This window comes from Streptomyces humidus, from assembly GCF_014649655.1.
GTDB classification, from domain to species: domain Bacteria; phylum Actinomycetota; class Actinomycetes; order Streptomycetales; family Streptomycetaceae; genus Streptomyces; species Streptomyces humidus.
The window spans coordinates 56,909-114,579 of the sequence record NZ_BMTL01000030.1; the positions used below are offsets into that span (position 1 = coordinate 56,909).

Here is a 57,671-nt window from a genome sequence, read left to right on the forward strand (position 1 = left end):
GCCCGAGCGCGGCGGTCAGCTGCTCGAAGGCGAGCCGGGGCTGTGTCCCCAGCGTCTGCCTGGCCGATGTCACCGACCGCTCGAACCGCACCGCGTCGACCATCGTCGGATCCACCCGCAGCTGATATCCCGGTGGGCGGGTGACCAGCGCCGTCGGCGCGTCGGTTCCGGCGGCGCGGCGCAGTGCCGCGCGCAGCCTCGACACATACGTACGTACCGTCCGGTGGGCGTCCTGCGGAGGGCTTGCACCCCACAACCCGTCCACCAGCGCCCAGACACTCACCGTCCGGCCGGGCACGGCCGCGAGCTGGGCCAGCACGCCCCGTGGCTGGGGACCGCCGAGACCCACGGGCCGACCGTGCACGGCGGCTTCCAGCGGACCCAGCACGCGCAGTTCCAGCGCGGAATTCTCCATCGTCGTCCTCCTCGACCTCCCCCGCGTGTGCGGTCGGAGGGCCGCGAGCGAAAGGCACGGCGAGGGAGCGGGCGACCGGTCCCCTCGCCAGAACCGTCAGGTGGTCCGACAGCGTGGTGCGCCGCGACATCCTTGTCATGTTCGGTTTCACTGAGTGAACCGGTGCCTGCGGCACGCCGGCAGGACGACGGCCGTGCCGGTGGGCCCGCTGCCCGGGGACGGATGCCCGCGCCGTGGGCCGTCCCGCGTCAGCGGCCCGGTCAGTCGCGTTCCGGGAGCACGGTGTCGGCCGGGTCCTTGCCGAGGTGGTGCAGGAGTCTGGCACGCAGCGCCTCGGTGTCGGGGTGGCCGAGTTCTTCGAAGACCGTGAGGGACCGGGTCCAGGCGTCGCGGGCGGCGTCGGTGTTCCGGGCGGCGTGGTGGGTGTCACCGAGGTGGGCGAGGATGTCCGCCTCGAAGTAACGGTCTCCCAGGTCGTGGAAGAGTGCGGCGGCCTGCCGGTAACAGGCCGCGGCCTCGTCGTACTGGCCGAGATGATGATGGGCGTACCCGAGGGTGTCCCAGGTGTGAGCCTCGCCGGAGGTATGGCCGGTCTGCTCCACCAGGGCGAGCGCCTGCCTGCCGTGGACGATGGCCTGCTGGTGGTGGCCCAGGACCGCGTGGTCCCAGCCGACGTTGTTGAGGGCCAGGGCCTGCCAGGCACGGTCGCCCGCGGCGTCGAACAGTTCCACCGCCCGCAGGGAGTGTTCCAGCGCCTCGGGGCGACGCCCCTGCCGTGTCGAGACCCGGCCGAGGGCGAGACGGGTGTGCCCTTCGCCCCCTGGATCGCCGAGCGCCCGGTACAGTTCCGCCGCCCGTTCGAGGTGCGCGCGGGCCTCGGCCTGCCGGCCGAGGGCGGAGGCGGCGTTGCCGAGGTTGCGGCGGGCGCACGCCCGCGCCGCCGGATCGGCCAGCCGGCGGGCCGCGGCCAGCGCGACCGTGTGGACGGTGTTCCAGTCGGACCACAGCACTCTTCGCTGCTGGTAGGTGGTCAGGGACGCTGCCAACTGCCAGACGTGCGTGTCGAAACCGGTCTCGAAGGCCAGGCGGACGGCGGCGAGCAGAACGGGGTGCTCGGCGGTGAACCAGGCCATGGCGGCTTCGCGGCCGGCCGGTTCCTCGGGGACCGACCGCGGCCGGGCCGGGGAGGGAAGGATCCGGTCGGCCGGCGGCCCGAGGAGGCGTTGTGCCCGCAGAGCGGTGTGCAGGTAGTGGTCGAGCATCCGGTGCGTCGCGTGACGGCGGCTGTCCTCCTCGTCCTGGGAGCGGGCCAGTTCCCCGGCATAGGCCCGGAGCAGGTCGTGGAAGGAGTACCGGCCCGGTACGGGTTCGGCGATCAGGTGCGTCCGGGTCAGTTCGGCCAGCAGCGCCCGGGCCCGCGCCGCCGGCACACCGGCCAGGCTCGCCGCGGCCGGTACCGAGACGTCCGGTCCGGGATGCAGCCCGAGCAGCCGGAAGAGCGTGGCGGCGGCGGGGCTGAGGGCGTCGTAGGACCAGGAGAAGACGGCCCGTACCTGGGAGGCGGGATCACCGCCGTCGAGTGCGTCCAGGCGGTCGCCGGCGTCGCTCAGCTCGTCGGCGAGCGTGGCGAGCGGGATGTGCGGCTGGGCGGCGGCGCGGGCGGCCACGACGGCCAGGGCCAGCGGCAGGCCCGCGCACCGCGCCACGATGTCCGCGACGGCGGCGGGCTCGGCGGCCGTGCGGTGGGCGCCGAGCCGGCCGGCCAGCAGGGACCGGGCCTCGGCGGGGGAGAGCACGTCGATGGCGAGCAGGTGGGCGCCCTCGGCCGCGGCCAGGCTGGTGAGCCGGTTCCGGCTGGTGACCAGGGCCAGGCAACCGGGCGCGCCGGGCAGCAGCGGCCGTACCTGTTGGGCGTCCAGGGCGTTGTCCAGCACCACCAGCACGCGCCGGTCGGCCAGCAGGCTCCGGTAGAGGGCGGCCTGCGCCTCCAGGCCCGTGGGAATCCTGGCCGGGGGCACTCCGAAGGCGTCCAGGAATCCGCGCAGTGCCTCCGCCGGGTCCCGTAACGATCCGCTCGGGTCGAAGCCGCGCAGGTTCACATAGAGCTGCCCGTCGGGAAAGTGCTTGCGTACCCGGTGCCCCCAGTGCACGGCCAGCGTGGTCTTGCCCACCCCGGCCGTGCCCGACAGGGCGGAGATCACCACGGGGGCCGACAGCCGGGCCGCCTCGAGGAACGTGTCCAGGCGGGACAGTTCCTCCTCCCGGCCGGTGAACCCTCGTACCCCGACCGGCAGTTGTGCGGGAACCACGCCTCGCTGCGGACCGGGGCGCGGCGGCGCCACGGGACGTGCCGGCGCGGTCGGCTCCGGCGCCTGTCCCCGCAGGACGGTCCGATGGACCTCGCGCAGCGCCGGGCCGGGGTCCGTTCCCAGTTCCTCCGCCAGCCGCTGCTGGACGGTGGCGTAGCACTCCAGCGCCTCGGCGCCCCGTCCGGCGGCGTACAGCGCCCGCATCAGCGCCTCGGCCAGTGGCTCCACCAGCGGATGTTCGGCGTGGAGTGCGGAGAGCGGGCCGATCGCCGCGGCGGGGTCGCCCAGACGCGTCCGGACGCCGGCCCATGCGACGGTCGCGTCCGTCCGCTCCCGGCGCCACGCCTCCCGCGCCTGCTCCGCCCACAAGCCGTCCAGTCCGCTCAGCGGCTCGCCGCGCCACAGGCCGAGGGCCTCTTCCAGCAGGGACGCCCGCGCCGGGTCCGGCAGCCGGGCCGCGCGTGCCCGGTCGACCAGGCGCCTGAAGTGGTGCACGTCGACCTGCTCGGGGCCCGCTTCCAGAACGTATCCGCCGGACCGGCGCGTCAGCCGGAGCCGTTCGCCCGCGGCGTCGCCCGTCTGCTCGCAGATCCGGCGGATCCGGGCGATGTGCGAGTAGACGGAGCGCCGGGCCCCGTCCGGGGGAGCCGTGCCCCAGACCCGTCTGATCACCACGTCCGCTCCCACCGGCCGACCCGCGTCCACGGCCAACGCCGCGAGCACAGCGCGTCGTTGCGGCGGTCCCACCTCGGCCGTCCGCTCCGGCGTGGCCAGTTCGACAGACCCGAGTAATCGCAATTGCAGCATGCCGCCCCCTCCCCGATCCCTCAGCTCCGCAGGAGTCTGCCCGCGTCCGCACGGCGAGCGACAGCCCCGTCGACGGGAGTCGACAAGCTATCGGCAACCTTTTGGCCGAGACCCGGCTCCCACCATGTCGGTGTACGCGGCGGCCGACCACCGAACGCGTCGCTCACAGGGGGGACTCGGGGGACCATGCAGGAAGACGGCAGTTCTGTGCGGGTGCGCACCGGCAGCGAGCCCGGAGCGGGCGGGGGCGCCGAGGGGCCCGCTCCCGCCTCCGTTCGTCCTTCGGCGCATGCCGGGGGGCGGAGTGTGCTGGAGGGAGCCTTCGAGTTGCTGGCCGCGGTGGAACGCAGCCGGGGGGCGGGGCTGACCCGGCTTGCGTCCGAGAGCGGACTGCCCAAAGCCACCGCGTACCGGCTGCTGGAACAGCTGGTCGGCCTGGGCGCGGTGGAGCGGTTCGCGGACGGGTACCGGATCGGCTCGCGGATGTTCCAGCTCGGGAACGGGTGGCAGCCGCATCCGGGGCTGCGTTCCACGGCAGCCGGGCCCGCCCGCCGTCTGGCAGAGGTCACGGGCGCGGCCGTGGGGATCGCGGTGCTGCGTCACGACCGGACGCTCCTGCTCCACTGGACGCCCGGAGAGGCCGTGACGTTCCCGGCTTCGCGGGACCGGTCGGCCTGGCCGTGGTTCACCGCCGCCGGCAAAGTGCTCGCCGCAGCCCCGGAGTACCGCTTCCCGCCGAGCGCGGTGCCCGCTTCCTGGCCGCGGGAGGCACGGGCGATCCGGGAGCGCGGCGTCGCGGTCGACCAGGGGATTCTGATGCCCGGGGTGTGCTGTGTGGCCGCTCCGCTGTACGCCGCGAGCAGGGCTCCGGTCGCCGCGCTGTTCACCGCGGCCGGCCCCGCCCGCCGGCCGGAGCGGCTCGCCGACGTCGTCCGGCGGACCGGCGCGGCGATCAGCGCGGGCCTCGGGGGCGGCGATCTCCGGCTGCGCATCTGATCCGGCGCCCCCTGGAAACAGCCGATGCCCCGTTCCGCCCGTTGCCTCACCGGGAATTGACCGCATGATTTCCCGCGGACCCCTCCCCCGCATTGGCCGATGCCATATATTCGACGCGCCGTACGAACGCACGCCCGAACGACAGGGCCGGCTCAATGGGGGATCGACGGTGCGTTGTCTGCCTCCGCACGAGGGAGGATTACTGTGACTGAACAGGGATCCGAAGTATCCGAGGAGTTTCCCGAGGAAGGTCCGGGAATTCTGTCCCGCCGTTCTCTGCTGCATCGTTCGGGCGCCGTCGGGCTGGGCGCGCTGTGGCTCGCCGGCGAGTCGGCGCCGCTCGGCGCCGGCGTCGCGTACGCCGCGGACGGCGACGCGGACGACGACCCGGGCGACGGCGGGCTCGTCCGGGTCGACACGCACGAGAGCGCCAATCTGTGCGCCGCGCTGTCGCCGGACGGCACGACGCTCGCCATCGACGCGCTCAACGCGATCTGGCTGTTACCGGTCGGAGGCGGTACGGCGCGCCGGCTCACCGACGACGTGCTGGACGCGACGCAGCCGCACTGGGCGCCGGACGGGCGGAGCCTGGTGTTCCAGTCGTTCCGCGAGGGGACGTACGACCTGTGGCGCATCGACGTCGACGGGTCCGGCGCCCGTCGGCTGACCAGCGGCGACGGGTACGACCAGGAGCCCGAGTTCTCGCCCGACGGCCGCTCGGTCGCGTTCGCCTCCGACCGGGACAACGCCGGCCGGATCGAGGTCCTCGACACGGCGACGGGCGCCCGGCGGGCGATCACCCAGCGGGACCGGAACGTCGCCATGCCGACGTGGTCCCCCGACGGGCGACAGGTGGCGTACGTCGCGGAGTACGGCTCCATCGAGGCCGTCGACCTCGCGACGGGGGCGACCCGGACGCTGCTCACCGGCCCCGCGGACGCCGCCCTGTACGCACCGTCGTTCGCTCCGGACGGCCGGCGGCTCGCGTACGTCCGGGTCACCGGCGCGCGCGCCGAACTCATGGTGGACGACCAGGTCGTCTCCGAGGACGAGGACGTCTTCCCGCTCGCGCCGGTCTGGTTGTCGGCCGGCGAACTGCTCTACACGGCCGACGGCCGGATCTGCCGGCGCCGGCTCGACGGCGACGGCGGCCGCAGCGTGGTCCCGTTCACCGCCTCGGTCGAGGTGCGGCGGGTGGACCACGGGAAGCGGAAGGGCCCGGACCTCACCGGGGACGGCCCCCGGCCCGTCCTGGGCATCGCCGACCCCGCGCTCTCCCCCGACGGCCGGAAGATCGCCTTCCGGGCGCTGAACGCGCTGTGGCTGCGCACCGGCGCGGAGCGGCCCGTCCAGATCGTCGCGGACGGCTACTTCAACTCCTCGCCCGACTGGGCGCCCGACGGCCGGTCCCTCGTCTACGTCAGCGACCGCGCCGGCACCGCGAACCTGTGGCGGTACGACGTCGCGAACGGCTCCTCCGAGCGGCTCACCGATCTGCCGAACGCCCAGCTCTCGCCCCGCTGGTCACCGGACGGCTCGCGGATCGCCTACCAGGACGAGAGCGGCGCCACCTGGGTGCTGACCCTGGCCGACGGCTCGGTCACCCAGGTCGTGCCCGCGCTGTACCAGCCCGGCCCGCCGGCCTGGTCGCCGAACGGCAGGATCCTCGCCCTCGCCGCGGCCGCCCCGTACTCCCGGCGCAGCGTCAACGGCCTGAACCAGATCCTCACCGTCGACCTGACCACGCACGAACTGCGCTACCAGAGCGTGGCGCCCGGGCGCTCGGTCTCCACCCGCAGCGGCGACGGCCCGCTGTGGACGCCCGACGGCACGCATCTCGTCGTCGGCATCGAGAGCCAGGCGTGGAAGGTCCCGGTGGACGCGGCCGGCCGGATCACCGGCGAGCCGGTGCGGATCACCGAGGACGTCGCCGACTCGCTCTCCGTGGGGACGCGTTGCGACGCCCTGCTCTACCTCTCGCTGGGCCGGCTGCGCATGGTCGGTCTCGACGGCGGGACGCCGCGCACCCTGCCGACCCGGCTGTCCTGGACCCGCCGGCCGGCCCCCGCCGGCCGGACCGTGGTGCGGGCGGGCGCGGTGTGGGACGGGACGTCCGGGTCCCTGCGGCACGACGTGGACGTCGTGCTGCGCGACGGCCGGATCGAGGAGGTCGTACGACGCGGAGGCGCGCGCGGCGAACGGGTCCTCGACGCTTCGGACCTCACCGTCATGCCCGGTCTGATCGACACCCACAACCACTGGCACTGGCGCGGCCCCCAGTGGGGCGACCGGCAGGGCCGGGCCTGGCTCGCGTACGGCGTCACCACCAGCCGTACCCCCGGCGATCCGGCCTACCAGATGGTCGAGACGCGGGAGGCGCTGGCGGCCGGGACCAAGGTCGGGCCGCGCTACTTCGGATCCGGCGAGGGACTGGAGGGGACCCGCGGGCGCCACCGCGCCATGCGTCCGGTCTTCTCCCGCGACCAGCTGGACCGGGACCTGCGGCGCGCCCTCGCGTTGCGCTACGACCTGCTGAAGTCGTACATCCGGCTGCCGGTGGAGTACGAGCGGGAGGTCGTGGCGCGCGGGCACGCCGCCGGCGTCCCGGTCACCTCGCACTACCTCTACCCGGCGGCCCGCACCGGGCTGGACGGCATGGAGCACACCGGGGGCGGCAACCGCCTCGGCTACTCGCGGACGCTGAGCTTCGCCGCCGGGCGCACCTTCCAGGACTCGGTGGACCTGCTGGCGGCGAGCGGCATGTGGATCTCCACGACGACGCTGTTCGCCTCCGAACTGTTCGTCGAGGACCGCTCGCTCGTCGAGGACGAGCGGACCCGGGTGCTGTACCCCGACTGGGAGTACGCCCGGCTGGTCCAGAAGGCGGCCGACGCGGCGTCGGGCAGCGCGGACGCGCAGCTCGACCACGCCTGGACGGTCGGGGACTGCGACATGCTGCTGCGGGTGCACCGGGCCGGGGGCCTGGTCGTCGCCGGCACGGACTCGGCTCTGGACGACGTCGCCGTCAGCATCCACCAGAACCTGCGGATCCTGGTGAAGTACGGCTTCACCCCGCGCGAGGCGCTCCTGACGGCCACCGGGAACGCGGCGCGGGCGCTCGGCCTCGGCGACCGGCTGGGCCGGGTGGCGCCGGGGCACCTGGCCGACCTGGTGGGCGTCGCGGGCGACCCGCTCACCGACATCCGCGCGGCGGCGGCGGTGCGCCGGGTCGTGGTGGGCGGCCATCCGTACGACGTGCCGGAGCTGCTCGCACCGTTCCGTCCGTCCGCCGCGGCCGCCCGCGGCGGCGCACCGGGCGGCGCTCCCCGCAACGAGGTCCGGGCCGCGGCGCCCAGCGCCCGAGAGAACGCCGCGCACTACTGGCACGAGGCGGAATGGCGGCACGCGGGCTGCTGCCGCTCCCGCTGAATTACCCGAAGTCCGCAGAATCCGCGGAATCCACGGAATCCGCGCACAGGGAGATCCGGGACCGGCTTCGGCCGGTCCCGGATCCGTGTCGGCGGGAATTCCCGCGAATCAGTTCACCTGTCGCTCACGACCGGCCCAGAATTCCTTGCGGAGTTCCCGTCTGAGTATCTTTCCGCTGGGATTGCGGGGGACGCGCTCGATGAACTCGTAACCGCTCGGGGACTTGAAGTCGGCGATCCGCCCCTGAAGGTGGAGTTTCAGTTCCCGCGGGCTCGCCGACATGCCCGGACGCAGCACGACGAAGGCGCGCACGACCTCGCCCCAGCGGTCGTCGGGCACCCCGATGACGGCCGCCTCGGCCACCGCCGGATGGGTGGCCAGCGCGTTCTCCACCTCGGCCGGGTAGACGTTCTCGCCGGCGACGATGACGGTGTCCTTGAGACGGTCGCACACGTACACGTAGCCGTCCTGGTCCAGGTATCCGGCGTCCCCGGTGTGCAGCCAGCCGTCGGCGAGGGTCTCCTCCGTCGCCTCCTTCATGCCCCAGTACTCCACCATCACCGCGGGCGTGCGCAGACAGATCTCCCCGATGGCGCCGGACGGGAGGGTGCTGCCGTCCTCGCAGACCACCTTCACCTCGACGCCGGGGTACGGGCGGCCCGCGGCACGCAGGCGCGGACTGCCGGCGCGGTGGTCGGAGGGCGGCAGGCACAGCGCGGTGTTGCCGCTCTCGGTGAGCCCGTACAGCTGGCCCAGGTCGCAGTCCAGGATCTCCATGCACTCCAGCATCAGCGTCTCGGAGATCGGGGAGCCGCCGTAGGTGACCTTGCGCAGCGAGGCGAAGTCGGCCGGGCCGACGCCGGGTTCGGACACCATCATCTGCAGCATCGACGGCACGGCGCAGGTGGTGGTGACGCCGTGTTCGCGGATCAGCCGCACGGCGTCGTGCGCGGCGAACATGCGCATGGCCACACTGGTCACGCCGGCGTTGAAGGCCTGCATGGCCCACCAGATGCCCGCGACGTGGAAGCCGGGGATGCTGATCAGGCTGACGTCCCGCGGATGCCAGTCGATCCAGTCGAGACCGTGTTCGGCGAGCAGGTCGCGGATCGCGAAGAAGCTGCGGTGGGCGAGGACGACGCCCTTCGGCAGGCCGGTGGTGCCGCTGGTGTAGATCTGGGTGACCGGGTCGTCGGGCTGGGCTTCGACCGCGAGGTCGTCGTCCGGCCGGCCCGCCTTCCACTCCCGGAACCCGGCGCCCCGGTCGTCACCGGCGTCGAGCCCGACGATCGCGGGCCGGGCGGGCAGCTCCTCGCGGATCCGGGCGGCGGTGTCGGCGTACTCCCGTTCCACGAACAGGACTTCGGCGCCGGAGTCGCGCAGGATGTGCTCCACCTCGGCGGGGGTGAGCCGCCAGTTGACGGGGACGAGCACGGCTCCGGTCTTGGCGCAGGCGAAGAAGATCTCGTAGTAGTGCTCGGACTCCTTGCCCAGGAAGGCGACGCGGGCGCCCCGCCCGGCGCCGGCCGCCAGCAGGGACCGGGCCGTGCGGTTGCTCTCCCGGTGCAGCTGCTCGTACGTGACGCTGCGGCCCTCGCAGCTCAGGGCGGTGCGCCGGGGGTGGTGGGTGGCGTGGAACGCCACCGTGTCGGCGGCGGTCCTGAGGTTCGGGTAGTGCATCAGGGGGTGTCCTGTCCGTAGGAGACTGGGGCTCAGATCCAGTTGTGGTGGTCGGGCCAGTGGCGCCGTCCGGTCAGTGCGGGACCGGGGAGGTGGAGCAGTTCGGGGCGCGGGCGGTCGGCGGGCCACAACTCGGCTGTGGCGGGGGCCTCCTGAGCGATGTAACGCCGGGCGTGCCGGACCGGCTCGGCGTCGTGCGCGTGCGCGCCGGTGGCGTCGAACCCCGGGCCGGGGTCGGCCGCGGCCGCGCGTTCCAGGGCGGTGAGGAGGGCGGTCCGGTCGTGGATCACGGCCGCGTACCGGACGGCGTGGTGGTCGCGGCCCTCGGCGAGGGTCCGGCAGACGGCGGCGGGCGACCAGTCGGCGCGGTCCCGCAGATGCCGGTGCAACCGGGCGGCCGTGCCGGCCAGCGCCTCGGCGTTGTGCGCCGACAGCAGCAACGGCCAGGGACCCGCGTCGTCGGCGGCACCGGCGGCACCGGCGCCGTCGAGGGCCCCGGCAGCCCGGGCGGTCCCGGCGGCATCGGCCGCCCCGGCGGCGGGGGCCTCGGGGGTCCCGAGCGCCTCAGTTGTCCCAGCAGTCCCGGCAGCATCGGGGGTCCCGGCCGCCCCGCTGGCATCGGGGGCCCCGACTGCATCTGTGGTCCCGGAGGTCCCGGGAGCCTCAGTGGTCCCGACCGGCCCGACGGTCCCGGCGGACCCGGCGGACCCAGCGGACCCGGCAGTCCCGATCGTCCCGGCGGACCCGGCGGACCTGAGGGATCCGGGGGTTCTGGGCGCCGGGTGCTCGGGGATGCTCTCCAGCACGATGTGCGCCAGGGTGCCGCAGAACCCGAACCCGCTGACGGCTGCCCGCCTCCTGCCCCGCGTGGGCCAGGGCAGCGGCTTCGCGGCGAGCCGCAGCGCGGTCCGGTCCCACGGGATGTCCGGGTCCGCCTCGTCCTCGCCGGGTTGGGGCGGGATCTCCGCGTGGGCGAGCGCGAGCACCGCCTTCATCAGTCCGGGCGCGCCGGAGGCGGTTTCGAGGTAGCCGAGGTTCGCCTTGCAGGAGCCGATGTACAGCGGGGGCGCGTCGGGCGAGCTCCGCGCGTACGCGTCGGCCAGGGTCTCGGCCTCGATCTGCCCGCCGATCCGGGAGCCGTTGGCCTGCGCCTCGACGTACTGCACGTCCTCGGGGGCGATGTCCGCGTCCTGCAGCGCGCGCTCGATCACGGCCTTCTGGCCGCGCGCCGAGGCCACCGAGATGCCGGGCCGGTCGCCCTGGGCGTGGACGGCGCTGCCGCGCACGAGCGCGTACGGCCGGTCCCCGTCGGCGACCGCGTCCGCGTACCGCTTCAGGACGACGACCCCGCAGCCCTCGCCGCGGACGTGCCCGTCGGCATGCCGGGTGAAGGGCCTGCTGCGGCCGGTCGGCGAGAGCATCCCGGCCCGGTCGAGGATGCCGGTGCTGAACGGGGAGAGCAGCAGGTTGCAGGTGCCGACGAGGGCGACGTCGCACTCGCGGGCGCGCAGCGCGCGCACCGCCAGGTGGACGGCCGTCAGCATGGACGAGGACGCGGTGTCCACGGTGACGGCCGGACCGTTGAGCCCCAGCGACAGCGCGATCCGGCCGCTGAAGGCGCTGGGCGAGGAGCCCGTGCTCATGTGCGCGGACAGTCCGTCGCCGGGGATCCCGCCGCGCAGCCAGGCGTGCGGGTACTCCACCGGACCGGCCACCGCGTACACGCCCACGGCGCGGCCCCGCAGCCGCTCCCGGGACAGGTTGGCGTCCGCGAGGGCCTGGGCGGCGACCTCCAGGAGGAGGCGCTGCTGCGGGTCCATGTGCCGGGCCTCGTCCGGTGCGATGCCGAACCGGTCGGCGTCGAAGAGGTCCACATCGCTCAGGTAGGCGCCCTGGCGCAGCCGTCCGGCCAGCGGCGCCAGGTCCGGTGCGGCGAGGTTCCAGCGCGGCCGGCCGAGGCTGTCGAGGGGCACGCCGGCCGCCTCGGTGGGCAGGACGCGGCCCTCGCGGAGCGCGCTCCACAGCGCCCGGGGGTCGTCGAGCCCGCCGGGCAGCCGGCAGCCCATGCCGATGACGGCGACCGGCTGGGTCCTCTCGTGGCGCTGCCGGGCCAGCATCACCATGAGCTGCTTCTTCGACAGGGTCTCCAGGTGGTCGATGTAGCTCATCGCCTTCGGGCCGCCCGTCACCGGAACATCTCGCGCAGCGCGTCGAGTTCGTCGTCCGCTTCGGCGTCGGTCAGCTCGCGCACGTCATCGCCGGGGTCCTCCCGCGGCGGTGCGGCCGGTCCGGCGTCCTCGGCCTGGTCCGGCACGAGCTGCTCGTCCAGGAACACGGCCAGCGAGCGCACGGCGGGGTGGTCGAAGAGGGCGGAGGCGGGCAGCGGGACGCGGAGCGCGGTCTCCAGGGCGTTCTTCAGTTCCACCGAGCCGAGCGAGTCGAGGCCGAGGTCCACGAACCGGGCGTCGACGTCGATCTCGTCGGGCGAGTCGTACCGGAGCACGTCCGCGATCCGGCCGCGCAGCAGGGCGCGGAGCGCGGCCTCGCGGTCGGGCTTCGGCCGGGCGAGCAGGTCGTCGACGTCCGGCTCGGCCCGGTTCGGCGCGCCGGTCCTGCCCGAACGCAGCTCGTCGAGAAGGGCGTTCGGGGTGGGCAGCGCGCCGGTGTAGGCGTCCCAGTCGAACTCGCCGACGACGGTCTGGGCGTACGGCCCGGCGAGCGCGGCGAACAGGGCGTTCAGGGCGGCGTCGGGCTTGACGAACCTCAGGCCGCGGGCCTCGATGCCGGAGATCTGGCGCTCGGTGAGGGAGGCGGCCATGCCGATGTCGGCCCACGGGCCCCAGTTGATACTGAGTCCGGGCAGGCCGGCGGCCGCCCGCGCCTGCATGAGGACGTCCATGTACGCGTTGGCGGCGGCGTAGTTGGCCTGGCCCGCGGAGCCGAGCACCGAGGCGATCGACGAGTAGCCGACGAAGAACCGGACCGTGGGGACGTCGGCCAGCGCGCGGTGCAGCAGCCAGGCGCCGTGGACCTTGGGGCGCAGTACGGTGGCCATGCCGTCCCAGGTCTGGGCGGTGAGCGGGGCGTCGGCGAGGACGCCCGCGGCGTGCAGGACGCCGCCGAGCGGGGCGTCGCTCCCGGCGAGTGCGCCGACGATCCGGGCGACGTCGGCCGCGTCGGCGATGTCCCCCTGGTGGACCTCCACCTCGACGCCTTCGCCGAGTCCGGCGGCGATCTCGGCCCGCCGGGGCTCGTCGACGGGGCGGCGGCTGACGAGCGCGATACGGCGGGCGCCCTGCCGGACCAGCTTGCGCGCGGTGGCCAGACCGAGTGCGCCGAGGCCTCCGGTGACGAGGTACGTCTCCGCCGGGTCGATCCGCACCGGCTCTGCGGGCAGGTCGCGTTCGTCGCGGAACTCCAGCACGACCTTGCCGACGTTGGCGCCCCGGCTCAGGACGCCGAACGCCTCCTCCACCTCGTCGAGGGAGTAGCCGACCACGGGCAGGGCGGTCAGCCGGCCGGCCTCGATGTGGTCGGCGACGGTCCGCAGGATGTCGTGGTTGAGGCGGTCGAGCCCGTCGGCGGGCAGCTCGCTGAGGTCGAAGTTGTGGTACTCGACGTCGGGTCGCCGGGCGTTCATCTCCTCGGGCGACCACACGCCGATCTTGCCGAGCTCGACGAACCGCCCGCCTTCGGCGAGGCAGCGCAGACCTGCCGGGATGTAGTCCTTGTTGAGGCTGTTGAGGACGACGTCGACGCCCCGGCCGCCGGTGGCCGCGAGCACCTCGTCGGCGAAGTCGAGGGTGCGGGAGTTCATGACGTGCTCGACGCCCTGGGAGCGCAGCAGGGGCCACTTGCGGGGGCTGGCGGTGGCGTACACCTCGGCGCCGGCGAGCCGGGCGAGCTGCACGGCCGCCTGTCCGACGCCGCCCGCCGCCGCGTGGATCAGGACCCGGTCGCCCGCCTTGAGGCCGGCGAGGTCGTGCAGGGCGTGGAACGCCGTGACGTACGCGGCGGGCAGACCGGCGGCCTCGGTGAAAGTGAGGCCGGCGGGCTTGCGCACGACGACCGTGGACGGGACCGTGACCCGCCGCCGCATACAGCCGATCCGGCTGAGCACGACGTCGTCGCCGGGCCGGAACGCGGCGTCGGGTCCCGCCTCGACGACGGTGCCGGACGCCTCGAAGCCGAGCGGGAGGGGCTCGTGCGGGAGGCCGTGGTCCAGCGCGTACTGGCGGAGCATGCCGAGCGCGTTGAGGACGTCCTTGAAGTTGAGTCCGGCCGCGTGGACCTGGACGGTGACCTCGTCGCCGGTGGGCGGGCGGTCCTCGACGGGCACCGGCCGGACGGCGGAGAACCGGCCGTACTCGGTGATCGTGAGTTCCGTGTTGACGTCGTCGCGGACGCCGGGCGCGGGCGGGGAGAGCCGCTTCACGTGGCGCACGCCGGACCGGTAGGCGATCTGGTGCTCGCCGCCCGAGGCGTCCGCGGCGAGCAGCTCGTCGACGAGGGGCTGGAGATCGGTTCCGTCGAGGTCGAGCAGCACGGTCCGCAGGGACGGGTGCTCGTGGGCCAGGACCGCGCCGAAGCCCCACAGGGAGGCGGCGGCGAGAGCGTCGCCGTCCCGGGACGCGTCGCCGGCGGCGTCGCCGGGCAGCCACTGGGCGCGTTCGGTCACGAGCAGGACCCGCGGGCCGCGGCCCGCGAGCGGGCCGTCGGCCACGGCCGCCACCAGGGCGAGCAGGTCGCGGTAGTTGCGTTCGGTCTCGGTGCGCAGCCGTTCCTCGCCTTCGAGCGTGGGCTCGGGCGTCCAGAACCAGCACAGGTCCGTGACGGCGTCGTCCGCGGCCAGCAGGGCGGCGGCGGTGGCCGCGTCGGGGGCGTCCAGGGCCTGGAGGCCGGTGCCGGCGAGCCGGTCGCGGAGGTCGCCCGCAAGGCCGTCGCCGGGCCGGACCACCAGGACGCGGCGGTCCTGTCCGCCGGTCCTGGCCGCGGGCAGGGAGCGCTTGAGCCAGCGGGGCCTCGACAGCATGCGCTCGGCCGGGTCGGCCGGGGCGTCGGCGACGCGCTTGAGGCGTACGCCCTGGACGACGAAGACCGTCCGCGCGCCTTCCAGGGCGACGAGGTCGGCGGTGAGCTCGCCGCCGGGGACGAGGCCGACCTGGACGAGGACGCGCAGGCCGGCCTTGGGGCGCTTGAGCAGCTCGACCGCGTCGAAGCCGACGGGCAGATAGGTGCCGTCCAGGTCGACGGCGGCGCCGAGGGTCTGCATCGCGCAGTCGAGGATGGAGGCGCGCAGGTGCTCCCCGAGGGGGGTGTCGAGGCCGCGCAGCTCGCCGGTCGCGAAGCCGTCGGCGTACCGGTCGACCCGCAGGACGCGCCGGAACTCGGGGCCGTAGGGCAGTCCCAGTCCGGCGTACCGCTCGTACAGGTCCTCGCCGTGCTGCCGGGCCTGTGGGGCGTCGAGGGCCGCGGCCGTCCTGCGGAGGCGGTCCGCGACCTCGCCGAGCCCGGCCGGTCCGGCGGGCGCCGCGCCGAGGACGGCGGTGGCGTGGACGCGTTCGATCGCGCCGTCCCGGCCGTCGACGCGGCTGACGATCTCGACGGCGGCGGGCCCGTCGGAGCCGTCGGCGCCCTCGTGCGGGCGCAGCCGGGTGCGGATCTCGGCCGGTTCGCCGTCGCGCAGGAAGAGGGGTTCGTGGATGCGCAGGTCCTGGACCGGACGGCCGGTCTCGCCGTGCACCGCGTCCTGGAGCGCCAGCACGATCTCGACGTATCCCGCGCCGGGGAACACCGCCTGGCCCATGACGACGTGGTCGGCGAGGTACGCCGGGGAGTCGGGGGCCAGCAGCGCGCTGAACTCGCGCTCGCCCGCCGCGCGCCGGTCCTCGGCGGTGACGTCGCGGCCCAGCAGGGGATGGCGGGCCGGTCCGGACGCGCGGCCCGCGAGGGCGGAATGGACGCGCTTGGAGGGCAGCGGGTGGCGTTTCTTCGCGAAGACGTAGCCGGGCAGCGGCACGCGCCGCCCGCCGCGCTCGGCGTGGTAGCCCGCCCAGGAGACGGGGAGTCCGGCCTGGTAGCAGCGGGCGAGAGCAGTGGCGATGGTGGTGGCGCCGGGGTCGGACTTGGCCATGCTGGACACCCACACGTGGGCGTCGGGGTCGCCGTTGTGCCGGCCCAGGGCGGTGAGCGCGGCGGACGGGCCGACCTCGATGAAGACGTGGGACCCGCGGGCCTGGACGCGGCGCATTCCGGCGGCGAAGTCGACGGGTTCGAGGATGTGGCGGACCCAGTACTCGGGCGTGCCCACGTCGGCGAGCGTGGCGATCTCCCCGGTGATGTCGGAGACGAAGCTCAGCCGCGGCTCGTGGAAGGCGATGTCCGCGATCGCCTCCCGGAACGCGTCGGCCACCTCGGCCATCAGCGGCGAGTGGAACGCGTGCGACACCGGCAGTTCCCTGACGTCGACGCCGCGGGCCCGCAGGACGCCGACGAGGCCGGCGAGGGAGTCCCGTCCGCCGGAGATCACGCACTGGCGCGGGGAGTTGACGGCGCCGAAGCCGACGTCGGGGCAGGACGCCAGCAGCGGGGCGATCTCCTGTGCGGGGGCGAAGACGGCGGCCATGCCGCCGGGCGCGGCGACGGACTGCATCAGCCGGGCGCGGACGGAGACCAGCCGGACCGCGTCCTCCAGCGAGAACAGGCCCGCGACCGCGGCCGCGGCGATCTCCCCGACGCTGTGTCCGAGCAGGACGCCCGGCCGGATCCCCCAGGACATCCAGAGCCGGGCGGTCGCGTACTCCAGGCTGAACAGGGCGGGCTGGGTGCAGAGAGTGCGGTGGATGTCCTGGTCGCTGTCCGGCGCCTCGCCGAACATGACGTCCTTGACGGAGCGGCCGAGGTGGGCGGCGAAGAGGCGGTCGCAGGCGTCGAGGTGGCGGCGGAAGACGGGGTACCGGTCGTACAGGCCGCGTCCCATCCCGGCGTACTGGGCGCCCTGTCCGGAGAACAGGAACGCGGCCTCGGCGACCCGGGGTCCGTCGCTCTCGCGGGCGTCGTCCGCGAGCTGCCGGCCGAGCAGTCGCACCAGGTCCTCCCGCGAGGAGACGGGTCCGGCGAGCCGCGCGGGCAGGTGGGCGCGGCCGAGGTTGGAGCTGCGGCAGAGGTCGGGGAGGGCGAGGTCCTGACGCGTGTCGAGGAAGCGCAGATGGGCGGCGGCCTGGGCGCGCAGTCCGGCGTGGTCCTTGGCCGAGAGGGTGAAGACGGCGGTGCCGTCGTCCGGGGCCGCCTCGGGCGCGGGGGCGGGCGGCGCCTGCTCCAGGACGACCGACGCGATGGTGCCGGCGAAGCCGAAGGAGTTGACCAGCGCGCGTCGGGGCCCGTCGGCCCGCCAGTCGCGCAGAGCGGTGGGGACGGTCACGCGGTAGCGGTCCCAGGGGATGTGGCGCGACGGCGTGTCCAGGTTGATGTGCGGGTAGATCACGCCTTCCTGGAGCTGGAGGACGACCTTGGCGACCCCGCCGATGCCCGCGGCGGCCTCCATGTGGCCGATGTTGGTCTTGACCGAGCCGACGGCCAGCGGCTCGCCGTGCGCGCGCGACTCGGCGAAGACGGTGTTGACGGACCCCATCTCGATGGGGTCGCCGAGGGACGTTCCGGTGCCGTGCGCCTCCACGTACTGGATGTCGGCGGGCTCCAGGTTGGCCGAGGCCAGCGCGTCGCGCATCAGGGCGACCTGGGCCGTGCCGTTGGGGACGGTGAGGCCGCCGCTCTCGCCGTCCTGGCGGACCGAGGAGCCGCGCAGCAGCGCGAGCACGGTGTCGCCGTCGCGCCGGGCGTCCGAGAGCCGCTTCAGGACGACCATGCCGGACCCCTCGCTGCGGCCGTAGCCGTCGGCGGAGTCGTCGAAGGTCTTGCAGCGGCCGTCGGGCGAGAGCATGCCGGCGCGTGAGTAGACGATGTGGTTGCGCGGGTGATGGGTCGCGTTCACCCCGCCCGCGAGGGCGATGTCGCACTCGCGTCGGCGCAGTCCCTGGGCGGCGAGGTGCAGCGCCACCAGCGAGGCGGAGCAGGCGGTGTCGACGCTCAGGCAGGGGCCGCGCCAGCCGAGGAAGTAGGACAGGCGTCCGGCCGCGGCGCTGTGCGCGGTGCCCGCGGCGACATGCGCGTCGAGGTCGATCGGGTCCACGGCCTCGACGTCGATCGCGAAGTCCATCTGCCCGACGCCCAGATAGACGCCGCCGTTCTTGCCGCGCAATGCCGCCGGGTCCAGCTGGGCCGATTCCAGGGCACGCCAGGCCGATTCCAGGGCCCAGCGGTGCTGAGGGTCCATGAAGTCGGCTTCTTTGGGCGATATGCTGAAGAACTTCGAGTCGAATTCCTCCGCGCCGGACACGAATCCCCCGCCCGACGCGAGGGGGCTACGGCCGGCCTCCTTCTCGGCGGCCTGCAGAGCGTCCATGTCCCAGCGGTCCTCGGGCACGGGACCGGTTCCCGCCCGGCCTTCTCTGAGAAATTCGGAGAATTCCTCGGGAGTGTCGTTGTCTCCCGGGAACCGGATGCCCAGCCCGATGAGGGCGATCGGCTCGTACTTCTCCAGAAGGAGGTCCTTCAGCAGGGCTTCGGTGCGGGACGAGGCCGTGTCGGTCACTGGTAGAGCTCCTTGAGGATGTCGTTGACCAGGTGCTTCGTGGACGTGGCCACTTCTTCGTCCTGGGGCGGCTCGGGGGTGGGCGAACCGGTGGGGAAGAGTTCGGGGACCACGTCGGCGGTCAGGAAGTCGACGAGGTCCCCGACCGTCGGATGGTTGAACAGGAAGGCCGCGTCGAGGGTGCGGCCGAGTTCCCGTTCGAGCCGCCGCCTGGTGTCGACGGCGCCGAGCGAGGTGAGTCCGAGTTCGAAATAACTCACCCGGAGCGGAAGCACCTCCGTGTCGTCCATCATCAGTTCCCGTTTGAACTCCGCGACGACCAGCGATTCGAGGAGCGACCGGCGTTCGGAAGGCGGGGTGTCTGTCAATTCCTGAATCCAGGGTGTACGCGAAGTCATGCCGCTCCTTGGCTGGATTGTTCGTTTCTTGTTGACCGCGGTCGCTCGCGGATGGAAGGATCAGCGCGCCAAGTTCATTTAAAAATCAAGGGAATTGAGGGTCATTCGATGACGGGGACCGGCGAGGAGAGCGACCTGGAGTTCGCGGCCCGGCGGCGCGCCGAGGAGCTGTACGCGAAGGACCGCACCTGCGAGCTGCTCGGCATCGCCCTGCTGGACGCGGGGCCGGGGCGGGCGACCGTCGGCATGCGGGTCACGGAGGCCATGGTGAACGGCCATGGCATCGGGCACGGCGGCTTCCTCTTCCTGCTGGCCGACGCGGCGTTCGCCTTCGCCTGCAACACGTACGGTCCGACGACCCTGGCCCAGGGCGCGCAGATCACCTTCCTCCGCCCGGCCGAGGTGGACGACGAACTGGTCGCGGAGGCGGTGGAGCGGACCCGCTTCGGGCGCGGCGGCCTGTACGACGTCACCGTGCGCCGCGCGGACGGAGTGCCGGTGGCCGAGTTCCGGGGACAGAGCCACACGCTCGGGAGCCGGCCGGCTCCCGAGGCGGGGCGGGCGGACCCGTCACTTCGGTGACCATCGCGGGTCCCGGCCCAGCGAGGCGAGCAGCCGGTCCTCGGCGCTCGCCGCGCCGGCCGGCTCGACCGGCGGGCCGAACGCCGCGCCGGGGCGCTCCCGCGACGGCCCGACGGGCACCTCCCTGACGGCCACCTCGGCGGCGGCCGCGACGAGGTCGTCGTCGTAGGCCGCCGGGACGCCGAGGGAGGCCGCGACGTCCCAGCCGTGCACCACGTAGTCCACGAGGTGGAAGCCGATCGCGCGCGGGGCGGCGAACCGCATCGTGGGATGGATCCACGGCAGGACGAACTCCCGGTCGAGCACGCCGTCGGCGGCGAACGCGTCGAGGACGCGGGCGACGGAGTCGGCGTACGCCCGGCGGGGATCCGCGAGCGGCGTCTCCCGCCAGACCGACTCGTCGACCGGTCCGCCGTCGGCGGCCGCGGCGAAACCGAGGTGCTGGGCCGTCATATGGGCGAGGAGGCGGCGCAGGGACCAGCCCCCGCAGGGGGTGGGACCGTCCCACCGGTCGTCACGGATCCCCGCGACGATCTCCGCGCTGCGCAGCACGGCCCTGCGGTCGAGTTCCCGGACGCCGCCTTCGGACGGGTCCACGGCGATGTGCCGGTCGGTCATGATCAGCCCTTCTCCTGTGCGTTCTCCCGCCACCAGCGCCGTCCCGCCTCGGGCAGCGTGGTGACGGGGTCGTAGAACGGGTGCCGACGGGTGAGCGCGTCCGGGTCGTCCAGCTCTATTCCGGTGCGGTAGTTCTTCGTCCACTGCGAGACGCCCCGTTCCCGGTCGTAGTCGACGAGTTGGTGGACCCAGCGCTTGCCGACGTACGGGACGTCGCACACGATCCGCGGCGTCGCGTAGCCGGGCAGATAGCCCATCACGGCGTGCTGGAGTTCCTGCGCCTCCCACACCGCGATGCGCCAGTGCTCGGCGTTCGGGATCATGTCGCACATGTAGAAGTAGTAGGGCAGGATGTTCGCCTCGCCCTGAAGGACCATGCACAGGTCCAGCAGTGCCTTCGGGGAGTCGTTGACCCCGCGCATCACGACGCCCTGGTTGCGGATGTCGCGGACGCCCGCGTCCAGCGCGGCCCGGGCGGCCTCGGCCACCAGCGGGGTGACGGACTGGACGTGGTTGACGTGGGTGTGCACCGCCAGGTTCACGGAGCGCCGGGCCGCGGTCCGCGCCACGCGTTCCAGTCCTTCGAGGACCGCCGGCTGGAGCCAGTGCTGGGGCAGCCCGGCGAGGGCCTTGGTGGCCAGCCGGACGTCCCGGACGCTCTCCAGGTCGAGCAGCCGCATCAGGAACGACTCCAGGCGCGGCCACGGCACGTTGGCGACGTCGCCGCCGGAGACCACGACGTCGCGTACCCCGGGGTTGCGTTTGAGGTAGTCGATCATCTGGTCCTGGCGGTCGGCCGGCTTGAGGGTCAGCTTCTGCTTCTCCACCTGGGGGGTCGAGCCACCCACCAGGTCCATCCGGGTGCAGTGACCGCAGTACTGGGGGCAGGTGGACACCAGCTCCGCCAGGACCTTCGTCGGGTAGCGGTGGGTGAGCCCCTCGACGACCCACATCTCCGCCTCGTGGAGCGAGTCCCGCTGGGCGTAGGGGTGGCTCGGCCACTCCGGTTCGCGGTCGGAGGCGACCGGCAGCATGTATCTGCGGACCGGGTCGGCCAGGAAGGCCTCCGTGAAGGCCGCCGGCCGCGTGGGCGCGCCGGGCGCCATGGTGTTGAGCATCTGCGGGGTGAGCAGCATCGACATGGTGGCGAAGCGCTTGTGGTCGGCCTCCAGGTCGTCGTAGAAGCGGTCTTCGAGGAGCGGGCCCATCACCGCCCTCAGCTGCCTGGCGGTCTTCACGCAGTGCGCGCGCTGCCACTGGGCGTCGCGCCACCGGGCGTCGCTCACCTCGCTCCAGCCCGGCAGACGGCGCCAGTCGGGTTCCACCGGGATCACGCGCTCGTACTCGTAGGGCTGCGGTACGGGCAGGGTGTGCGGTCCCTGTGACGTCATGATTCCCATCGGATTCCTAGCTGATCGACAGGGCGGGCGCGGCGCCGGTGAAGAGGGTGGCCCAGCGGGTGCGCAGCTCCCGCTTGAGGACCTTGCCGGTGACGCCGGTCGGGAAGTCGGCCGGGTCGCGGGCGACGATCACGGCCGCCAGCGGTGCGAGGCCGGCGGTGGCCAGTTCCTTGCCGGCCCGCGCGCACAGCTCCGTCGCGGAGGGCTCGGCGACGCCCGGCTGCATCCGTACGACGGCTATCGGGACCTGTCCCCTGCCGTTCTCGGCCGGCACGCCGACGACGGCGCAGTCCTGCACGACGTCCCCGCAGTCGGCGAGCAGCACCTCCTCCGCGGGCAGGCTGTAGACCGGGCCGTCCTCGGTGTCGATGACGTCCACCGTCCGGTCGAGGTGGTAGAAGTTCCCCTCCTCGTCCCTGCGGGCCACGTCGCCCGTCAGCCAGTAGCCGTCGACCTCGAAGCTGCGGGTCAGCTCGGGGTCGTTCCAGTAACCCGGAGTGCGCGAGGGGGTCTTCACGGCCAGCAGGCCGACCGTGCCGACGGGGACCTCGCGGCCGTCGGCGTCGAGGACGGCCGCGGCCGTGACGACCTCGGTGGGCTTGCCGACGCAGCGGTCGTCGCGCGCCGTCTCGGGGGTGGTCACCTGTCCGAACAGGGCCATGCCCATCTCGGAGGAGCCCAGTCCGTCGATGAACTGCGAGCCGGGGACGGCCTCGTCGGCTGCGTGGTCGCGCGGCAGCAGCCACGGCTTGATGAGCCCGGCGGGCCGTTCCCCGAGCCGCACCAGGCGGCGGATGTGGCCGTAGTGGGCGCTGTCGCCGGTGTTGAACCAGCTGTGCACCTTGGCGGCCGCCCGCGTCGGCGGCTCTCCCGTGGCGAGCTCGACGAAGGTGCGCGGGAAGGAGGCGACCATCGTCGGCCGGAAGGCCTCCATGACCGGTTCCACGACGGCGCGCCGCCAGTCGCCCATGACGACGGTGGGCAGCCCGAGCAGGGTGGCGGTGAGGAAGTAGCTGAGCCCGCCGGCGTGCGTGTGCGGCATCAGGGACATCAGCCGGTCGTCGGGCGAGGCGGGGAACCGCTCCATGCGGGGTTCCTTGCCGGCCCAGAACTGACGGTGCCCGAGCATCGTCGACTTCGGGGTGCCGGTGGTGCCGGAGGAGTGGATCAGCGCCACGATCTCGTCGTCCGCGTGCTGGTACGGGTATCCGTCGGGCAGCGGGCCGCTCGGTTCGTACGCCTTGATCTCGGCGGCCGGGACGACGAAGCGGGGCCGGCGGCGGTTGGCGTCGGCACGGTACGCGGCGACCAGGCGGGTCGGGTCGTCGGCGACCAGGCCCACCGCGCCGACGTGGTCGAGGTAACGCAGGGCGGTGGTCTCCGGCATGGCGTCGTTGACGAGGGCCGGCACCGCGCCGAGGGCGGTGAGCGCCAGGAAGTGCAGCAGCGGTTCGAGTCCCTCGCGGACGAGGACGGCGACCGGCTCGCCCCGCCGGACCCCGTTGGCCCGGTACCAGTGGGCGTACCGGTCGCGCAGCGCGGCCAGGTCGCACAGGCTGTGGCCGCGCAGCACGACCTGACCGCGGTGGTCGGTGCTGTGGGTGAAGGCGTACGGGACGGTGTTGTTCGGGTTCGCCTCCAGCGCTTTCTGCAGGAAGTTGCCGGCTCCCAGCGCGGGGTCGGTCATGAACTGCCGCCGGACGGCGAGCGGGGCGATCGGGCTGGTGGTCACGGTGCTCTCCAGAGGACGTCGGGGTGGTCTCGTGACGACTCGGGCCAGGTGGTCGTCCGGCCCTGCTGCGCCGGACGGCTCCCGTGGGCGGACGACTCCCACAGGCGGACGGCTTCCGTCGGCGGATGCCTGCTACCGGCGGGCGGCCAGTTCCGCGGCGGCCCGGTGGCCCGACCGGACGGCGCCTTCCATGAGTCCGAAGAACTCGGTGCTGGTCTCGGTGCCGGCCCAGTGGACGCGGCCGTGCGGACGCGTCAGGTGGGGGCCGAGCGCGAGCCAGTCGCCGGGACCGAACAGGGCGGCGTAACAGCCGCGGCTGTAGGGGTCGTTGACCCAGTCGGTCACATGGAAGCCGACCGGCTCGGGCAGGTCGGGGAAGAGCCGGCCGGCCTGGGCGACCGCGGCGGCCCGCTGTTCGGCCAGGGGCAGCGCGGCGAAGCGGCGGGCCTCGTCGCCGGTGACGAAGCCGGTCAGGATCCCCGCGCCGCCGTCGGCGGGCGAGTCGTCCACCGTGGACAGCAGCGGGCCCTCGGCACTCACCGACCAGCCGGACAGGCCCTGCCGGCGCCAGAGCGGGGAGGGGTGGATCAGGTGGACCTTGACCGCGCAGCCGGGCCCGGTCCGCTCCCCCGAGCGCGGGGCGGGCAGCGCGGGCGAGAAGTCGATCCGGTCGGCGAGGACCGGCGGAGTTGCGACGATCACCGCGTCGGCGCGGGTGGCGCCGCCCGCCGAGCGCACCGTCACGCCGGTGTCGTCCTGTTCCACCGCGGTGACCGGCTCGGACAGGCGCACCCGGTCGCCGAGTCCGGCGGAGAGGGCCTCGCTCAGCCGGTGCGCGCCGCCGTCGATCCGCCACTCCTGGGCGCCCCCGGCGAAGGCGTTGAGGTAGCGCAGGCCGCCTCCGGAGCGCAGGTAGAAGGCCATGTGCAGGACGGACACGTCGGCGGGAGCGGCGGCCATCATCTCGCCGAGGAACAGCGGGAAGAACAGCCGGCTGTCCGGGTGCCGCAGGCGGTCGTCCGCCCACTCGGCGGCCGTCATGGCGTCGAGGCGCTCGGCGTCCGGGGTGAGCCAGGGGGCCTCGACGCGCACGGACCGCGTGACCTCGTCCAGCAGGTCGAACAGCTCGCCCAGCGCCACGCCGCTCAGCGGGGGGAAGCGCCCGGGGATGCTGTCCGCCCGGGCGGCGCCGGAGACGTCGAAGCGGCTGTCCCCCTCCATGACGGTGGGCACGGTCTTGAGGCCGGAGCGTTCCATCAGCGCGAGCAGTCCGGTGTGCCGCTCGCCGAGGTAGGCGGCGCCGGCGTCGGCCCAGTCGCCGGGGGCGACCTCGATGCCGTGCGTCCTGCCGCCGACCCGGTCGCGGGCCTCCAGGACCTGGACGTCGACTCCGCGGCCGGCGAGGTCGGCGGCGGCGGTGAGGCCCGCGAGCCCCGCCCCCACGACGACGACGCTCGTCGCGGCGGCCGTCGCGGCGCTCGTCGGGACGCTCATCGGGACACGCTCGCGACACGGTCGGCGAGCAACGCGGGGGTGGGAGCGACGAGCAGGTCGTCGAAGCTCAGCTCCACCCCCCGCGCGCGGGCGACGGCGCTCAGGACGCGCGTGCCCATGAGCGAGTCACCGCCGGATTCGAAGAAGTCGGTGTCCGCCGTGACGCCGTCGGTCTCCAGAACCCTGCGGAATATGTCGACCATGTCGTCGGGGCTCATCGGTTGTCCTGTTCTGTGAGGCCGCCCCGGTGTTCCGCGGGGGCGGACGGCGCGGCGGCGGGTGAGTGACGTCGGTGGGTGCCGAGCCGGTCGATCTTTCCGCCGGCGGTGTGGACGAGTCCGGGGACGACGGTCACCCGGTGCGGAACGAGATGGCCGGGCACGCTCGCGCGCAGGTCGCGCAGGACCTGCCGGGCGAGAGCGGCGTCGTCGGCGTCGGCGCGCCGGGGCACCACGTACGCGGTCACGGTCGTGCGGTCCTCGACCCGGGTGCCGACGACGACTGCGACGCCGACCTCCGGGTGGGCGGTGAGGTGGGCCTCGATCTCGCCGGGGTCGACCCGGATGCCCCGTACCTTGATCTCGGCGTCGAGGCGGCCCTCGTGGACCAGATGACCGTCCGGACGGCGGGAGACGCGGTCGCCGGTGCGGAACCAGCGCACGGGTCCTTCGGGGCCCTGCCGGGTCACGAAGCGTTCGGCGGTGACCTCCGGCAGGTCCCGGTAGCCCAGCGCCAGGGCCGGCCCGGAGACCAGGAGTTCGCCGTCCGGGCCGACGGCGTCGGTGACGTGCGGCAGCGGTGTGCCGACGGGGACGCCCTCGTGCTCGCCCCACCAGGCGCCCGGGCCGGGGGCCTCGGGGCCGTGCAGGTCCACCGCGTGCGTGATCAGCGTGGTCTCGGTGCACCCGTAGGTGTTGATCAGCCGGACCCGGCCGGTGTCGCGGGCCCGCCACTCGGCGAGCCGGGCGGGGCTGACGGCCTCTCCGCCGATGACCACCGTCCGCACGCGGTCGGGCAGTTGCTCGTCGCTCTCGGCGAGGTGGCGGACGAGCTCGTGCCAGAAGGCGGTCGGCAGGTCGAGCAGCGTGACCCGGGTCGCGGCGACGGCCCTGAGCAGTCTGGGGATCGAGCCGGTGTAGGCCTCCTCGTGGAAGACGAGGGTCGCGCCGGTCGTGAGCGCGGGGAGGATCTCCTCGAGACAGGTGTCCCAGTTGAGCGAGGCGAACTGCAGGACGCGGTCCGCGGGGGTGAGGCCGAAGAGGTCGCGGAGCGAGGCGACCGAGGCGGCGATGGCGCGCCGCGGGGTGAGGACGGGCTTGGGCCGCCCGGTGGACCCGGAGGTGAAGAGCGTGTACGCGGGCGCCTCCGGGTCCCCCACCGCCGGGTCCCCCACCGCCTGGTCCGGCGATGCGCGGTGCGGCTCGTCCCGCGCGGGGTCCGGCGCGGCGGCCTGCATGACGTCCGGCAGGGCGTCCGGCGCTGAGCGGAGGCCGGTCGGTCCGAGCACCCGGGTGCAGCCGGCTGCCTCCAGGAGCGCCCGCTGCCGGGCGGCGGGGAAGGCCGGGTCGACCGGGACGTAGACGCCGCCCGCGGCCAGGATGCCCAGGAGGGCGACGACGGTGTCCTCGGAGCGGTCCGTCAGGACCCCCACCGGTCCGGGCTCGGGGCCCAGTTCGCGGGCCGTCGCACGGACCCGGTGGGCCAGCTCCGCATACGTCGTCCCACGTCCGTCGCATTCGATGGCGCACTTCTCGGGAAAGGTGCGATCCATTTCCAGAAAGGCGGGCACTATACCCACCATCAACATTTCCCTTCATTTTCCAGCATGGCCATGACGCTATCACTCCGAAATCTCGGCGAGTCAAGCAGAATTCGGCACGTGACCCACGTCACATGAATTACGGGAGTCGACGCGGCCTTGCCCGCCCCATCTGCATGCGGTAGGAATTTATCCATCCACAGAGGAGGTCGACTGCGCATGACGAAACCGTTCCAGTTGCGGATCACCGTTCGGGGCTACGAACTCGACACACAGGGACACCTGAATCAGGCCGTCTATCTGCAGTACTGCGAGCATCTGCGCTGGGAGAGCCTGCGCGCGGCCGGCATCTCGCAGGACAAGCTGATCGCCACACAGATCGGCCCCGCCGTCCTGGAGAACACGATGCGATTCCGCCACGAACTGCGCGGCGGGGACGAGGTCGACGTGACCTGCCAATGGATCTGGGGCGAAGGAAAGACCTTCCGCGTCGAACAGGAAATCCGGCGCACGGACGGCGTCCTCGCCTGTGAATTGTCGAGCGTCGCCGGACTCATCGACCTGACGCAGCGCAAACTGATTTCCAACCCGGCCGAGCATTTCGCCAAGCTGGCCGACCATCCGGAAATCATGGGTCTCTGAGCTTCACCGAGCCCCGCTGGACGAGCCCGTCCGAAAGCACCCGAGGAAGATTCACCCCGATGTCCTGCGGCAGAATCCTCCGAGGGTGCTTCCGGATTTCCCACCCCCGTGCGCACCCCTTCCGCGGTTCCGCGGTCACTCCGCCCGCGACGGCCCCCGTCCTGCCGACGGGTACGGCGGCGGGAGCCGCGAGAGCGTGAGCAGCGCCCGCCCGATGTCGGCCCCCTGGCGGCCGAGCGCGTCGGCGTACCGTCCCAGAACGGCGTTCTCCCAGGCGAGCTCGGAGGCCGGCAGACCCGACAGCCGCCGCGACGACTGGTCGTACCGGGCGAGTTCCGCCCGGCGCAGCACCATGGTGATGATCTGGCCGTCGAGTTCGGCGAGCCGCGCGCGGACCTCTTGTTCCCCGGCGCTCGCGGGAACCGGCTGAGGCGCCTGCGTCACCGGGGCCGCCACGTCCAGGGCCGCGCTCACGCGTCCACCGCCTCGCCCGGGACCAGCAGCCCGCCGGCCGCGGTGGCCGCGATGGCCGCGGTCATCGTCCGCGACTTGACCAGGGTCTCCTCGTATTCCTCGGCCGGCTCGGACAGCGCGATCACCGCTCCGCCGACGCCGAACGACGTGCCTTCGTCGGTGGCGACGATCGTGCGGATCACGATGCTGAGATCGGCGGCGCCGCTCAGCGAGAACCACCCGAGGGCGCCGGAGTACACACCGCGCGCCCCGCCTTCCAGCCGGTCGATGATCTCCATGGTGCGCAGCTTGGGCGCGCCGGTCATCGACCCGCCCGGGAACGACGCCCGTACGCAGTCCACCGCCGAGACGCCGTCGCGCAGCGTGCCCCGCACGGTGCTCACGAGTTGGTGCACCGGCGCGTACGTCTCGACGTCGAACAGCTTGGGGACGTGCACCGATCCGACCTCGCACACGGTGTTGAGGTCGTTGCGGAGCAGGTCCACGATCATCAGGTTCTCGGCGCGGTCCTTCTCGCTGGCCAGCAGGCCCTCCCGCAGCGCCCGGTCCTGTTCCGGGGTGGCGCCGCGCGGCCGGGTGCCCTTGATCGGCTTCGACTCCGCGACCCGGTCCGTCCCGATGCTCAGGAACCGTTCCGGGGACGCGCTGAGCACGGACACTCCGGGGAAGTCCAGGAGCGCGCCGTAGGGGACGGGGCTGATGTCCCGCATCAGCCGGTAGGTGGCCAGCGGGTCGATGACGGTGGGCGTGGAGACCATGTTCGTCAGACAGATCTCGTACGACTCCCCGTCGCGGATCTTCTCGAGGCACTGTCCGACGCGCGTCAGGTACTCCTGCTCGTCGTGCCGCTGCGCGAGTGCGGCGGCGGCGAGCGGGAGCGCCTCGGCGAGCGGTGCGCGCTCGCGGTCCCTCTGGTCGGGCAGCACCGCGAGGCGGCCGGCCGTCGCGTCGAGCCACTTGACGGCGTCCGGGTCGTCCGGGCCGGTGCCGAGACAGAGCAGGTACGTGCAGCGCGCACCGTGGTCGACGACGACGGCTCGGTCGGCGAAGAGCAGGGCCGCGTCCGGCGTGGGCGCGGTGTGCGCGGCTCTCGCCCCGGTCTCGGCCTTGAGTTCGTACCCGAGGTAGCCGACGTAGCCGAGGTTGAAGGAGAACGGCAGCCGTGGGTCCGCCGGCAGCGCGCGCCGCTGCAACTCGGCGTCCAGGTAGTCGAAGAAGCCGCTGGCCACGTGTTCGTCGGGGCGGCCGGCCCGCTCGACGCGGACGGTGCGGGCCGCGACCCGGTAGGTGAGGTACTCGGCCAGCGGGCCGCTGCCGTCGCCGAGGAAGGAGAAGCGGGAGTCGCCGTCGGCGTGGGAGCCGCTGTCGAGCCAGAAGCTGTGCGGCCGGCCGGCGAACAGCTCGGCGTACACCGCCTCCGTGTCGGGGGCCTGGTCCAGTCGGCGGGTGTACAGCCGGTACGGCGACTCGGTCGTCTCGGCCGTCTCACGCCTGAGGGACAGGTCCCGGAAGTTGGCGAGCAGTTCACGGCCGAACTCGCTCGATATCGACTCGGGGTGGAACTGGACGCCCCAGACGGGACGCGTGCGGTGGCGCAGTCCCATGAGGACGCCGTCCTCGGTCCAGGCGACGCCCTCCAGTTCGTCGGAGAGCGCGGAGACCGCGAGGGAGTGGTAGCGGACCGCGGAGAACGGCGACGGCAGCCCGGCGAAGAGGTCCTCGCCGTTGTGCAGGATCGGGGAGAGCCGGCCGTGCATCGGCTCGGGGGCGTGCTCGACCGTGCCGCCGAACAGGGCGGCGATGCCCTGGTGTCCGAGGCAGACGCCGAGGACGGGCAGTCCGGAGTCGCGGATCGCGCGGCTCCCGACGCCGAAGTCGCGGTCCCGGTCGGGGCGGCCGGGTCCCGGTGAGACGACGATGTTGTCGTAGTCGCCGAGGTGCAGGGCGGACCAGTCGACGTCGTTGCGGACGACGACGGGCGGCTGGCCGTTCACCTCGCCGAGGAGTTGGTAGAGGTTGTAGGTGAACGAGTCGTAGTTGTCGACGAGGAGCGTGCGGACGGGGCGGTTCATGAGGCGACGTCCCTGACCGGCAGCCGGCCGTCGGTGTCCGGCGTGTCGGTCACGGACTCCTCCACAGGGCCGGGCCCCTCGGTGATCAGGTCGTGCGTCCGCCGCGTGGACGCGCCGGCGACGGCGTGCTGCCGTCCGTGCTCCGCACCCGGTACGCGGATGCCGGTCCGGGTCTTCGGGGTGGGGAGCGACGTCGCGTCGATGCGGTCGAGTTCGGCGCGCAGACCCGCCAGCCCGGCTTCATGGCTCGAGGTCGTCGTCATGCCTGTGCCTTTCTGAACGTCGTGGTGCAACGGCCTGGTTCCGTCGGGTGTGGGGTCCTCCCGATGTCGGGCGGGCACGGCCCAGTACGGCCGTGCGTCCGTGTGGGGACTCATGACGACAGGACCGCTCGGCGCCGTTGCCCAGCGTCCTGCCAAGGTGGCACTTCGAGCCAAACACACGGCACGGAGGGTCCCCAAAGCTTTTAGCTGGGGCTAAAAGCTCCGCGGGAGGGCCGGTCCGCAGGCCCCGGGGACGGCCGGAAGGACGGCCGGCCCGAGCGGCGGACTACGCTCGGGCGACGCGGTCTTCGCAGGTCAGACGACGCGGCCCAGGGAGTGCTCGGCGCCGCGGACGAGCGCCTCGCCGGTCTCCGTGAGGGTGTGCACGACCCGCTGACCCGACCGCTGGCTGGTGACCAGGTCGCAGCCTCTGAGCACCGAGACGTGCTGGCTGATGGCGCCCGGGGTGACGTCGACCATGGCGGCCAGCTCGCCCGTCGAGGCGGGCGTGGTCAGCGCTTCGAGGACGGCGGCGCGGACTCCGCCGAGGAGCGCCCGGAGCGGGCTGGGGCGGTCCTCGCCGTGGTGCCGCCAGATGTCGGCGACCGCGGGCCGCGGATACACGATCATCGCCTGGAGCGGCGGCAGCATGGTCAGCACCTCGGGGCCGCAGAAGACGCTCGGTACCAGGACGATGCCCTGGCCGCCCAGCGTCTCCTCGAAGACGTAGCTGCTGCGCACGACGAGACGGTCGTCCTGCCACCCGATGCGCTCGTTGAGGGTGGAGAAGACGGAGGCCGCCCCCGAGTTCTCCATCACCCGCATCCGGGAGCGGACGTCGGACACGAGCCCGGCGTGCAGCTTGTGCCAGGACGGTTCGAGGGCCACCCGCCAGTAGGCACGCAGCCGTTGCGTGATCTGCTGGACGGCCTTCTCGGGCTCGTCCAGCATCTGCCGGTGCAGCGGCGCCGTCTCCCGGCGCCAGGCGAGCGGCGTCCCGGTGTCCCCGATCATCCAGGCCAGCTCGTCCACGAAGTGGGAGAGGCGGGTGGCGCGCACCGCTTCCAGCTCGTTCTCGAAGCTGGAGGGCGTGCCCGTGGGCGGCGGCGTGAGGAAGTCCGGCACGTATCCGGTCGGCGGGATCACGGCCCGCAGGGGCCTGAGGTCGAGGCCCTTCAGCCGGTGCAGGACGTCGTCCACCCACGGCTGGTGTTGTTTTCTGCGCTCGGGAGACGCCAGCATGCGAAAGCTGTAAACGGTTTCCCCGAGCGGAGACATTGAAAATCGAACTTTCGCGACGTCATCGGCGGTCGCACTGTAGCTGATCAACGTTCCCCCGTTTCTCTGCTGCACCTGCACCTCTCACGGTAGGCCGCGGAAGACGCAGTTGCGCAACGCAATCCGGACCGGGATCCGGACGCCCGAATGAACGCGACCGCAACGGGACAAGGCCCGCCGGCGACGAAAGAGGCCGTGCGTCCCGCCGCGTTCGACAGGGACGCACGGCCTTGACGAGGTCCGACACGACTTCGCCCCGCGGCATTCCGAACAAGTCAAGCGGTATTCACGTCAGATGGCGGCCGATGCCGCACCCGAAGAATTCAGCCAGGAACATGTCCGAAAACAGCACCCCCTGTCCGGGCCCGGGGCGGGAGGCGCTCGGCGCCGTCCTACTCGGCCCCGGCGGGGACGACCTCGCGGGCGAGGACCGCGTACACGTACTCGCTCCCCCAGCCGCGGTCGTCGCGGTCGTTCTCGATCAGATGCGCCTCACGACGCATCGACAACCGCTCGCAGATCCGCTCCGAGGCCGTGTTGTCGGCGTCGATGCGGGCGAACAGCCGGTGCACTCCCAGCTGTTGAAAGGCCAGGTCACGCAGGGCGAGTGACGCTTCCGTGGCATAGCCCCGGCCTCCGTGGCCGGGGTGGAAGACCCACCCGATCTCGGCCTGCCGGGCGTAAGCGCTCGACAGCGTGACCTGCACCTCGCCGATCACCCCGGGGGTGTCGCGGCGGCACACCGCCAGCGTGAGGTTGTCCCCGTCCTCCTTCCAGTGGGTGCCCTGCCCGACGCGCTCGATGACCTCGGCACAGCGCGCGCGGTCACGCGGCGGCCGGTAAAGAAACCTGGCCACTTCGGGCAGGCTCTGATATGCGTGCATGTCGTCGAGGTCGTCCGCCGTGAACAGACGCAGGACCAGCCGATCCGTCGTCACCGGCTGGGAAATCGCGAAATTCATGGGTCCCGCTTCCCTATTCATAGGATTGACACCCCATCATGCGCAACTTAGACTCCACGGCGCTACCTGGCCAGTGGCATCTGCAACGGGGGAATGAAGCGATGCGGCGATGCGCACAGTCCTGGGCTCATGTCGGGTGCCCACCGGACTGGACCACCACCCCATTCCTCACCTCGTTCCGGAAGTCGCCCTCAGAGGCGGCCGAAAGCGGACGCACCGGCGGCGTGGCAGTACCCACGCCACCGCGGAGCCGCGAAGTGGCCTGCCCTTCATACCGCGTACCACGCCCCTGTGGCAGGCGTGCGCGCGGTGGCACCACGTGACCCTGGACAGCCCGGTCTGAGCGACCGGTCCAGGCCCGTCCGGGCACGACGACACCCCACCTTTCTCACGGCCGGAGCACGCGCCGAGCGGCGCCCCCGTGCCCGTAGACACGAGGAGAACCATGTACGCAGGGCCACAGCAGACTGCCGTCGTCGTCGGCAACGGAGCGGTCGGCGCCTCCATCGCCTATGAGTTGAGCAGCCGCGGATTCCAGGTCACGCGCGTGGGCCGGGAGAACCGGCCCTACGCCGCCTCGCTCGCCGCCGGCGCGATGCTCGGCTGCTTCGGCGAGGTCACCACGTCGCTGCTGGCCAGTGACCACGGCCGGGCCAAGCTCGACATGGACCACCGGGCCCGCCGCTACTGGGCCGAGTGGGACGAGCGCCTCAGCCAGGACTCGGGGGACTCCCGCACGCTCTTCAGCGCCGACGGCACGTTCGTCCTCCTCAACACGATGGGGTCGGCCGCCGTCGACTCCGGCAACTTCCGCGCCATCGAGGCGACGCTGCGGGAGTACCAGGAGCCGTACGAGACCGCCGACCCCGAGGACCTGGACTGGCTGTCCCCGAACGACCTCTCGCGCTCGCTGCGCGGCATGTACATCCCGGGTGAACACGCCGTGGACTCGCACCGGTTGCTGGTCAAGCTGGACCAGGCGCTGGTGAAGTCCGGCGGCCGGGTGGTCGACGCCGAGGCGCTGCGGGTCCGGGTGACGAACGGCCGCGCGACCGGCGTCGAGCTGACCAACGGCGACGTCCTGCCCGCCGACCATGTCGTCGTGGCCGCCGGCGCCAGGTCCCTCACGCTGCTGGACGAGGTGGCCGAAGCGCGCGCGCAGATGCCGCCCATGGTGAGCGGGTACGGCGTCTCGGTGCTGGTCGAGACCGAGGACCGCGCGCTGCCCTCGTCCGTGGTGCGCACCCCCAACCGGGCCTTCGCCTGCGGTCTGCACGCCGTGCCCCGCGCCGACGGAGTGCTCTACCTCGGCGCCACCAACATCATCTCCGAGCAGCCCCGTCGCTTCGCCGCCGTCGGCGACCTGCAGTTCCTGCTCGGCTGCGCCGTGGACCAGCTGCACACCGACCTCTCCGAGTCGTCGCTGCTGTCCGTCCAGGTCGGCAACCGGCCCGTGCCCGCCGACGGCTTCCCGCTGGTGGGCGACGCGGGCGCGGAGGGGCTGTGGCTGGCCACCGGCACCTACCGCGACGGACTGCACCAGTCCCCGCTGCTGGCCCGGCACATCGCCACGCTCGTCGAGGGCGGCACGAGCGAGTACGACTTCCTGTCGTCGTTCTCCCCGGTCCGCGCCCCGCTGGCCGGCGGGACCCGCGAGCAGGTCGTGACCACGGCGGTCGAGCACATGATGGCCACCGGCTACGAGTACAAGTGGAACGTCACACCGGAGTGGCCGCCGCGCATCGAGCGTCATCTGCGCCGGTTCTACGGCTCCCTGGTGGAGGAGCTGCACCCGTCGTTCACGCCCCCGGCCGAACTGGTCGCCGCGATGACCGACGGCATCCGCGCGTCCCTCACCCGCTACTACGCGGCGTGGTCGCGATGACGACGGCGGAGCGCATCCGGTCCGTCCACGACGCGGCCCGCGCCCGCCTGGCCGAGGCGGGCGTGTGGGACGTCGAAGGAGACCTCGCCGCGCTGCGGGAGCGCTTCCTCGCCGGCGGGGCCGCGGCGGACGTGGCCCGTTTCGAGGCCGCCGTCGCCGAGCGCTGCCGGCGCATCCCGCTCGGGCACATCACCGGGTCGGTCGACTTCGACGGGCTCGAACTCGTCGTCGGCAGCGGGGTGTTCGTGCCCCGGCACGAGAGCACCGCGCTGGTGGCGTGGGCGGCCGACGAGCGGACGCTGCCGCGCGGCGGCGTCGCGCTCGACCTGTGCTCGGGCGTCGGAGCGCTCGGCATCGCCCTGTCGCGGCGCCGCCCCGACGCGAAGGTGACGTGCGTGGAGCGGGACGACACCTGTCTGCAGTACCTGCGGCGCAACGTGGCACGCCACGAGGCCGTCCTGGGCGAGGTCGCCGTGCACGCGGCCGACCTCACGGACCCGGGCTGCCTCGACGCCTACGACGGCGGGACCGACCTGGTCGTCGCGAACCCGCCGTACGTCTCGCCCGAGGTGCGACTGCTGCCCGAGTGGTCCGAGCACCAGCCACGGGCCGCCGTCTACAGCGGCGCCGACGGGCTCGACCTGATCCGCCGGATCGCCGTCCTCGCCGCCGCGGCGCTGCGCCCCGGCGGGCGCCTCGCGCTCGAACACGACCGGGCGCAGCCCGAGCAGGTGCGCGCGCTCCTGCGCGGCGACGCCTTCGACGACGTCACCACCTTCGTCGACACCGCCGGAGAACCGAGGATCACGGTCGCCCGCCGTGCCCACCAGGAGGGAACCCCGTGAGCGCGTCCCCGACATCGCAGAACTGGCTGACCACCCGCAGGGACCGCACCTCCTCGGCCCTGGACCGGTGTTTCGCCGAAGGGCTGACCGGACACACCGTGGTCTCCCGCGACCGCAAGCGGGTCACCCTCCAGGACGGCACCACGGCCACGGAGTTCGTCTCCTGCTCCTACCTCGGACTGGAGTCGCACCCCGCGCTGTCGCAGGCCGTGGTCGAGGCCGTCGGCCGCTTCGGCGTCCACCTGTCGTCCTCGCGCAACCGGATGCGGCCGTCCTACCTGCCCGAACTGGAGGAACTGCTGGGGCGCGTCTACCCCGGCGCCACCCCCTGCGTGTTCACCTCCACCAGCAACGTCCACCTCGGCGTGCTGCCGCTTCTGGCGTCGGGGTCGCTGCCCAGCTACCCCGTGCAGGGCGGACCGCATCTGTTCGTCGACCGTACGGCGCACGCCTCGATGCAGGTGCTGCGCGGCATCTTCGAGCAGTTCGGCCCGGTCGACCGGTTCCGCTCCGACGACCCCGCCTCGGTGGAGGAGTCGCTGCGCCGGGCGGCCGGGGCGGGGCGCACCCCGGTGCTGCTGGTGGACGGGGTCGGTTCGATGGACGGCCTGGTGCCCGTCCAGGACCTTGCCCGGCGGACCGCGTCCGCCGGCGGGTACCTCTACGTCGACGACGCCCACGGCATCTCCATCGACGGCGCCGCCGGCTGCGGTTACGCCTTCGACGCGCTGGGGGGCAAACTCCCCTACAACGTCGTCCTGGCCGGGTCCCTGTCCAAGGGCTTCGGCGGTTCGGGCGGCTTCCTGCTGGTGGCGTCCGGCGAGGACGTCGCCGTCGTCAGGAAGCTCGCCAACCCGCTGGTCTTCGGCCACTCGGTGATGGTGCCGATGATGGCCGCCAACGTCGCGGCGGCCCGCATCCATCTCTCCCCCGAGATCACCGAGCTGCAGCGGGCGCTGTGGGCGAACGCGGCCCGGCTCGACGGCCTGACCGGCGGCAAGCTGTCCAACGCCGGGCTGCGCACGCCCGTGCGCGGCGCGGTGTTCGGCTCCGAGGAGGAGGGGCTGCGCACCGTACGGCGGTTCAAGGAACGCGGAGTGATCATGCTCCCCGCGTTCTACCCGACGGTGGCGCAGGGCCGGTCCCTGCTGCGGTTCGCGCTGTCCGCACTGCACAGTGAGGAGGATCTGACCCTTCTCGCGGACACGCTCGAGGAGAGCGGGCACTACGGAAGCGGTCAGGAGCCCGACGCCCGTGACTGAGCAATCCACCTCGCCGGCCGCGGCGGAGGTCCCCGGGCCGCCCGGCCCGGCGCTGGGGCCTTCGGTGCGCCCCCTCGCCGTGTCGCACTTCGTCACCTACTTCGGCGACGGCCTGTTCTACGTCTGCGCGGCGCTGTACTTCACCCGGGTGGTGGGACTGGGACCGGTCACCTACGGAGCCGCGCTCACCGCCTCCTGGCTGCTGGCCATGGTGCTCAGCGTGCCCGTCGGTCATCTCGCCGACCGGTTCGAGGCCCGCACCGTGGCCGTCACCCTGCTCTCGGTGGCCGGCCTGTCCATCTGCCTCTACCTGGCGACCTCCAGCGTGCCGCTGTTCTTCGTGGGGGCCTGTCTGCTGGCGGTCTCCACCCAGGGCACCATGTCCGCCCGCTCCGCCCTGATCGCCCGCTCGTTCCCTCCCGGACAGGTCACCCGGGTGCGCGCGGTGCTGATCGCGACCGCCAACGCCGGTCTGGCCGTGGGGGCGGCGCTGGGCGCCCTGGTCATCGCCGTGGACACCGACACCGCCTACCGGCTGGCGTTCGTCCTGGACGGGCTGACGTTCTTCGTCGCCGCCGCACTGCTGCTCAAGGTGCCGCCGACGCTGCGCACCGCGGCGGGCTCCCCGGCGGCCTCCCCGGAGGACGGCAGCCCGGCCGAGCGGGCCGGGGGCTCGCCGCTGCGGGTGTTCCGCGACCGCGGCTACGCCGCCGTCAGCCTCGTCAATCTGGTCCTGATGCTCCATGTGCCGTTGATCGACGTGGCACTTCCCCTGTGGATCGTCCGGCAGACCCACGCGCCCGAGTGGACCATCGCCGCCGTCTTCGTGGTCAACACCGGCCTGGTGGTGGCCCTGCAGTACCGGACGTCGAAGACGGTGACCAGCGTCGACGCGGGGGTGCGCAGTCTGCGCGTCGGCGGGCTGCTGCTGTTCGCGGGCATGGCGCTGTACTCGCTGTCCGGGCTGCCCTCCTCGCCCTGGGCGGCCGCCGGGGTGCTCCTGCTGGCGGTCACGGTCCTCACCTTCGGCGAGATACGGCAGATCTCCAGCATGAACGAGATCAGCTTCCGGCTCGTCGCGGACGGCAGGTACGGCGAGTACCAGGGCTTCTTCGGCATCGGCTCGACCATCGCCGAGGCGGTCGGGCCGCTCGCCCTGACCTGGCTCCTGCTGTCCCACGGCTCCTGGGGCTGGCTGGCCCTCGGCGCCCTCTTCCTCGTCGCGTCCTTCGCCATGAAGTACTGCGTCGCCCTGGCCCGCCGCTCTCCGCTCGTGAGGGAGAACGCCCTGTGACACCTTCCGCGGCCCCGCGCCGCCCCGTGCTCCTGCTGCTCAGCGGCAGTCGCAGAGTCGTCGACAAGGCCCTGGGCCTCGGTCTCGACGTGGTGCACCTCCAGGCGCCCACCATGGCCGACGCCTCGCTGGACCCGCTGTGCCTGCGCTCGGTGCGCACCGACCTGCTCGACGTGCCCGGCGTCGTGGCCGTCGCCCGTGCGCTGCACGAGGAGTTCGGCTTCGCCGGGGTGTGCAGCAACCACGAACCCGCGTGCGCTGCCGCCGAGGCGGTCGCCCTGGACCTGGGGCTGACCGCGCCCGGCACCGGGGTCGCCGCCCTGCTGCGCGACAAGGCCAGGACCCACGAGGTGCTCGACAAGAGCCCGGCGCTGCGCTCCCCCTGGGCCCGGCTGACCGGCCCCGAGGACGCCCTCCGGGTCGCCGGGGAGGCCGGCTGGCCGCTGATCCTCAAGCCCGTCGACGGCTCCGCCAGCCTGGGCGTGCTCAAGGTCGACGGCCCCCAGGACCTCGACGACGCCTGGCAGCGGGTGCAGGACACGCTGCGCAACGGCCACCGGTACCACGAGGTGCTGCCCGTGACCGGCTACCTCGTCGAACCCTTCGCCGCAGGCGAGGAGTTCAGCGTCGAGACGTTCAGCCGCGGCGGCAGCCACGACGTGCGGGCGGTGGTGCGCAAACTCGTCGGCGGCTCGTTCGTCGAGACCGGTCACCTCGTCCCCGCCGACCTCGACGCCGGGCGGCGCCGGGCGGTCGTCGACCGTGTCGTCGCCTTCCTCGACCACGTCGGGCTGAGCGAGGGGCCCGCGCACACCGAGGTCATCGTCGGCGAGGCGGGCGTCCACCTCGTCGAGTCGCACGCCCGTACCGGCGGCGACGAGATCCCGGCGCTCCTCACGCTGGTCACCGGGCGGGACATGGAGGCGGACATGCTCGCCCACGCCTGCGGTCTGCCGCTGCCGGCCGCGTCGCCGCCGCTCGGCGCGGCCGCCGTCAAGCGGTATCTGCTGGCGGACCGCGCCGGTCGCGTCGCCGCCGTCGACGGCGCGGCCGAGGCGGCCGCGCTGCCGGGCGTGCACAGCGTGCGGATCTGGACCGGACCGGGCGACACCGTGCGCCCGGCGACGGCGAGTTGGGAACGGCTCGGCGAGATCGTCGCCGTCGGCCCCGACACCGGGGCGGCCGCCGCGGCGGCCGAGCGGGCCTGCCGGGCCATCACCCTACGGATGGAGGAACAGTGAGGCTCCTCGCGGATCTCACGCTGCCGCGCCCGGAACTGCTGGCCGTCCAGGCGGACAACCTGGCGCTCATGCGGGACGCCGTGCGCCGGTCGCCGACCTGTACGGCGCTGCGCCCCTACGCGGACCGGCTGACCCCCGAAGGGCTGGAGCAGGTCCCGCTCACCACCCGCGACCGGCTCGCCGAGTGGAGCGTGGCGCCGGGCGCGGCGAACCGCATCACCGAGGGCGACATCCGCCTGGTGCTGCGTTCGAGCGGCTCGTCGGGCAGGGTGCGGACCCTGTTGCACGACCGCCCCTTCAACGAGCGGGTCGAGGCACTCGGCGCGCGCGGCCTGTGCGTCGACGGACTGGGCGACAACCCGTTCGTGCTCAACTCGCTCGCTCCGGGCGACCTGTTCGGCGGCTTCGGCTTCGCCGACGCGGTGCTCTCCCGTCGTGGCGCGGCCGTGCTTCCGGCCGGGACCTCCATGCCGGCGCCCCACCTCGCGGAACTGATCGCCGACCTCGGCGTCACCGCGATGGTCGGCCTGCCGGGCTATGTCGAGCGTCTGCTGGCCGAGATCCCCGAGGCCATGCGGCGGCTGCGTACGCTGTACTACCTCGGGGAACGTATGGCGGGACCGGCCGCGGACCTGCTCACCGAGGCCGGCTGCGCCGTCCGCTCCTTCGCGTACAGCACCACCGAGACCGGGCCCATCGGGTTCCAGTGCGCCCATCTCACCGGCACCGACCACCATGTGCACGAGGACCTGGTGATCGCCGAGGTCGTCGACGACGACGGCCGGCGGTTGCCGGACGGCGTCGCGGGCGCGCTCGCGGTCACCGTGCCGGCCGACACCGGCACCGCGCTGGTGCGCTATCTCGTCGGCGACCGGGCGAGCCTGCGGACCGCCGACTGCCCCTGCGGCTCGACGGCCCGGGTGCTGCGGATCGGGGCCCGCGACGACGTGTCGGCCAACCTGGACGGCACCCTGGTCACCCGCTCCATGTTCGACACGGCGCTCGCCCTGCCGCCGGACGCCCGCTACCAGGTCGCCTTCGGCTCACGCCGGGGCATGCTGCGGCTGACCCTGCGCGGCGCCGCCCTCGGCGGACTGACGGGCGAGGCGGCGCGCACGGCCCTCGGCCGGCACCAGACCCTCCGCAAGGTCATCGGATCAGCGCGCTTCGCCGGGCTCACGGTCGACGTCGGGACCGCGCCGCGCATCACCACCCGGGCCAAGGCCCCGTTCTTCTGGGACGAGAATGAAGAGGACTGAGATGATCACGTCTGGAGCGGTACCCGGTGAGGCGGAGGCGGCGACGGTGCTGGGCCCCCTGCGCGACCGGCTCGACGACCTGGACCGCCGGCTGCTCGGGCTCGTCGTCGAGCGGATGGAACTCTGCCTCGACATCGCCAGGCTCAAGGCCGAGCACGGGATCCCCATGATGCAGCCCTCGCGCGTCGGGCTCGTCGTCGGCCGGGCCCGCGCCCACGCGGCCGCTCACGGCCTGCCCGAGCAGTATCTCGGCGACCTCTACGAGAGGATCGTGGCCGAGACCTGCGCCCAGGAGGACGTGCTGATGGCGGAACTGGACGGAGCCGAAGACCGGTGAGGGCCCACGTCGACGACGTCGACCCCCTCGCCCCCGGCATCGCGCGGCCCTGCTCCGGGCTGCGCGCCAGGCGGCGGGAGGACGAGGCGTGAGCGCCCCGGCCGCGGACGGAACGCGGGCGCGCCGGCGGATCGTGCTGCTGGGCGCGGGCGGCACGGTCGGCCGCTGGTACCGCGCCCACCTCACGGACGCCGGGGACACGGTGACCACGGCCGACCTCTGCGCCGGCGCCGACCACCCCGGCGACGTGCGCACGCCGTCCGCCGGTCTGCGCTCGGCCGTCGCCACGGCCGACGAGGTGGTACTCGCGCTGCCCGAGGACGTCGCCGCGGCGTGCCTGCCGTGGCTGGCCGGGGCCACGCGCCCGGAGACGGTGCTGGTGTCCACCTGCTCGGTCCAACTGCCTTTGTTCGAGGCCGCGTCGGAGCAGGGGCTCCGCGCCCCGCTGCGCGGAGTCAACCCGATGTTCTCGCCCACCCTGCCCTCCGCGGGGCAGTCCGTCGTGCTGATCGCCCCCGGGGCCGCGCCCGAGCAGCGGGCCGGAGCCGGGGCGGCGGGCGTCGTCGGCGCGGTCGGCACGGACCCTCACGTGCGGCGGATGTCCGCGCGTCTGGAGGCCGGGTCCATGACGGTCTCCGTCATGGACCCGGCCGGCCACGACGCGGCGATGTCCGTGCTCCAGGCGCTGCCGCACGCGGCGGTGCTGTCGTTCGTGGACGCGCTCCTGGCCGCGCCGGTGGACGTGCCCACCCTGATGCGGATCGCTCCGCCCCCGGCCCGCACCCTGGTGGCGCTGGCCTGTCGCATCCTGGCGGCCCCGCCCGAGATCTACTGGGACATCCAGCGGGCCAACGCGCTGGGCGGCGACCGCCGCAAGGAGTTGTCGTCCTCCCTGCTGCGGCTGGACGCGCTCGTCGACGCGGACCGGGCCGACGACTTCCGCGCCGGTCTCGCCTCGGCGGCGCGGGGCCTGGGCCCGTACGCCGCCGAGGGGGCCGAGGAGTGCCGTGAACTGTTCGAGCTGATCCAGCGGCGCAGGACCGCGCGGCACGCCGCCCCGGACGAGGCCGCCTTGGACACCGGGGACACCGGGCACTGACCCCTTCGGCGGCCGAGCCGCCCCGCCCGGCCTGCTTTCACCGCGGCTGGTGAGGAGAGACGAGTCCGCGGAACTCCTCCGGACGCCGCGGACTCGCCGCCGCCAGGGCCTCGGTGACCGCCTCGACACCGGCCCGCAGGCCGTAGACGGGGGTACCGGGCTGCTGACGCCAGGAGTCGTCGACGCCTCCCGCGTCGACGGTGTCGAAGCCGAGCTGGTCGATCAGGGCGCGCACCTTGGCCTTCGCCGCCGCGTCGTCGCCGGCGACCGGCAGCGCGATGCGGCCGGGGTCGCCGGCCGGCAGCGGGCGGTCCAGGATGTCCTGTGCGTAGGTGCCGTTGAAGGCCTTGACCACGGGATGGCCGAGCCCGCGTTCGACCCAGCGGCTCTCGGTGAGGCCCTCGTCCTCGATCGCCGCGATCCGGCCGTCGCGCTGCTGGGGGTAGTAGTTGTTGGTGTCGATGACGACCATGCCGTCGGCCGCGCCGTCCAGGATGCCGGACGGCAGGTCCGGGACCGCCTTGAGCGGGACCGTGACCACCACGATCTCGGCGTCGCGTGCCGCCTCCTCGGCGGTGACGGGGGTCGCGCCCGTCTCCTTCGCGAGGTCCGTGAGCGTCTGCGGTCCGCGGGAGTTCGCGACCGCGACGTCGTGACCGAGAGCGGTGAGACGCCGGGTGAGGTTGCCGCCGATGTTGCCCGCGCCGATGATGCCGATCTTCATGACAGGCCTTGCCTTCCGATGCGATCAGGGTCGATGAGCGATCTGTGTCCATGCACACGCATGCGTCAGACGGCGACAACACCGCGCTCCGCAGAACTGTTCCGGTTCCCTGCGGCGGCCTTCGAAACCGATGCCGCCGGAGCGCGCGTCGGGCCGACGGCATGACGAAGGGGCGCCGCACAGGCGACGCCCCCTCTCGGTTCGGCCCGGCTCAGCTCACTTGTCGAGGTGAGCCCAGAACTCGTCGAACGACAGGACCTTGTCGCCGTTGAGGTCACGGCTCTTGATGATGACCTCGGCCACCGACTCCGTGACGTTCCAGTCGCCCCCCTGGGCCAGGGCGGTCTTGAACTCGGCCGCGGTGATGTAGCCGTCGCCGTCCGTGTCGATCCGCTGGAACTGCTTGCGCGCTTCTTCGATGTCGGCCACCGATCCGCCCCTCTTGACGATGCCTTGCGGTCATACGTGCTGTCTTGCTGTCCTACTGACGCAGGTCAGATTAACGGCCCCGGGAAACGCGCAGCGCGGCGACCGCCCTGAAGAACTCCTCGTCACAGCTGCGCGGACCGGGCCGACCGGCGACGGGGCACGAAGCGGCACCCGGACGGCGAGGGACCTGCCAGGGGCCGAGGAGGCATTCCCCCCGGACAGACCACCGTCTCGGCCGCTACGGGCCGGACGCCGGACGGGAGGTCGTCGCCGGCCGGAGATCGTCGAGGCGCCCGAGGGCGACCTGGGCGGACCTGTACCACGTGAAGGCCTCCCATGCGCCGGCGGCCGGATCGTGACTTCCTGAGCGGCACTGGATCGCGTAGCCCTTGGTGGTCCACGTCAGCAGCAGCCGCCAGTTCTCAGCGCCCTCGTGCGCGGGGAAGACGGGGAATGTCAGCGTCTCGCTCATCGTCCGCTCCAGCGCGGCACAACGACGTGTCCGGCCCGAGCCGGTCGAGCGGTCCTCGGCGGCGCTGAGGGCGCCGTCCAGGCGCCGCAGCAGATCGGCGCCGCCTCCGTCGTACCAGGCCCCCACTCGCACCCGGGTGCCGGCGTCGTACCGGGGCGGTTCCGGCGGCTGCCGTACCGGCCACAGGTCGCCGAGCGAGTAGGGCCCGCTGTCACCCGTCGGTCCGTCGCCGATACCGGCGAGCGGATCGGTGACGAGGAACAAGACCGTCATCAGGGAGCCCACCGCCAGGGCACGCCTCGTCCTCGGCGCGCGATGGACACCGGCCGGCCTGCGGCTCGGGCCGTCTCCAGCCGGTGCGGCAGGCGAGAGGTCCAGAGGCTGGGGCCTGCGGCGCGGACGTATGGCGATCAAGGTGGCGACGATGAGCGGGGTCGCCAGATAGGCGAGCGATCTGACGAGGCGCTGAGGGATCGTCCCGTTGTCCAGCCAGGAGACCAGCGTGCCCAGAAGCGTCACGTACGCGGTGACGAAGAGAAGGAACTGCAGTTTGGTGCCCCCCTTGTCCGCCGCCGGCGGGTGGGTCAGCGTGTGGTGACGCTCGTCCCAGGTCGGGTGCGAGCGCCAGATCCGGGTCAGCCGTGTCCTCGTGGCGCCGGACGCACGGCTCGACCGCTGCGCGCCCCACACCGACGGGTCGGCCCCGCACGTCACCGCGTCGTGGTCGGCGACCAGTTCACGGTGCCGCAGAATGTCCGCGCGCGCGAGGTACGTCTGCACCACGAGCCCGGCGGACAGGGCGAAGGACGCGGGTCCCGGCGCGCCGCCGTCCCAGTACACACGTGCCGTCCCCAGCACGTGCTCCTGGAACGACAGCCACCCGTTCAGCAGGAGGTACGGGCCGAGCACCAGCGCCAGGAAGACCCGCCACAGGGCCACCGTGAGGTACGCGAGGTCGACGTCGCGGTTGCGCACATGGGCCAGCTCGTGGAGCACGACGGCGTCGAACCGGCTCGGGTCGGTCTGCCTGCGCACCAGCAGACCCGCGTGCAGGCATACGGTGTAGCGGCCCGCCCGGCCGAAGGTGAACGCTCCGACCGACATCGCCCGCGGATCGACCAGGAACGTGGGGGCACTGGTGGAAGGGACGCCGGCTTGCCACAAGAGCCCGGCGAGGTGGCCCGGCAGGGACTCCCGGCCGTGCGGCGCCCCGGGCGGGCCGGTGACGGCCGCCGTCTTCACCGCGTCGGCGGCGAGCAGGAGGGGGAGCCGGCCACGGCGCAGCCTCCAGCGCGGCAGCTGCCAGTACAGGGTCAGTGCGGCCGCGCACGTGAGGCAGGTGTAGGAGAGCGACGCGTACACCGCGGTCCGGGCCGCGTCCGACCGGCACCCGGCCAGGTCCGCGTGGAACTGGACTGCGAGCAGAGCACGCCATGCCGGCGTGTGCACGTCCACTCCGGCCTCCGCCGCACAGTGCGGGAGCGACGTGAGGGAGAGGAGGGTCAGCACCGACGCGCCCAGCAGCACGGTGCTGCTCGCCAGCAGCACCGTGACCAGCAGGAGAAATCTACGGGTCGAGGCACGCCCGGCGAGGTCCCGTGACTCGACGGAGGTCAAGGCTGCGCCCCCTCTGCCGGGTCAGTCGGACGTGGCTTGTCCGTCACCCTGCTGGGGCGGGTCCGGCTCGGGGCGTCGGCCGCACGCCAGCCGGGCGACGACCGCGTCCGCCAGACGCTGCGACTCCTCGGTGCCGATGCCGGCTTCGGTCGCCTTCTCGCGTATGCGCTGGTGCACCGCGTTCAACTCCTCGGCGGTCAGCGTCGGTTCGGTAAGGGACCGCGGCTGCGCAGACCGCTGCCGGAACAGGCGGCGGGCGCGCACGACGATGCCGTCCACGGTGGTTCCGACCCCACGGGAGACGAATTCGTTCAGGACGAGCCAGACGACGGGAGTGACCAGAGGGGCGACTTCGGTGAGCCCGAAGCCGAGGCCCTCCTCGTCCCTTCCGCGTCCCGCGAGCGCCGCTGTGATCTGAGCGTCGTCCAGCGGCTCCATGACGTCCAGGAGTACCAGCTCATGTGGGGACTGGTCGGCGACGACGTCCTTGACGACCGAACGCAGGGCCATGTCCATGACCGTCATGCTACGGAACCCGACCGGGGGTGTCCGGCCGTTTCGTCCTTCCGCGTCCGGGAGTGCTTTCGGTCCCGATGCTCTCCGAACGCCCGCTCAGGACCTGTCCGGCGGACCGTGCGGGGGACGCGGGGCACGGCACGCCCTTCTGCCGGCGCGCCGTGCCCCGCTCGCCCGCGCCGGTCAGCCGGCGCCGCCTCCCTCCGACGTGATCCGCCGGTCGGCCCCTAACGGAAGACGCCGGTGTGGCCGAGCGAGTAGCGGCCGGGCTGGGGGTAGACGGCGAGGCCGTGCGGTCCGCCGCCGACCTTGATGCGGGCGAGCTGGCGTCCGGTGCGGGTGTCGATGGCGTACACCTCGGAGTCGTACCGCCCCGACAGCCACAGGACCTTGCCGTCCGCCGAGACGCCGCCCATGTCGGGGCTGCCGCCCTGCGGGAGGCGCCACTTCTTCGTGAGCGCGTTCGCGGGAAAGTCGAAGACGGAGACGGTGCCCTCGCCCCGGTTGGACACGTACATCTCGCGCGAGTCGCGGCTGACGTACAGCCCGTGGCAGCCCTTGCCGGTGTGCAGGAACGCCGGTTTGCCGAACGTGTCGCCGTCGACGATCCACATCCCGTCGGCCTTCATGTCGGCGACGTAGAAGCGCTTCCCGTCGGGCGAGACCTTGACGTCCTGCGGCATCGCGCCCTGGAACGGCAGCTTCTGCTGTCCGACGACCTTCATCTTCTCGGTGTCGACCTTGAGCAGCTCTCCGCTGAACTCGCAGGACACGATGAAGTACCTCCCGTCGAGCGAGAAGTCGGCGTGGTTGACGCCGTAGCAGGTGACCGGTTCCGTCTTGATGCGCTTCATGGTGTGCGGGTCGCGGAAGACGAGCTCGCGGTCGAGCGAGGCCATGACGACGGCGTACTTGCCGTCGGGCGTGAAGTAGAGGTTGTAGGGGTCGTGCACCTCGACCGACTTGCCGGTCTTTCCCGTTCTGGGGTCGATGGGGGTGAGGGTGTTCCCGCGGTCGTTGTTGACCCACAGCGTCTTCAGGTCCCAGGAGGGCACGACGTGCTGCGGCTGCCGCCCCACCCGGAGGGTCTCGGTCACCTGGTACGTCCGCGGGTCGATGACCGAGACGGTGTCGGACTCGGTGTTGGGGACGTAGACCCGGGACGGGAAGTCGCGGACCACCGGGGAGAGCCGGTTCGGGCGGTCGGCTGCGTAGACGTCCTTCGGGTCCAGCACCGGCGGCATGCCGGGCAGCCCGTCGACGGCCGGTTTCTTCACGGCCTTCTTCGCCGGCGCGGGGACCGCGGCCCTGGTGGCGCCGTCCGGGCCGTCCTTGGTCCCGCCGCAGGCGGCGAGGACGGCGAGCGCCGCGCCGGCGAGCAGGGTGCGTTTCACGAGGTTCGGGTGCATCAGCCGATCAGCTCCGTGGCAGTGACCGCGCGCAGGCGGCGGCGGGCGAGTTCGTCCAGCAGGACGGGGAGGGCGGCGACCGTGTCCGGGTAGCCGAAGTGCAGGCTCACGACGGACCCGTTGCGGATCCCGCCGAGGACGTTGCGGGCGACGGCGGGGGCGCCGGGCGAGGTGAAGTCGAGGGAGTCGACGTCGTAGGAGAGGACGTGCGGGTAGCCGGCGCGCCGGGCCAGCCGCTCGACGAGCGGGGAGGCGCGGGCGGCGCGGGAGGGACGGAACCAGGTGCCGACGGACCCGGTGAGCCTGCGCAGCCGCTCGGCGCACCCGGCGATCTCGGCCGTCGCCCCGGCCTCGGACATCGCGTTGACGTCGAGGTGGCGCTGGGTGTGGTTGCCGAGGTCGTGGCCGCCGTCGAGGACCCGGCGGGCGATGCCGGGGTGTTCGTCGAGCCAGGTCCCGACGGCCAGCACGGTGACCCGCGCGCCGTGCCGTTCGGCCTCGTCGAGGAGGGCGCGGGCGACGGCGGGGTCGCCCTGGCCGTGGAAGGTGAGGGCGACGCGGGGACGGTCGCGGGGACCGTTCTCGATCTGGACGGGCTGCCGGGGGAAGGCGCGCGGGGAGGGCGCGGCGAGGACGCGGCCCGTCGTCCCGGACGTGACGGGCGCGGAGGCGGCAGGCGCGGAGCCCGGAGGGGCGGACCCGGACGCGGGGGTGCGGCGGGCGGCGACGGCGCCGGAAGGGGCCCCGGAGGGCGAGCACGCGGCCGCGATCGCGCCTCCGGCGACGAGCCCGGCGCCCGCCCGCAACGCGGAACGACGGTCGGATGTGGTCATCCACCCCATTTAAGGTGCGATATGCCGCAATTCTGGCCATTGACGCAGCCTGCCGCCCGACGCCTTACCCGTTCCTTGCCCGCGCGCGCCGGCCCGCCACCCCCGGCCGACCCGCATCCCACCGGCTCCCCGTCGGCTCCCCACCGGCCCTTCCGGGCCCTCGGGTCGCCCTCCCGCCGGCCTTCCGCCCGCGGTTCGCCCCGCCGCGCCCGGTCGCCGAACACCGGCCGTCTACCGGTCGGCGACCCGCATCTCGAACCAGGTCGTCTTCCCCCGGGGCAGCAGGTCGACGCCCCAGCGGTCGGACAGCCTGTCGACGAGGAACAGGCCCCGGCCGCTGACGTCGAGCTCCTGAACCGGCATCAGACAGGGCAGGCCCCGGGAGGGGTCGCGGACCTCGACGCGGATCCAGCCGCGCCGCCGCCGCATCCGCAGGCCGAAGACGCGGGCGCCGGTGTGCCGTACGGCGTTGCCGACGAGTTCGGAGACGAGCAGGACCGCGTCCTCGGTCATCCTGGGGGTCAGTCCCCACTGCCGCAGGACGACCACCTGAGCCAGTCGGCGGGCGGTGGCGGCGGACTCGGGGCGGGACGGCAGCGAGACCTCGCCCTCCGTGGGGTTTCCGAACAACTCCAGCGCCCTGAGCGCCCGTTCGTCCTCGACCGCAGGCGACCAGCGCGCCGCGGTCGCACGGCTCTGTCCCCGCGGCTGTTCGATGCCCTCCAGCCCCGCCATGCCCCCCATCATGGCGGCCCGCCAGGGCCTCCGGGGCCGTTCCGCCGGAATACACCCCGCGGACGCGAGCCCTCCCCGGAAGGCCCACGACATATGCCGGAGGCATGGTGATCATCGACTCACCTGCACCGAGCTGCGAGGACGGCTCACCCGGGGACGATCGGCGGAACTCCTCGACAAGGCGGCCTTAAGGTCGCCTTAAGGTTCCCATAACCGCCCCTACGAGGGATCCGGGTGAGACGTCTCGTCAATTGCAAGTGTTTTCAGTGAGTCGAAAAGAGACGTCACTCACAGGAACTTGGCCTTGCCCGGGCCCTCCTCCACGAAGCTGCGCATGCCGGTCTCGCGGTCGGGGGTCGCGAAGAGGCCCGCGAACCAGTTGCGTTCGACCGCCAGCCCCGTCTCGATGTCCGTCTCCAGACCGGTGTCGACCGACTCCTTGGCGGCGCGCAGCGCGATCGCCGGCCCCCGCGCCAGCCTGGCGGCCCAGGCATGCGCCTCGGTGTACACGTCGGCGGCCGGCACGACCCGGTCCACCAGGCCGAGGGCCAGCGCCTCGTCGGCCTTCACCATGCGGCCCGTGAAGATCAGGTCCTTCGCCTTCGAGGGGCCGATCAGCCGGGCGAGCCGCTGGGTGCCGCCCGCGCCGGGGATCAGCCCCAGCTGGATCTCCGGCTGGCCCAGCTTCGCGTTGTCCCCGGCGATCCGGAAGTCCGCGCAGAGCGCGAGCTCGCAGCCGCCGCCCAGCGCGTATCCGGTGACGGCCGCCACGACCGGCTTGGGGATGCGGGCCACGGCGGTGAAGGAGTCCTGCAGGGCGCGGGCCCGCAGCACCATCGCGGTGTGGTCCATGGCCTGCATCTCCTTGATGTCCGCGCCCGCCGCGAACACCTTCTCCCCGCCGTACACGACGACCGCGCGGACGTCGTCACGACGGGCGGCCTCCTCGGCGAGTTCCCTGAGACGGTCCTGGGTGGCCACGTCGAGCGCGTTCATGGGCGGGCGTTCGAGGCGGAGCGTGCCGACGCCTTCGGCGACTTCGAGATTCACGGTCATGCCAGCAGGTTAACCATCACTAACGCCGGCGGGCCCGGTGCCGTGGATCACAGCACCGGGCCCGCCGGGGAGAGCCCGCGCCCTCGCCGGGTCTGCCGTCCCTACTTCTTCCACTCCGCCCACGGGATGTTCCAGCCGTTGAGGCCGTTGGACGGGTCGACGGTGGGATCGGTGGAGTTCTTCACGACCACCACGTCGCCGACCATCGAGTGGTTGAAGAACCACGCGGCCGCGACGGAGCTGTCGTAACCGCCGCGCACGTCGCGCAGGCCGATGCAGCCGTGGCTGGCGTTGTAGTTGCCGAAGGCGTCGCCGCCCCAGTAGTTGCCGTGCACGAAGGTGCCGGAGTTCGTCAGGCGGATGGCGTGCGGGACGTCCTTGATGTCGTACTCGCCGTCGTAGCCGACCGTGTCGCCGTTCATCCTGGTCACGGTGAACTTCTCGCTCATGACCATCTGGCCGTTCCAGGTCGCGTAGCCCGGCTTGCCGGTGGTGACCGGGATGGTCCTGACGACCTTGCCGCCCTGCGTGACCTTCATCGTGTGCTTCTTGGCGTCCACCACGGACACCTGGTCGCGGCCGATGGTGAAGGAGACGGTCTTGGACTGCTTGCCGTAGACGCCCTTGCGGCCCTCGACGCCGTCCAGGTTCATCTCGACCGTCACCTTGGTGCCGGCCTTCCAGTACTTCTCGGGGCGGAAGTCGAGGCGGTCGTTGCCGAACCAGTGGCCCTCGACCTCGACGGCCGGCACGGTCGTGATCCGGATGGCCTTCTCGACGTCGTCCGGCTTGGTGATGCCGCGCGTGAAGTTCACCGAGAACGGCATGCCGACGCCGACCGTCGAGCCGTCCTCGGGGGTGAAGTTGCCGATGAAGGTGTTCTGCGGGCTCAGTGTGGTGAACGTCGAGTCCTCGGCGGCCGTGCGGCCCGCGGAGTCCTTCGCGACCGCGTGCACCTGGTACGCGGTGGACGCGGCCAGGTGGGTGGCGGGCGTCCAGCCGGCGCCGTCGGCCGAGATCGCGCCGTCGATCTTCCGGCCCCTGGTGTCCTTGACGGTCACCTCGGTCAGCTTGCCCTTGGCCGCGGTGACCTTGAGGGCTCCGCTGGTGTCGACGCCCTTGGCGCCGGTCTTCGGGGCGATGGTGACGACCGCCTCCGACTGCTTGCTCTCCGCGGCGGCCGTGGCGCCCTTGTCGGCGCCGGCCTTCCCGTCGGACCCGGAGCCGGCACCGCCGCCGCACGCCGTGAGAGCGACGAGCATTCCGCCGGTTATCAGCGCCAGCCGCCTGTCGCGGCCACGTGAGCGCCCCCCAACCGACGCCCCCGGTATCGGTCGCACGTTCAAAGTCGTTCTCCCCACTCCCCCGGGCCCTCCCCGGGCCGCACAGCGACGCGTCCCCCGCGTTCGCCGCATATTAACCACAAGGTCAGCGGCCTGAACGAGCCGGGAATGTCACCGTTCAGTCCCAACTTGGACCATGGACGGCGGGGAAGGCCGCACCCGGGGGCGGGGAGTCGGGCCGGGTCAGCCCACGGGGCCGGCCGTCCACTCCTTCCAGGTCATGTTCCAGCCGCCGAGGCCGTTGTCGGGGGCGACCCGCTTGTCCTTGCTGTGCACGACCTCGACGACGTCGCCGATCAGGCTGCGGTCGAAGAACCACCCCGCGGGCGTGTCCGAGGCGCCGCCCCTGACGTCCCTGAGGCCGACGCAGCCGTGACTGACGTTGGCATGGCCGAAGACCTCGTCGTCCGCCCAGTAGTTGCCGTGCAGGAAGGTGCCGGAGCTGGTCAGGCGCATGGCGTGCGGTACGTCCGGGATGTCGTACTCGCCCTTGCCGTCCGCCTTCCTGAAGCCGACCGTGGCGCCGTTCATCCGGGTCAGCTCCAGCATCTCGCTCACCACCATCCTGCCGTTGTACGTGGTGTTCTCCGGCGCCCCGGCCGTGATCGGGACGGTGGCCAGCAGCTCCCCGTCGCGCCGCACCTGCATGGTGTGCTCGGCCGCGTCGACCAGCGACGTCTGGCTGCGGCCGACGGTGAACGAGAACGACTTCTGCTGCAGCCCGTAGACGCCGGGCGCGCCTTCGACGTCCCGCAGCCCCAGCGCGACGGTGACCCGGGTGCCGGGCTTCCAGTACTCCTCGGGACGGAAGTCGAGCCGGCCGTTGCCGAACCAGTGGGGCCGGACCTCCACCGGCGGCTGCGCCGTGACCCGGACGGCGCGCTCGACCGCCTTCCGGTCCGCGATCTCCCGGCTGAACTCCAGCGAGACGATCATCCCGGTGCCGACGGTGGAGCGGTCCTCGGGGGTGACGTAGCCGATGAAACGCTTGTCGGGGACGAGCGTGCTGAACGTCGTGTGGCGGGCCGAGCGGTCGCCGTCGCCGTCCAGGGCCACGACGTCCACGACGTAGCGGGCGGCGAGACCGAGCCGGTCGTCGTCCGGCCGCCAGCTCATGCCGTCCGCGGCGATCCTGCCCTTCACCTCCGTCTCCTCCGCGTCCTGCGATCGGACGACCTTCACCGACTCCAGCCGCCCGTCGGGCACCCGCACCCGCAGGCTCTCCCCGGGCCGCACGCCCTTGGCGCCGTCCTGCGGGGTGACGCGGATGACGTCCTCGGGGGCCGGCGGTTTGCCGAGCATCCGGTCGAGTCCGCTCCGGCTGTCGCCGCCGGTGCAGCCGGCGGCCCCGGCCAGTAGTCCTGCCCATGTCAGTACGGCGGCCAGTGCGACCCCCGCGCGCCGTGCGCGCCCATGTACGTGCCTCACGGCGTGTCCAACGACCGGGCACGCCCCGGGGAAACGTGAGTGCGAGGGCCGCTCTGGGCAGGAATGGGGGGAGGACGACACGATGGGGCGCCGCGGCCGGGACACCGCGCGCTCTTTTCCCACGTCGTCCCACGAGCCGCGGGAGGCTGAACGGTGTCCAGCGCAGCCGAGCAGGAGGCGGTGGCGGCCCAGCGCGCCACGCCGGCCATCGTCGTGAACGGTGCGCCGCGCAAGGTGCCGGGCCCACCCGTGCGGCCGGGTGCGCCGACGCCCCTGGGCGCCCGTTTCAGGGTCGGCCCGGACGGGGTCGCGGGCACCAACTTCGCCCTGTGGGCGGGCGGGGCGGAGGCCGTCGACCTGTGCCTGTTCGACGAGGCCGGACGAGAGACCCGCGCCCGGCTCACCGAGCTGACGCACGAGATCTGGCACGGCTTCGTGCCCGGGATCATGCCGGGCCAGCGCTACGGCTACCGGGTGCACGGCCGCTGGGACCCGTGGACCGGCGGCCGCTGGAACCCGGCCAAGCTGCTCCTCGACCCCTACGCCCGCGCGGTGGACGGCGAGTTCGCCCTGCCCGCGGAGGTCTACGGGCACGTCCGCGACTGGCCCCAGCAGCAGGTCGCCGACACCGTGCGCGACGAACGGGACTCCGCGCCCCACGTGCCCAAGGGCGTCGTCGTGCACGACGACGACGACTGGGCCGACGACCGCCGCCCGAAGACCCCGTGGGCGGACTCGGTGATCTACGAGCTGCATGTGCGCGGCTTCACCCGGCTGCACCCGGAGATCCCCCGGGAACTGCGCGGCACCTATGCCGGACTGGCCCATCCGGCGGCCGTGGACCACCTGGTGAAGCTGGGCGTGACGGCGGTCGAGCTGCTGCCCGTGCACCAGTTCGCGCACGAGGACCATCTGCTGCGCCGCGGCCTGAAGAACTACTGGGGCTACAACTCGATCGGCTACTTCGCCCCGCACGCCGCCTACTCGGCCTCCGGGACGACGGGGCAGCAGGTCGGCGAGTTCAAGCGGATGGTGCGCACGCTGCACGCGGCCGGGATCGAGGTGATCCTCGACGTCGTCTACAACCACACGGCGGAGGCAGGCGAGCTCGGTCCGACCCTGTCGCTGAAGGGCATCGACAACCGCGGCTACTACCGCCTGCAGCCCGACGCCCGCCGCTACGCCGACTACACGGGCTGCGGGAACACCCTGCACGTGGTCCAGCCGCACGTGCTGCGGCTGATCACCGACTCGCTGCGCTACTGGGTGACGGAGATGGGCGTCGACGGCTTCCGCTTCGACCTGGCGGCGGCGCTGGCCCGCTCCATGCACGACGTCGACATGCTGTCCCCGTTCCTGGCGGTGATCGCGCAGGACCCGGTGCTGCGCCGGGTGAAGCTCATCGCGGAGCCGTGGGACGTGGGCGCGGGCGGCTATCAGGTGGGCGCCTTCCCGCCGCTGTGGACGGAGTGGAACGACCGCTACCGCGACACCGTGCGCGACTTCTGGCGGCACGCGCTGCCCGACGTGCGGGAGATGGGCTACCGGCTGTCGGGGTCGAGCGACCTGTACGCCTGGGGCGGCAGGCGGCCCTACGCGTCGGTCAACTTCGTCACCGCGCACGACGGTTTCACCCTGCGCGACCTGGTGTCCTACGAGCGCAAGCACAACGAGGCCAACGGCGAGGGCAACCGGGACGGCACGGACGACAACCGCTCCTGGAACGGCGGCGCCGAGGGCGAGACGGCCGACGAGGACGTACGGGCGCTGCGGCGGCGGCAGGTGCGCAACCTGCTCACGACCCTGCTGCTGTCGACGGGCGTGCCGATGCTGGTCGCGGGCGACGAACTCGGGCGGACCCAGCGGGGCAACAACAACGCCTACTGCCAGGACAACGAGATCAGCTGGGTGGACTGGGGGCTGCTGGAGGACCCGGGCTGGCGGGCCCTGTTCGACCTCACCTCCCGGCTGATCGCACTGCGCCACCGCCACCCGGTGCTGCGCCGCCGCGCCTTCTTCTCCGGCCGGGCGCACTCGGCGGACGGCCTGCGGGACCTGGCGTGGTTCACGGAGCGGGGAACGGAGATGACGGAGGGGGACTGGTACGCGCCCGCCGCGACCCTGGGGATGTACCTGTCGGGGCGGGACATCCCCGGCCGGGACGAGCGGGGCGCCCCGATCACCGACGACAGCTTCCTCGCCGTCCTGCACGCCGGGGACCGGCCGGTGGACTTCCGTCTGCCGGGGCCGCCGTGGGCGGACCGGTACGAGGTGGTCGTCGACACCTCCCGTGAGGAACAGGGTGACGCGCCGGGGGTGACACTGCCGGCGGGGACCGCGGTGACGGCGCCGGGGCGGTCGGTGCTGCTGCTGCGGGTGGCGGGCTGAGGCGACGCGCCCGCCCCGATCGCGGGGAGCCTGCCGGCGGCGCCGCCACCCGGACGGGCGTCGGCCGATCGGTGGACGCGCCGGTGCGCCCCCTCGGACACGCAGGTCGTAGGACCTGCGCCCGAGCCCGTTCGGGCCGAAACTCGGTGGGCGATGCCGGTGCCGGTCCGTAGGCTCGCGGTGATGGCCGAGACACGTGCAACCACCGCCCCCGACCGCTCCGCCGTACGGTCCCTGCTGCGCCTGTGGCCGTACGTGCGCCCCGTACGGCTGCGGCTGTTCACGGCCGCCCTCGTCGCCGTGCTGGCCTCCTGCACGGGGCTGGTGATCCCGCTGGTGCTGAAGTGGATGGTGGACGGTCCGGTGGCGGACCGGGACACGGCCGGGATCTGGCTGGGCGCGTTCTTCCTGCTGCTGCTCGGCCTCGTGGAGGCGCTGCTGTTCGGGATGCGGCGCTGGCTGGTGGCGCGTCCGCTGGCGCATGTCGAGGCGGAGATGCGGGCGGAGCTGTACGCGCGGCTGCAGCGGCTGCCGGTGGCCTTCCACGACCGGTGGGCGTCGGGCCAGCTGCTCTCGCGGGCGACGGCCGATCTCGGGCTGGTCCGGATGTTCCTCGCCTTTCCCCTGACGTTCCTGCTGGTCAACTCGGTGACGATCGTCTTCGGCGTCGTCGTCATGCTTCTGCAGGACTGGACGCTGGGGCTGGTCGTCCTCGGGCCCGCCCTACCCGTCGTCGTGATGTGCGTGTACTTCGAGCGCCGGTACGCGGTCATGGCGCGCCGCGCGCAGGACCAGGTCGGCGACCTGACGACGGTGGTCGAGGAGAGCGTCCTCGGCATCCGGATCATCAAGGGCTTCGGCCGGCACCGCACGCAGGCGCGGGCCTTCCGGGAGCTGTCCTCGACGCTGCGCGGCACGGAGCTGGCCAAGGCCCGGCTGCTGGCCACGATCTGGGCCGTCATCGTGACGCTGCCCGAACTGGCCGTCGGCGCCGCGCTGGTGCTGGGCTCCGTGCAGGTCGCGGACGGCGACCTGTCCGCGGGCACCCTGGTCGCCTTCCTGTCCACCGCGCTCGCGCTGCGCTGGCCCGTCGACTCGATCGGGTTCCTGCTGGCGATGAGCCAGGAGGCGGCGACGGCGACCGAGCGGTACTTCGAGGTGATGGACGAGGAGCCGGAACAGGACGCCGCGGTGCGGTCGGACCCGGCGCCCGACGCCGGACTGCGGTTCGACGGCGTCGTCTTCCGCTACCCGGACGCCGACCCCGGCTCCCGGCCCGTCCTCGACGGCGTCGACCTGCACGTCCGCCCCGGCGAGTCGATGGCCCTGGTCGGGGCGACCGGCAGCGGCAAGACCACCCTCACGGCCCTCGTCCCCCGGCTGCACGAGGTGACGGCGGGGCGCATCACCCTCGACGGTGAGGACGTCGCCGCGCTGCCCCGCGAGGAACTCCGCGCGCGGGTCGCCGTCGCTTTCGAGGAGCCCACTCTGTTCTCCGCGAGCGTCGGGGAGAACGTCCTGATGGGCGCCGACGACCGGGCGGGCGCCGTCGAGCTGGGGCGGGCGCTGGCCGTGGCGCAGGCCGAGTTCGTGCACGCCCTGCCGCAGGGCGCCGACACCCTGGTCGGCGAACAGGGGCTCAGTCTCTCCGGCGGGCAGCGGCAACGCCTCGCGCTGGCCAGAGCCGTGGTCGGCCGGCCCCGGTTCCTCGTCCTCGACGATCCGCTCTCCGCGCTGGACGTGCACACCGAGGCCGCCGTGGAGGCCGCGCTGCGGCAGGTCCTCGCCGACACCACCGCGCTGATCGTCGCCCACCGCCCGTCCACCGTGCTCCTCGCCGACCGGGTGGCCCTGCTGTCCGGGGGCCGGATCGCCGCCGTCGGCACCCACCACGAACTGCTGCGCGACAACCCCGAGTACGCCCACCTCATGTCAGGAACAGGCCGCCAGGAGGACGACCGATGACCGCCCCCGCCACCTCCTCCCCCACGACCACGACACCGGCCACGACCGACGACGGGCCGGGGCAGCCGGGCCCGAGGGCCGCTGAGGATCCCTTCGACAAGGACGTCCTGCCCACCCCGCCCGGCGCCACCGGCGCGCTGCTGCGCTCCCTGCTGGCCCCGCTGCGGGCGCGCGTCGCCCTCACCACGCTTCTGCTGCTGCTCCAGCAGGCGGCCGTGCAGGCGGGCCCGCTGCTGGTGGCCTACGCCATCGACCGGGCCGTGCCCGCGTGGCGGTCGGACGACCACGGGCCGCTGGCCGCGGCGGGCGTCGGCTACCTGCTGTGCGCGCTGGCCTCCGGCGGACTCCAGTACGCGTTCCTGATCGCCTCCGCCCACGTCAGCCAGGACGTGCTGCTCGACCTGCGCGGCCGGATCTTCCGGCACGCACAGGCGCTGAGCCTGGACTTCCACGAGCGCTACACCTCGGGCCGGCTCATCTCCCGCTCCACCAGCGACGTGGAGGCCCTGCGCGAGCTCCTCGAGGAGGGCCTCCAGGAACTCGTCTCGGTGGTGCTGTCCTTCCTGTTCATCTCCGCGATGCTGCTCTGGCTGGACCTGGGCCTGGGCGCCGTCGCGGTCGCGTCGTTCGTGCCGCTGTATCTCCTGGTCCGGCTCTACCAGCGGCGCGCCGGCCGGGTGTTCACGGCCCGGTCCACCGCGATCGCGGCCGTGATCGTGAAGTTCGTGGAGACGATGAACGGGATCCGGCCGGTGCGCGCCTTCCGCCGCGAGGCGGTCAACGAGGCCGGGTTCCGGGTCCTGAACCACCGGCACGAACGCCGCAACGGCGACGCGCTGCTGGAGATGGCCCGGTACGTCGTCGGCTCGCGGCTGGTCGCCAACGCGGCGGTCGCGCTGATCGTGCTGTGGGGCGCCACCCGGGTCGCGGACGGCTCGCTGGAGCTGGGCGTGCTGGCGGCGGCGGTGCTGTACCTGCGGCGGCTGTACGACCCGATAGACCGGCTCGGCATGTTCCTGAACTCCTACCAGTCGGCCGCCGCCTCGCTGGAGAAGATCGCGGGGCTGCTCGCGCAGACGCCGTCCGTGCCGGAGCCGTCCACGCCGAGGGAACTGCCCGCGCCCAGGAGCGATCTGCCCGGCCGCGAGGTCGTCTTCGACGGGGTCTCCTTCGGCTACCGCACGGGCGGCGAGGTCCTTCCCCGCTTCGACCTGGTCCTGCCCGCCGGGCAGACGGTCGCCGTGGTGGGCTCCACCGGCGCCGGCAAGTCCACGCTGGCCAAGCTGCTCGCCCGCTTCTACGACCCGTCCGCGGGCCGGGTGCTGCTGGACGGGGTCGACCTGCGCGAGCTGCCCATGCCCGAACTGCGGCGCGGGGTGGTGATGGTGACGCAGGAGGCGTTCCTGTTCTCCGGGACGGTCGCGGAGAACATCGCCATCGGACGGCCGGACGCGTCCCGGGAGGACATCGAGCGGGCGGCGAAGGCGATCGGCGCGCACGAGTTCGTCAGCGCCCTGCCGGACGGCTACGACACGGACGTCCGCAAGCGCGGCGGCCGCATCTCGGCCGGGCAG

General features: G+C 73.1%; 42 protein-coding genes (2 of these 42 running past the window's edge). 15 read left to right on the forward strand and 27 right to left on the reverse strand.

Features of this window, described 5'->3' with window-relative positions; all coding sequences use genetic code 11:
- Positions 1–415, reverse strand: partial view of an AfsR/SARP family transcriptional regulator gene (locus IE239_RS30295; RefSeq protein ID WP_190152622.1) — the 5' portion only. 404 nt of this gene lie to the left of the window's left edge; only the first 415 of its 819 coding nucleotides appear in the window; its start codon is at positions 413–415; the stop codon falls past the left edge of the window.
- Positions 416–675: 260 nt separating this feature from the next.
- A complete protein-coding gene (locus IE239_RS30300; RefSeq protein WP_190152623.1) occupies positions 676–3,531 on the reverse strand; it encodes an AfsR/SARP family transcriptional regulator in 2,856 nt (951 codons plus the stop codon).
- 306 nt (positions 3,532–3,837) lie between these two features.
- Here IE239_RS30300 and IE239_RS30305 point away from each other — a divergent pair, with 306 nt between their 5' ends.
- Both IE239_RS30305 and IE239_RS30310 read left to right on the forward strand, forming a co-directional pair.
- A complete protein-coding gene (locus IE239_RS30305; protein WP_229878398.1) occupies positions 3,838–4,527 on the forward strand; it encodes an IclR family transcriptional regulator in 690 nt (229 codons plus the stop codon).
- A gap of 204 nt (positions 4,528–4,731) precedes the next feature.
- Entirely contained in the window at positions 4,732–7,956 is a 3,225-nt protein-coding gene (locus IE239_RS30310; protein WP_229878399.1) for an amidohydrolase family protein, read from the forward strand.
- 108 nt (positions 7,957–8,064) lie between these two features.
- On the opposite strand, the gene IE239_RS30315 is transcribed toward IE239_RS30310, so the two are convergent.
- Genes IE239_RS30315 through IE239_RS30330 form a run of 4 tightly spaced genes read right to left on the reverse strand, consistent with a single transcriptional unit; the run spans position 8,065 to position 18,684 of the window.
- Positions 8,065–9,636, reverse strand: a complete 1,572-nt coding sequence (locus IE239_RS30315) for a fatty acid--CoA ligase (protein ID WP_190152626.1) — start codon at positions 9,634–9,636, stop codon at positions 8,065–8,067.
- 32 nt (positions 9,637–9,668) lie between these two features.
- Positions 9,669–11,804 (reverse strand): beta-ketoacyl [acyl carrier protein] synthase domain-containing protein, encoded by a 2,136-nt coding sequence (locus IE239_RS43030; RefSeq protein ID WP_190152627.1) that lies wholly within the window; start codon positions 11,802–11,804, stop codon positions 9,669–9,671.
- Positions 11,805–11,821: 17 nt separating this feature from the next.
- Positions 11,822–18,286, reverse strand: coding sequence for a type I polyketide synthase (locus IE239_RS30325; RefSeq protein ID WP_190152628.1), 6,465 nt, complete (start codon positions 18,284–18,286; stop codon positions 11,822–11,824).
- A complete protein-coding gene (locus IE239_RS30330) occupies positions 18,283–18,684 on the reverse strand; it encodes an acyl carrier protein (RefSeq protein WP_190152629.1) in 402 nt (133 codons plus the stop codon). Before IE239_RS30330 ends, IE239_RS30325 begins: the two co-directional genes overlap by 4 nt.
- A 108-nt stretch (positions 18,685–18,792) precedes the next feature.
- Here IE239_RS30330 and paaI point away from each other — a divergent pair, with 108 nt between their 5' ends.
- Entirely contained in the window at positions 18,793–19,266 is a 474-nt protein-coding gene (gene paaI / locus IE239_RS30335) for a hydroxyphenylacetyl-CoA thioesterase PaaI (RefSeq protein WP_229878400.1), read from the forward strand.
- On the opposite strand, the gene IE239_RS30340 is transcribed toward paaI, so the two are convergent.
- The 6 genes from IE239_RS30340 to IE239_RS30365 form a co-directional block, all read right to left on the reverse strand.
- A complete protein-coding gene (locus IE239_RS30340; RefSeq protein ID WP_190152631.1) occupies positions 19,255–19,884 on the reverse strand; it encodes a TIGR03086 family metal-binding protein in 630 nt (209 codons plus the stop codon). The two genes, paaI and IE239_RS30340, sit on opposite strands and share 12 nt — an antisense overlap.
- A 2-nt stretch (positions 19,885–19,886) precedes the next feature.
- On the reverse strand, positions 19,887–21,275 hold the full coding sequence (locus IE239_RS30345) for a KamA family radical SAM protein (protein WP_190152632.1): 1,389 nt from the start codon (positions 21,273–21,275) through the stop codon (positions 19,887–19,889).
- 16 nt (positions 21,276–21,291) lie between these two features.
- Positions 21,292–23,016: a class I adenylate-forming enzyme family protein gene (locus IE239_RS30350; protein WP_190152633.1), complete on the reverse strand. Its 1,725-nt coding sequence runs from the start codon at positions 23,014–23,016 to the stop codon at positions 21,292–21,294.
- Positions 23,017–23,148: 132 nt separating this feature from the next.
- A complete protein-coding gene (locus IE239_RS30355; RefSeq protein ID WP_190152634.1) occupies positions 23,149–24,510 on the reverse strand; it encodes a flavin monoamine oxidase family protein in 1,362 nt (453 codons plus the stop codon).
- On the reverse strand, positions 24,507–24,728 hold the full coding sequence (locus IE239_RS30360) for an acyl carrier protein (RefSeq protein WP_190152635.1): 222 nt from the start codon (positions 24,726–24,728) through the stop codon (positions 24,507–24,509). The genes IE239_RS30355 and IE239_RS30360 overlap by 4 nt, the downstream gene beginning before the upstream one ends.
- Positions 24,725–26,311, reverse strand: coding sequence for an amino acid adenylation domain-containing protein (locus IE239_RS30365; RefSeq protein WP_190152636.1), 1,587 nt, complete (start codon positions 26,309–26,311; stop codon positions 24,725–24,727). Before IE239_RS30365 ends, IE239_RS30360 begins: the two co-directional genes overlap by 4 nt.
- Positions 26,312–26,488: 177 nt before the next feature.
- On the opposite strand from IE239_RS30365, the gene IE239_RS30370 reads away from it, so the two are divergent.
- A complete protein-coding gene (locus IE239_RS30370; protein WP_190152637.1) occupies positions 26,489–26,911 on the forward strand; it encodes an acyl-CoA thioesterase in 423 nt (140 codons plus the stop codon).
- A 135-nt stretch (positions 26,912–27,046) separates the two neighbouring features.
- Here the strand turns inward: IE239_RS30370 and IE239_RS30375 are convergent, their stop codons facing one another.
- The 5 genes from IE239_RS30375 to IE239_RS30395 form a co-directional block, all read right to left on the reverse strand.
- Entirely contained in the window at positions 27,047–27,385 is a 339-nt protein-coding gene (locus tag IE239_RS30375; protein ID WP_190152638.1) for a chorismate mutase family protein, read from the reverse strand.
- Positions 27,382–29,457 (reverse strand): aminodeoxychorismate synthase component I, encoded by a 2,076-nt coding sequence (gene pabB / locus IE239_RS30380; RefSeq protein ID WP_190152639.1) that lies wholly within the window; start codon positions 29,455–29,457, stop codon positions 27,382–27,384. Before pabB ends, IE239_RS30375 begins: the two co-directional genes overlap by 4 nt.
- Positions 29,454–29,720, reverse strand: a complete 267-nt coding sequence (locus IE239_RS30385; protein WP_190152640.1) for a hypothetical protein — start codon at positions 29,718–29,720, stop codon at positions 29,454–29,456. Before IE239_RS30385 ends, pabB begins: the two co-directional genes overlap by 4 nt.
- 315 nt (positions 29,721–30,035) lie before the next feature.
- Positions 30,036–30,962 carry an ArsR/SmtB family transcription factor gene (locus IE239_RS30390; protein ID WP_190152641.1) on the reverse strand — a complete coding sequence of 309 codons (927 nt, stop codon included), beginning with the start codon at positions 30,960–30,962 and terminating at the stop codon, positions 30,036–30,038.
- Between the two features lie 428 nt (positions 30,963–31,390).
- Positions 31,391–31,960, reverse strand: coding sequence for a GNAT family N-acetyltransferase (locus IE239_RS30395; RefSeq protein WP_190152642.1), 570 nt, complete (start codon positions 31,958–31,960; stop codon positions 31,391–31,393).
- A gap of 445 nt (positions 31,961–32,405) precedes the next feature.
- Here IE239_RS30395 and IE239_RS30400 point away from each other — a divergent pair, with 445 nt between their 5' ends.
- The 8 genes from IE239_RS30400 (at position 32,406) to IE239_RS30435 (ending at position 41,182) form a co-directional block, all read left to right on the forward strand.
- Complete coding sequence (locus IE239_RS30400; protein WP_190152643.1) at positions 32,406–33,845, forward strand: NAD(P)/FAD-dependent oxidoreductase; 1,440 nt, start codon at positions 32,406–32,408, stop codon at positions 33,843–33,845.
- Positions 33,842–34,690: a N5-glutamine methyltransferase family protein gene (locus tag IE239_RS30405; RefSeq protein WP_229878401.1), complete on the forward strand. Its 849-nt coding sequence runs from the start codon at positions 33,842–33,844 to the stop codon at positions 34,688–34,690. Before IE239_RS30400 ends, IE239_RS30405 begins: the two co-directional genes overlap by 4 nt.
- A complete protein-coding gene (locus tag IE239_RS30410; RefSeq protein WP_190152645.1) occupies positions 34,687–35,952 on the forward strand; it encodes an aminotransferase class I/II-fold pyridoxal phosphate-dependent enzyme in 1,266 nt (421 codons plus the stop codon). The genes IE239_RS30405 and IE239_RS30410 overlap by 4 nt, the downstream gene beginning before the upstream one ends.
- Entirely contained in the window at positions 35,945–37,246 is a 1,302-nt protein-coding gene (locus IE239_RS30415) for an MFS transporter (RefSeq protein WP_190152646.1), read from the forward strand. Before IE239_RS30410 ends, IE239_RS30415 begins: the two co-directional genes overlap by 8 nt.
- Complete coding sequence (locus tag IE239_RS30420) at positions 37,243–38,487, forward strand: ATP-grasp domain-containing protein (RefSeq protein WP_190152647.1); 1,245 nt, start codon at positions 37,243–37,245, stop codon at positions 38,485–38,487. The genes IE239_RS30415 and IE239_RS30420 overlap by 4 nt, the downstream gene beginning before the upstream one ends.
- Positions 38,484–39,746 (forward strand): phenylacetate--CoA ligase family protein, encoded by a 1,263-nt coding sequence (locus IE239_RS30425; protein WP_190152648.1) that lies wholly within the window; start codon positions 38,484–38,486, stop codon positions 39,744–39,746. Before IE239_RS30420 ends, IE239_RS30425 begins: the two co-directional genes overlap by 4 nt.
- 1 nt (position 39,747) lies before the next feature.
- A complete protein-coding gene (locus IE239_RS30430; RefSeq protein WP_190152649.1) occupies positions 39,748–40,083 on the forward strand; it encodes a chorismate mutase in 336 nt (111 codons plus the stop codon).
- Between the two features lie 88 nt (positions 40,084–40,171).
- On the forward strand, positions 40,172–41,182 hold the full coding sequence (locus IE239_RS30435) for a prephenate dehydrogenase dimerization domain-containing protein (protein ID WP_190152650.1): 1,011 nt from the start codon (positions 40,172–40,174) through the stop codon (positions 41,180–41,182).
- 37 nt (positions 41,183–41,219) lie between these two features.
- Here the strand turns inward: IE239_RS30435 and IE239_RS30440 are convergent, their stop codons facing one another.
- The 10 genes from IE239_RS30440 to IE239_RS30485 all read right to left on the reverse strand — a co-directional run bounded on the left by IE239_RS30440 (position 41,220) and on the right by IE239_RS30485 (position 51,744).
- Complete coding sequence (locus tag IE239_RS30440; protein WP_190152651.1) at positions 41,220–41,906, reverse strand: NADPH-dependent F420 reductase; 687 nt, start codon at positions 41,904–41,906, stop codon at positions 41,220–41,222.
- A 216-nt stretch (positions 41,907–42,122) separates the two neighbouring features.
- Complete coding sequence (locus IE239_RS30445; protein WP_069770515.1) at positions 42,123–42,335, reverse strand: EF-hand domain-containing protein; 213 nt, start codon at positions 42,333–42,335, stop codon at positions 42,123–42,125.
- A 238-nt stretch (positions 42,336–42,573) separates the two neighbouring features.
- Positions 42,574–44,424 carry a M56 family metallopeptidase gene (locus IE239_RS30450; RefSeq protein WP_190152652.1) on the reverse strand — a complete coding sequence of 617 codons (1,851 nt, stop codon included), beginning with the start codon at positions 44,422–44,424 and terminating at the stop codon, positions 42,574–42,576.
- 21 nt (positions 44,425–44,445) lie between these two features.
- Positions 44,446–44,940, reverse strand: a complete 495-nt coding sequence (locus IE239_RS30455; protein ID WP_190152653.1) for a hypothetical protein — start codon at positions 44,938–44,940, stop codon at positions 44,446–44,448.
- Positions 44,941–45,167: 227 nt separating this feature from the next.
- On the reverse strand, positions 45,168–46,349 hold the full coding sequence (locus tag IE239_RS30460) for a YncE family protein (RefSeq protein WP_190152654.1): 1,182 nt from the start codon (positions 46,347–46,349) through the stop codon (positions 45,168–45,170).
- Positions 46,349–47,182 carry a polysaccharide deacetylase family protein gene (locus tag IE239_RS30465; RefSeq protein WP_190152655.1) on the reverse strand — a complete coding sequence of 278 codons (834 nt, stop codon included), beginning with the start codon at positions 47,180–47,182 and terminating at the stop codon, positions 46,349–46,351. Before IE239_RS30465 ends, IE239_RS30460 begins: the two co-directional genes overlap by 1 nt.
- A gap of 231 nt (positions 47,183–47,413) precedes the next feature.
- The gene (locus tag IE239_RS30470; RefSeq protein WP_190152656.1) at positions 47,414–47,917 is read right to left on the reverse strand and encodes an ATP-binding protein; all 504 of its coding nucleotides are present in this window, start codon (positions 47,915–47,917) and stop codon (positions 47,414–47,416) included.
- A 288-nt stretch (positions 47,918–48,205) separates the two neighbouring features.
- Positions 48,206–48,973 carry an enoyl-CoA hydratase/isomerase family protein gene (locus IE239_RS30475; RefSeq protein ID WP_190152657.1) on the reverse strand — a complete coding sequence of 256 codons (768 nt, stop codon included), beginning with the start codon at positions 48,971–48,973 and terminating at the stop codon, positions 48,206–48,208.
- Between the two features lie 101 nt (positions 48,974–49,074).
- Positions 49,075–50,319 (reverse strand): L,D-transpeptidase, encoded by a 1,245-nt coding sequence (locus IE239_RS30480; RefSeq protein ID WP_229878402.1) that lies wholly within the window; start codon positions 50,317–50,319, stop codon positions 49,075–49,077.
- A gap of 180 nt (positions 50,320–50,499) precedes the next feature.
- On the reverse strand, positions 50,500–51,744 hold the full coding sequence (locus tag IE239_RS30485) for a L,D-transpeptidase (protein WP_190152659.1): 1,245 nt from the start codon (positions 51,742–51,744) through the stop codon (positions 50,500–50,502).
- A gap of 153 nt (positions 51,745–51,897) precedes the next feature.
- On the opposite strand from IE239_RS30485, the gene glgX reads away from it, so the two are divergent.
- From glgX to IE239_RS30500, 3 genes are all read left to right on the forward strand, one after another.
- A complete protein-coding gene (glgX, locus tag IE239_RS30490) occupies positions 51,898–54,132 on the forward strand; it encodes a glycogen debranching protein GlgX (protein ID WP_190152660.1) in 2,235 nt (744 codons plus the stop codon).
- A gap of 183 nt (positions 54,133–54,315) precedes the next feature.
- A complete protein-coding gene (locus tag IE239_RS30495) occupies positions 54,316–56,097 on the forward strand; it encodes an ABC transporter ATP-binding protein (protein ID WP_190152661.1) in 1,782 nt (593 codons plus the stop codon).
- Positions 56,094–57,671, forward strand: partial view of an ABC transporter ATP-binding protein gene (locus IE239_RS30500; RefSeq protein ID WP_190152662.1) — the 5' portion only. Its footprint extends 300 nt past the window's final position; the window shows 1,578 of its 1,878 coding nt (coding positions 1–1,578); it begins with the start codon at positions 56,094–56,096; its stop codon lies off the right edge, out of view. Before IE239_RS30495 ends, IE239_RS30500 begins: the two co-directional genes overlap by 4 nt.

Coding starts and splice junctions, on each gene's coding strand:
- IE239_RS30465 (WP_190152655.1), bottom strand. CDS start 47,182: ATGACCACATCCGACCGTCGTTCCGCGTTGCGGGCGGGCGCCGGGCTC.
- IE239_RS30495 (WP_190152661.1), top strand. CDS start 54,316: ATGGCCGAGACACGTGCAACCACCGCCCCCGACCGCTCCGCCGTACGG.
- IE239_RS30330 (WP_190152629.1), bottom strand. CDS start 18,684: ATGACTTCGCGTACACCCTGGATTCAGGAATTGACAGACACCCCGCCT.
- IE239_RS30430 (WP_190152649.1), top strand. CDS start 39,748: ATGATCACGTCTGGAGCGGTACCCGGTGAGGCGGAGGCGGCGACGGTG.
- IE239_RS30470 (WP_190152656.1), bottom strand. CDS start 47,917: ATGGCGGGGCTGGAGGGCATCGAACAGCCGCGGGGACAGAGCCGTGCG.
- IE239_RS30475 (WP_190152657.1), bottom strand. CDS start 48,973: ATGACCGTGAATCTCGAAGTCGCCGAAGGCGTCGGCACGCTCCGCCTC.
- IE239_RS30360 (WP_190152635.1), bottom strand. CDS start 24,728: ATGAGCCCCGACGACATGGTCGACATATTCCGCAGGGTTCTGGAGACC.
- IE239_RS30355 (WP_190152634.1), bottom strand. CDS start 24,510: ATGAGCGTCCCGACGAGCGCCGCGACGGCCGCCGCGACGAGCGTCGTC.
- IE239_RS30440 (WP_190152651.1), bottom strand. CDS start 41,906: ATGAAGATCGGCATCATCGGCGCGGGCAACATCGGCGGCAACCTCACC.
- IE239_RS30455 (WP_190152653.1), bottom strand. CDS start 44,940: ATGGACATGGCCCTGCGTTCGGTCGTCAAGGACGTCGTCGCCGACCAG.
- IE239_RS30390 (WP_190152641.1), bottom strand. CDS start 30,962: ATGCTGGCGTCTCCCGAGCGCAGAAAACAACACCAGCCGTGGGTGGAC.
- IE239_RS30400 (WP_190152643.1), top strand. CDS start 32,406: ATGTACGCAGGGCCACAGCAGACTGCCGTCGTCGTCGGCAACGGAGCG.
- IE239_RS30300 (WP_190152623.1), bottom strand. CDS start 3,531: ATGCTGCAATTGCGATTACTCGGGTCTGTCGAACTGGCCACGCCGGAG.
- IE239_RS30315 (WP_190152626.1), bottom strand. CDS start 9,636: ATGCACTACCCGAACCTCAGGACCGCCGCCGACACGGTGGCGTTCCAC.
- IE239_RS30460 (WP_190152654.1), bottom strand. CDS start 46,349: ATGCACCCGAACCTCGTGAAACGCACCCTGCTCGCCGGCGCGGCGCTC.
- IE239_RS30405 (WP_229878401.1), top strand. CDS start 33,842: ATGACGACGGCGGAGCGCATCCGGTCCGTCCACGACGCGGCCCGCGCC.
- IE239_RS30365 (WP_190152636.1), bottom strand. CDS start 26,311: ATGGTGGGTATAGTGCCCGCCTTTCTGGAAATGGATCGCACCTTTCCC.
- pabB (WP_190152639.1), bottom strand. CDS start 29,457: ATGAACCGCCCCGTCCGCACGCTCCTCGTCGACAACTACGACTCGTTC.
- IE239_RS30395 (WP_190152642.1), bottom strand. CDS start 31,960: ATGAATTTCGCGATTTCCCAGCCGGTGACGACGGATCGGCTGGTCCTG.
- IE239_RS30340 (WP_190152631.1), bottom strand. CDS start 19,884: ATGACCGACCGGCACATCGCCGTGGACCCGTCCGAAGGCGGCGTCCGG.
- paaI (WP_229878400.1), top strand. CDS start 18,793: ATGACGGGGACCGGCGAGGAGAGCGACCTGGAGTTCGCGGCCCGGCGG.
- IE239_RS30385 (WP_190152640.1), bottom strand. CDS start 29,720: ATGACGACGACCTCGAGCCATGAAGCCGGGCTGGCGGGTCTGCGCGCC.
- IE239_RS30370 (WP_190152637.1), top strand. CDS start 26,489: ATGACGAAACCGTTCCAGTTGCGGATCACCGTTCGGGGCTACGAACTC.
- IE239_RS30345 (WP_190152632.1), bottom strand. CDS start 21,275: ATGACGTCACAGGGACCGCACACCCTGCCCGTACCGCAGCCCTACGAG.
- IE239_RS43030 (WP_190152627.1), bottom strand. CDS start 11,804: ATGAGCTACATCGACCACCTGGAGACCCTGTCGAAGAAGCAGCTCATG.